This window comes from Paraburkholderia sp. BGA-UO-ETr-F12, assembly GCF_059567945.1.
The window spans coordinates 114,086-171,756 of record NZ_JCAQOZ010000067.1; the positions used below are offsets into that span (position 1 = coordinate 114,086).

Here is a 57,671-nt window from a genome sequence, read left to right on the forward strand (position 1 = left end):
GCGGTCTGGGGGACAAGGCAGGCGTGATCGCGCGTCGCATTGCGCGCCAGCATATGGTGGTCTGTGCCGCACCCGCGTATCTGGCGGCGCACGGGCATCCTCGGCGGATAGAAGAACTCAGCACGCATCAGGCGATTATTTACAGGCGCTCGGGGCGTATTCGCCCGTGGCTGTTTCCGTGCGCCGGGAACTCGCCGGTCGAGGTCACTCCGTCAAACAGGTTGCGGTTCGACGATCTCGATGCAATCGCCGACGCGGCGGTGCTCGGGATGGGGCTTGCGTGGCTGCCATACTGGCTCGTTCGCGAGCGCATTCAGACCGGCAGTCTCGTGCATTTGCTGCCGGATCAGCCGGAATATCTCTACGATGTCTACGCGCTCTGGTTGCAAACTCCGCACTTGCCGCTGAAGGTGCGTCTGGCTGTCGATGCGTTGGCGGAGGCGTTGCCGGGGCTCATGCAGTACAACGCGTAGCCCGGCGTATCGCGCCTCGTGTCGCGCCTATGGCTGACTATCCGGGTCGTTGGTGGCGAGAATGAAGTCGACGAATGCCCGCAGCGGCGCCGGCATATGTGCCCGGCTCGGGTAGTACAGAAACGGTCCGCTGAAGGACTGACACCACTCGTCTAGTATCGGCACGAGCGTGCCTTGTTCGATTGCCGGCCGCAGAAACTCGTCGAACGAATAGACGATTCCTAATCCGTCGACGGCCGCGCCTCTTTGCAATTCGATCACGGAGGCGATCATCGGCCCGTTTGGCTCGATCCGCACAACCTCGTCGCCCCGTTTGAATTCCCAGGTCGCGAGTACGCCGCTGTCGAAGCGGTGGCCGATACATGCGTGGTTCAGCAGTTCGCCCGGATGCCGCGGTACGCCGCGGGCCGCGAGGTAGGCCGGCGAAGCCGCCGCGACGAAGTGCTGAACGCGCGGGCCGATCGGCACGGCGATCATGTCGCGCTCGAGGCGTTCGTCGTAGCGGATGCCGGCATCGAAACCCGCGGCGAGGATATCGATGAACGTGTCGTTGGTCCCGACATCGACCGTGATACCCGGATGAGCGGCAAGAAAGCGCGACAGGAGCGCGGGCAGAATTTCTCTTGCCGCGATCGACGGAACGTTTAACCGCAACGTTCCGGTAGGACTCTCGCGAAAGAGATTCACCGCATCCAGCGCGATGGCGATTTCCCCGAACGCCGGCGCGAGCCGTTCGAACAGACGCTGCCCGGCTTCCGTGGGCGTGACGCTGCGCGTCGTGCGGTTGAGCAGTCTGACACCCAGCTGCTGCTCGAGCCTTCGAACCGCTTCGCTAAGCGAGGAGGCCGATACGGCGCTGGTCAGCGCGGCATGGCGAAATCCGCGGGCCCGCGTGACGGCGACGAAAGCTTTCAAATCGGAAAGATCGGGTTCCTGCATTGTTCGCTATTCCGCACGGGTCATCCAGATTGAAGTGGATTATCGCACGCTGAAATTGGGCCGATACTTCGGGTCGAGCGCCTTTTCTTGCGGCGTCACTTCCAAAGAGGAACGTCATGAAACAACTTCAACTGGGTAAGACGGGGCCGCTAAGCTCGGCGATCGGTCTTGGCTGCATGGGCATGTCAGGCATGTACGGTCCGTCGGACCGCGCCGAAAGCATTGCGACGATCCACGCCGCGCTCGAAGCCGGCATTACGCTGCTCGATACGGGCGATTTCTACGGCTCCGGCCACAACGAAATACTGATCGGCGAGGCGCTGAAAAGCGCACCGCAGTCGCGTCGCGACGCGGCGATCGTCAGCGTGAAATTCGGGGCGATGCGCGACCCCGCCGGCGGCTGGTCGCTTTACGACGCGCGTCCCGCCGCGGTCAAAAACTTTCTCGCCTATTCGCTGCAGCGGCTGGGCGTGGATCATATCGACATCTACCGTTCCGCGCGGCTTGATCCCAACGTGCCTGTCGAAGACACGGTGGGCGCGATCGCCGACATGATCAAAGCCGGCTATGTACGGCACGTCGGTTTGTCCGAGGTGGGCGCGACGACCATCCGCCGTGCGGCAGCGGTGCATCCGGTGAGCGACTTGCAGATCGAGTACTCGCTGATTTCACGCGGCATTGAAGACGAGATCCTGCCGGTGTGCCGCGAACTCGGGATTGGCGTGACGGCGTATGGCGTGCTGTCCCGCGGTTTGATCAGCGGCCACTGGAGCAAGGAGTCCGCGGGGAAAGGCGATTTTCGCGCGATGAGCCCGCGCTTTCAGGGCGACAACGTCGATCACAATCTTGCATTAGTGGATGCGCTGCGCAAGGTGGCCGATGCCAAAGGCGTTTCGGTTGCGCAGATCGCGATTGCGTGGGTGGCGGCACAGGGCAGCGATATCGTGCCGCTGGTCGGCGCGCGCCGGCGCGATCGCCTTGCCGAAGCGCTGGGGGCGCTTGATGTGACGCTCACCACCGACGATCTGGCTGCGATCGCGCAGGCCGTACCTCTGGGCGCTGCCGCGGGCGAGCGTTACGCAGCGGCACAGATGGCGCATCTCGATAGCGAGCAGGGCAGCCACGGGCACGCGGGCTGAAGTGTTGCGCGGGGCTTAGCAATCGGATCAGCCACGCGCCGTTGAACGCACGGCGGCGTGGCGTGACCGCGTTGTTTTCACGGATTCGATCTGTCCCCCGAAGGAACGTACCCAGGTATCGGTTCGCTAGTTTTTATCGACGAGCGGGAACACGGCGTCCCGGCCCGGAAGTTCCGGCGAAGGCGCCGCCTGTTTGAGCCTCGCGACGAATGGCGCATCCGGTTTCATCAGGAACGTCATCAGCACGCCGCAGGCCATCACAGCGATGGACAGCAGGAAGGTCACGTTCCAGTTCCCCAGTCGGTCGATCAGATAGCCGGCCACAACCGGACTCACGATCGCCGCGGTGAAGCCGGTGCCGCTCATGATGCCGCTGGCTGTGCCCGAGCGGTCATAGGCGACATCCATCGGAATCGCCCACATGGGTCCAATATTCATTTCATTGAAGAACATCGCGGCGGCGAGAAAAATCAGCGAATACATCGGATCGTGTATCAGCACCACAGGGATCAGCGACAGTCCGGTCAGGGTCATGCAGAACGCGACCAGATAGCTGCGCGCGAGTTTCAGATTGCCAGTACGGCGAAGCAGTTTATCGCTGATCAGACCGCCCACCAGATCGCCGAATACACCCGCAACGAACACCCCTGACGTGAAGATAACCGCCTTCTTGATGTTCAGATGGAAGCTATGCATGAAGTAGAGCGGCATCCAGTCCAGCATCAACCAGAGAATCCAGTTGTAGCAGAAGTAGACGCCGGAGACCGGCAGCAGGCGGCGATATAGACGAGCCCATGTGCCCGGCATTTCTACCGGACGTACCGTCGGTGGCGGCAGGCTGTTGATTTCATCGGCGGTGATACGCGGATGATCTGCCGGTTTCTCGGTGTAAGTCACGTACCACAGCACGAGCCAGCCGAAACTCAGTGCGCCGAGCAGGTAGAACGAGAATCGCCAGTCGAACGCCGTCATGATCGCCAGAACCAGCATTGGCGCCACGGCGTTTCCAAGGCGTGCTGACGAATGCGTAATACCCTGAGCCATGCCGCGCTTGTCCTTTCTCACCCACGAGGCCATCGCGCTGGTGGAGGCGGGGAACGTGGCGCCTTCGCCCAGGCCCAGCAACAGTCGCGCCGCGACGAGCGTTGCGAAGCCGCCTGCGAAACCCGTCAACGTGGTCGCTACCGCCCAGATGAACGCGCAGGCAATCAACGTGCGCTTGGCCCCGAAGCGATCGCTGACCCAACCGCCAATGAACTGGAACAGTACATACGGATAGGCGAATGCCGAAAAGATGAAGCCGAGTTGCGTGTTGCTAAGTCCGAGTTCGGACTTGAATTGCCCGGCGGCCGTGCTGATGTTGACACGGTCGACGTAGGTGATGAAGTACATCAGGCACAACATCAGCAGGACCCATGTTGTTGCCTTAGGCTGTAATCGTTTCATGTCTCACTCCACTTTCTTGTGCTTATTTTTTTGACGCGCCTGAGGTGAAAGCCGCCACGGCGTCCCTGAAGTTGGTGCTGCCGTATACCGTTTCGATCAGATCCTCGTCATCGAGCCGCTGTTCAACGACGATGCGGCGCAGGCTTTCTTTAACGGCCTTCTGCGTGACCGGAGAAAGCGCCATGAGCCGCTGCGCGAGCGTATGAGCGGTTTCCTGTAGCGCGTCTTGCGAGCACACGTCGTAGACATAGCCGCACGCCAGCGCTTCCTCTGCCGTGACATAGTCGGCGAGCAGCAACATCTTCTTGACTCGCGGCACACCGAGTGCGGCTTGCAGACGCGCGATATTGCGCGACGACAGCGTGTTGGAGAGCGTCTTCGCGATCGGCGCGCCGAAACGCGAGCCGTCGCTGCAGACGCGGAAATCGCAAGCCGTCGCTAGCGCGAGACCGCCACCTACGGCCCATCCGTCGATCACGGCGACTGTCGGGACCGCAATGCGTTCGACCGCGTCGATCACGCGCTCGACGAATGCCTCGTAACTCACGCCATCGCGACCGTCGCGGAAGTCCTTGAAATAGGCGATGTCGGTGCCGGAAATGAAGGACTTGCCACCCGCGCCTCTAAACAGAATGCAGCGCACGCCGGGGTTCTGCTCACACTCGGCAACGAGCGCCAGTAGAGATTCGTACATGTCGAGCGTCATTGCGTTGTGACGCTCGGGGCGATCGATCACGATCTCCGCTGCACCGGACGGATAGATCGTGAGTTTGACGGGATCGCTCATGGCGCTGTCCCATTGATCTCGGCAAAGATCTCCTCGTTATGCTCGCCTAGCAGCGGCGGATGACGGCGCACCGTTTGCGGCGTACCGAGCATCTTCACAGGAAAGCCGATGTTCTTGACCTTGCCTTCGTTCGGGTGATCGATCTCCATGCACATCCGCCGGTGCGCGGCATGCTCGCTTTCGAACGCCTCGGGATAGGACAGGATCGGGCCGGCTGGAATGCCGGCGGCGAGCATCGCATCGACCCATGCGTGGCTGTCGCGCTTCGCGAATTCCTGTTCCAGGGTTTCGATCAACGCTTCGCGATTCTTCAGGCGCAGCGACACGCTTGCATAATCCGCGTGCGCGACGAGGTCGGGACGCGCCAGCAGTTCGCACAGTTTCGTCCATAGCTTCTGGTTCGTCGCGCCCATCACGAAGTAGCCGTCCCGCGCCTTCACGGCCTGGTAGGGCGCGCTCATCTTGTTGCTGGTGCCGAGCGGTGTCGGCGGCACACCGGTGCCCCAATACTCCGACATGTCCCAGATCGAGAAGGCCATGATCGAATCGAACAACGAGGCGTCGATATGCTGACCCTCGCCCGTTTTTTGCGCGCCGATGTAGGCCGACAGCAGTCCGTAAACGGCAAACAGCGCGCAGCCGATATCCGCTACCGGCACCCCGGCCTTGACGGGTTTGCCGCCCTTGTAGCCGGTCACGCTCATCACACCCGACATGGCCTGTGCCATGAGGTCGAAGCCAGGTCGCGACGCCCACGGACCGCTTTGTCCGAAGCCGGAAATACTGACGTAGACGATCTTTGGATTGATTGCCCGGATCGACTCGTAATCGATGGCGAGCCGTTGCACCACGCCCGGACGGTAGTTTTCGACGATCACGTCGGCCGTTTTTGCGAGCTCGTAGAAGAACTCACGGCCTGCGTCGCTCTTGAGATCCAGCGTTAGCGAACGCTTGTTGCGGTTCATGTTCAGGAAGCCCATGCTGTCGGGCCCCTTCATCTTGAAGCCCATCGCGCCGCGGGTCTGGTCGCCTTCGGGCGGCTCGACCTTGATCACGTCCGCGCCCATGTCGGCCAGCAGCATGCAGGCGAACGGGCCGGCCATAACCTGGCTCACGTCCAGCACGCGGATGCCTTGCAGCGGCAGATGCTTCGATTCCGTCATTTCCGGTTTCCTCTGTAGAAGGTGTGAGTCGAACCGCTCGGCCATCTCGTGCGTGGCCGGCAGGTTTTCTGTCATCACTGTCCGCTACAGACCAGGCTGCCGCAAGAATGCCTGGAGCATGTCTGGTTTCGCGCATTGCGAAACCGGGCCGTGCGTGCCGACCGGAAGCTAAGCCGGTGCGCCGAGAAGCTCGGCCACCACGTTTTGCAGGGTTTGCGCCTGTGCGTGCCCCTCGACGCAGGACAGAACGTAGCTGCGCTGGTGCCAGTCGCCCGTAAGTGCGGCTGACGCCAGCGTCGCTTCGGGATGAAAGCTGCGCAGAACCTCGGGTGGCATCAGGCCTACGCCGAGGCCATGGCGCACCATCGCCAGCATGGTGTCGAAACCGCTGACGGTGAAGTTATTGGCGAATTGCCGCCCGCGACTGCGGTACGCGCGCTGGACGGCGGACAACACCGCGGAACCTTTGCCGAGACTCACGATAGGCAGACCGAGAATGTCGTCGATCCCGATGGGGGCATCGGGGAACTGGAAATGCGGGCGGCTATACACCAGCACCAGTTCGTCCTCTCTATAGGGTGATTTGGCAAGATCGAGGAAGCCGCTTTTCTTTTCGTAAATGCCCACGTCGATCACTTTGTCGCGCAGCAGTTGCTGCACGATCTTGCTGTTCTCCTCCACGATCTTCAGCGAGATCCCCGGATACTTGCGTTGAATTTCTGCAATCTCGCGCGCGAGGAACTGGATCACGACGGCCTTTGGCGCGCCGATGATAATGCGGCCTTCGAGCCCCTGGTTGAGCGCTTGCGCGTCGCCTTCGAGGCGATCGATCAGATTGTCGATCTGCCGGACGTATTCCAGCAGCTTGGCACCCGATTCGGTGATCGCCACGCCGTGAGGCACGCGTTGGAACAGTTTGGCGCCGAGTTGCGCTTCGAGGTCCGATACACGCCGTGACGCCGCCGCGACTGCGAGACTGAGTTTGTCGGCAGCGCGGGAGATGCTGCCTTCTTCAGCGATGGCGAGGATCAGCCGGACAGTGGTCGTATCGAATTTCACGCGGGTCTCCAGTTTTTATTGATGTTGATTGGCGGCGCAAAAGTGCGTGGGGAGAAAGATGTCTTTCTTGGGCTGCCGCGATCTCACTCATCATAAAGGCTGAAATGTATATCGCGACACTCGAATTGCAATTTGAATTTCTCAGTCATTGCGACGAATTAATTGTCGATTTCGTCGAGTGCCCACGGAAGTGACGCCATGATGACACTTCTCAGGAAGCCGGAAGTGTCGCGCGAATCTCACCGCCACACGTTCTCACGTTCAGATGAGATTCGCATGCGCTCGCTCGAGCGCGTTGTTACCGAAGCGTAAGCGACCACGCGCGCTCAAACGGTGCATCGCCCGCCGACCTGATGCCACCTTCGAATGCATCGCGCAAAATGCGAAGCTTTTCTTGGGGTCGAAGTCGGAAAGATGATGACCATCCAATCCTATGATCATCATGAGAAAGCAGGGATCTTTGCGATGCGCCAAGCTAATAGAAATAATCTTACTATTTGTCCGAAAATTACTATTTTTTGTGGGACCGGACAATCATTCCGGGTACGATTTACCCCAGTCGCGACGAGTGAGTGGAAGAAATTGCGGGTAGCGGAAGAAAGGCTATTCGTCTGATCAAACGTTTGCGCGTTGTGTGGTGGCAGAGTTTTGAGTAGCAGCGAAGTAGCGTTGTCAGGTTGTCTCCCATCGGTTTCTAACGCAGTAGGACGCCGCGTATGCCGGATCGCCACCGCGATCGGTGACGCTCGTCCGCTGGATAGCCGCATCTAATCGAGTCTTGCCTCGGACCGTTTAATCAGGCTTTGAACTGCGCCCGGAATACGCAAGAAGATCTTTTTTAATAATTAGGATCGCGAAGTAAAATGCGTTATCTATAAGCATTCTCTGATTCGAAAACTCTAAAAATCACTATTTATATTTTTATCGACAGTGGAAAATATTCGGCCATGGTAAAACGACGTCAATTTATGAGCGGGCTAGCGGCCCTGGGTGGAAGTTATCTTTTGAGCGCCTGCGGCGGCGGTTCGGAAGACGGTAGCAACGGCACGGCCGTATCCGCTGCCAGCAAGGCAACGGCACACGCAAGTGCTGCATCCGCGAGCGGTACGACAATCCCGCCGGCAGCTTCGATCACCGACAGCAGCGGCGCGGTATGGACACTGTCGGGCGGCGTGCTATATCAGAACGGCGCGGTAGCAGGGGTTAACTACAACGTTGTGCTCGCGCTGTGGATCAACGGCAGCATCTACCACGAAAACGCGAGCGGCCAGTTCTATCAATGGAACGGCTCGGCGTGGGGAAGTTGCATCGATCCGCGTCTGGGCACCGTCTCAGCCGACGGTACCACGCTGCCCTCCGCGCCATACATCCTCGATAAGTCGGGTGCGAAATGGACCCTGGTGAACGGCGTCGTCTATAAAAATGGCACGGTGGTAGGCGTCAACTACAACGTGTCGCTCGTACTCTGGTACGGCGGCAAGATCTATCATTGCAACACGAGTGGGCACTTTTACGCGAACGCGGAGGTTTCCTCTCAATGGCTGGCCTGTACCGATCCTCGTATCGCCGTCGCGCCGGCTGCGGGTAGCTTCTTTGGTATCAACGGGCACTACGACTACACCTACACGCCGGCGCAACTGGTCACGACGCTCAAGGCAATGGGTTGCACCAGCTATCGTGTTGGCTGCACGTCCGACCCAACCCAGATCAACGCAGTGGCCAAACTGGCACAAGCTTTCCAGTCGGCGGGGATCAAGCTGCTGGTGTTGATTAACCAGGGGCTTTACGACAGTACCGGCAAGCTCTTCAGCGGCGAATCGACCGCTTACAGCGCAGGCTACTCAGCGGGCTCGGCGGTTGCCCGTGCGCTGATGGGGTACGGCGTGACCATGTACGAGTGCGGTAACGAACTGACGCGCGATGGCGCAATCATTCTGGACTCCACCAACGCAGGAACGAAGGCGGTCGACTTCAATAATGCGAACTGGCCGGTCTTGCGCGGCGTGATGCGCGGCATGATCGACGGGGTGAAGTCGGTTCAGTCTTCCGCGAAGTGCGGCATCAACTTCTGTGTGAACGACGTTGGCGCGTCCGACGCATTGTGGGAGGGTACTCAACCGGACGGAAGCAGCGGTTATCCGGCGGTGCGCTGGGATATCACGACGTGGCACAACTACGAAGTCTACGGCAATATCTTCAACATCGGCACAGACGGCGCAGGTCCTGGCTTCGATCTGCCGACGTATTGCAAAGCCCGCTACGGCGTGCCTTTCATCATCTCCGAGTGGAATACGGGCCCGGAGCAAACGGAGGCTTATCGGGCAAACTACATCACCACGCAACTGGGCCAGTTCTATCCGGCGAGAAAGACTCACAACATCCAGTCTGTGATGTACTACGTGCTTGATAGCGGCAACGAGACGTTCGGCATTATGATGAACGGCTCGCCAATCAACCCGTCGTACAGTGCATTTACGAGCTTCACCTCGGCCAACGCCGACAACTAGGCCGCAAGCGTCGGGTTGCGCAGTGAATCCGGTCTCCTCCGGAATGAGTCGGGGAGACCGGGTATCTTTGGTTTTCCCGTTACTCCAGCTGGTGCGCGGTAGAGATCACAAAAGCCGATCGATATCAGTCTCATTGAATTGAGCGATGATCGCTTCCGAATCATTGACACCAAGCCCGACCGCTACGGTTCCATTGTGAACCGCCAGCCCGCAGCAGAATTCCACGCCGTATTGTTTCCAGTAGAACGGCTCGGAAAGCACGGCATTCCAGTTCCGGTCAAAATAAACAAACCGGTGCTTGTAGAGATGCTTTTTCCCTCGACTGCGCTCGTGTACGACGCACAGCCAACCTTCCTTCCATTCGACTAGCTGGGATGATCCCAGCAGGCCCTTCGGCACCTTCAATGGTTTCGTGAGCGATACGGTTGCGCCATATTCGCTGATCTCGACAATGGTCAACGGGTTCATCGTATGTACCGCGTAGAGCTTGCCTTCGGACACGAAAGGCATCCAGTTCTTCTCGCGACTGAAGCCAAACGGCGACTCGATCAGGTAGCTCTCCACAACACGCTCTCCAGAGATTTTCTGAAGCGCCATCGTGTTAGTGTCGCCCGCGTTGCTGCGCGCGCTACCCAGACACCACAAGGATTCCTTCCAGAAGAAGGTTCGCAGATCTTCGAAGCCGTCGCGAGATTTACCCGGTACATTCCTGAACGCCGTGTCTTCCAGAGCATTCATGCGTACAACATTCAGATCGGCGGATAGCTCGCCGATGTAGTTGACGGTGTCGTAGTCTTGACCATGTAACTTCACGCCGCCGCTTTCCATCAGTTCGTAGTTAACCGAACGAACAACGACGGTGTAGCCGTTTCCGTTAAAGCACAGTGTCGGATTGCACGGGCGGTATTCGCCCGGAATCCTTACTGAAACGAACGTCGGGCGCAGAGCATGGAATAGTCGTTCTTCCCGAGGGCGCTCGGTGACATATCGATACAGAATAGTCCTGAGCCGTCCCGGAACCAGTTGTGAAGTGAGCATTCAGGTTGTTCTCCCGCGCATGGCTTTTAGCTGAGTCTGAAATAGAACGCTTCGACGCTGCCTCGACATCGGATTCGTTGAGCGACGTGCCGCTTAACTTCCTTCGCTAGACAACTGGCTTTTCAACCGCATTGCGGTGGCCTTCAACGGCCTCAAAGAACTGCTCGTAGCGCCGGCGACAAGCGTTCCAGCCGAATTCGTCGATCGCCAGATTGCCCGTGTTGCGAGCAATCGCCGGCCACGATGCGTTAAGCGATTGAACAATGGCAGGGAGTTCGGAGATGTCATTGAACAGAATGACATTGTCGAACTTCCTGGCAGCCCACACCATGAACGGTGTTGCGCGCGAGATCAGCAACGGCACGCGTCCAATGGCTTCGAAGAACGCGCCACTCACCAGCATCGAGTCGGCCGCGTGCGGCAGGATCAGCACATCGCTATCGGCAATGCTCTGCGCAAACTCCGCGTCGGTCAGGAATCTCGCGTCGAGCTGCACGACGTTCCGCAGCGATCGTCTATCGATGATTGCATTCAGTGTCGCGAGGTAGGCCTCGGTGCCGTGGCCGGCAATACGCAGCTTGCACTCGTCGGGCCAGACGTCGAGTAACGCGTCAATCTGCTTGTATGGCCGGATCACGCCGAGCAACGAATACTGTGGCGTCGCGCCGTACTTCCTCGGTGTGGTGGGTGCCTGTCCAGGGGCGTCCCAATAGAGTGGATGCGGCAGGTACTGCGCGTTGTACTGCGCCTGGAAGTCTGGCGCGTGGACCACGCGGAAATCCGCCAGGCGGCGCACGAGCGCGATGATTCGCATCGACAAACGCCTGTTGAAGCCAATCGTATCGTGGACCGCGTGATCGTGGATGAAGTAAACCGCCTTTGCCCGCCCGATCAGCATGAGCGAACAGTAGAACGCGAACAGCAGGGAGCCCGTCAGACTCAACCGGGCGGTGCCTTTGTCACGCTTGAATGGCCGGTACTCGAGCCAATGGAAAGCGAGAATGTTCCCGGGTTTGAAGAGCTGGAAGAAGCCGCCGTTGAGTAGGCCTTTGATGGAAAGCGGCACGACGTCATAACCGATCGAGCGGTAGAGGTCTTTCTGAATCTGTATATAGCGATTCGTGGGATTGGTGAAGGGGCACATCATCACCGTGGGCCGTGGTTTGTCCTCCGTCCTGGTGTCGGCCGTGCGGGGCACTTCCTCGCTAGCTTGTGTCATCGGTACTGCTCCGGTCGGGGTGAGGGGGCAGAGACATCGGGTGAAGCAGGTATGCAGGTTGGAAAATACCTGCTCAACCCAGCAATTTCCCCCACTCGTAGTCGATGCTGTCGGGCGTGAAGGGCAGCACGCCCGCGCCCGGTGTGAAGGTCAGCTCGCCGAAGAAGACCTGATTGTCCGGCGCATATAAGTCAACACGGACATAGTCGAAGTCTTCACACAGCGTGGCCGCGATGTCCAGCACGGATGCCAGATTCTTTGGGCGCGGAGCAGGCTTGGCGCTCCGTTTGTAGTAGCCAATGGCTACATCGAGATGATTCCAGTCGACGTCGTACACGTCGCCGTGCGTCGCCTTTCCGAACCTGTCGGATATCACCAGAATGTAGATGATGGGGCGCCCCGGCTGGCCGCCAAAACAATGCAACTTGTAATCGGCGGGTATCTGTCCCGCCTGGTCAAGAAGGAGCTGTTCAAAGAAGATCCGCGGCTTGATCGTGCGGTAATGCCTCTCGCGCGCGACGTAGTAGAACTCGGTGGAGAGCCACTGCCGGGCGAGAAGTTGCAGTTTCTCGAACGAAGTCTCGGACTTGTCTCTGACGATCTCGACGAAGGTGCTGCCGTGGTTCGCCTTCATGACGAAAGAACCGGGCAGCGCGTCGAAGACCTCGCGCGTGAACACCTCCGGCGCCGAAATCAACGGTATGAGGTGCTTCTCTCCTATCTTGGCCGCTATGTACTCCCGCACCAACAGTTTGTCGGTCAGGCTAATGTAGCGAGGATCCGGTCTGAGGTTTCGTTGCAGGATCTTTTCGTTGAAGGTAGCCGGACGCAGAAGATTCGGATAACGGCCAATGCGCTTGTGATGCAGCATACTCAGGAATAGGGAATCAGGGAGCATGCACTTTGCCGCCTCCTTGAGTCGTCTGACTGTGGAAACGGACTGTGGTGTTGGCCGATACGGATCGTCCTGTACGAGGTTCGCGTGTTTGGCCAAGATGGTTTCAGAAGGCGGCGCTTCCTTGTGCGATGGCGTGGACGGGGCGGCTTTCTGGTCGAACTGTGCGGACTTGGTGGTCGTCATGTTTCGATTTATGGCTGATGGCGTCGCAAGGCTGCAGTCCGAAAATCGACGCGCTTATCGCGCGATCTCAGTCGCGGTATTCCAGGCTTCCTCTGGCGTCAGCCATGGTTCCTCGGCGTCGATGTGCTGTTGCGCACGGAATTGCGTGGGCGACACGCCGTAGCGTTCCTTGAATAGCCGCCCGAGTCGATTGCCGTCGCCCATGCCGCATCGTCGCGCGATTTTGTCGACGGGCAGATCGGTATTTCGCAACATTGCGCGTACCACGTCAAAGCGCGTGCGCAACAGATATTCGAGAGGGGTCATGCCGAACTCGCATTTGAAGCGGCGCTGGAAATTGCGCTTGCTCATTGCAGCGAACTCGGCTGCTTTGGCTACAGAGATGGCCTTGCTGTAGTTTTCCTTGATCCAGCGGGCCGATTCGCGAATCTTCTCGGTTGTGGTGACGATGCTTGCGTCGTCGAGTTCAGGCGTGTTTCGTTCAATGTAATTCGGTTGTAGCGCACGAGCGATCTTGCGCGCGGTCTCCGGATCCAGGTCGCGCTCGATCTGCGCGAGTGCCAGGTCGGCGGGCGCGACGCCGCCGCTGCCGCCACCGCCGCCATCGTCAAAGAAAAAGACGGGCACGGTTGACTGCAGTGGATTTCTGCATACCACGGCGAGACTCGCGCCTTGCTGAACGCCGCGGGATGCGATCGATCCGTGGCGCGAGATCCATGAGAGAAAGCGACCGTTGGACTCCGCAGTTCCGGTGGTGTCGCGGCAGGCGACAAAGAAGGCATGGAAATCGGCCAGGCTGTATCGTTCGAGGCTTTGCGTCCAGATCAGAATGCTCGACGAGCTTGTCACGAGGCCGCCCTCGTCAGACAGCACGGAGAGCCGATACGGAGGCTCGTCGCCGCTTGCTTTCTCGAACTCGTTGGCAAGCCGGAAAGCGTCGCCGACCGCGCCGGTGGTCGACATGGAGCAGTCCTGGAAAATCAGGAGGCCAATGTGTTTCACCGCTTTCATTCCATTCTGACACTCATTGATGCACGACGTAAGAAAACTCCTGGAAGTCATCACGCTAATTTCTCCGAACACGCAATCACGATACGTAAAGAGATTAGCGCATCGAATTTTTCAGAACGAACTTGGCCGATGTTCCAGGTGTTTTGGCGTAATTGTCATGATCGGGGAAATTATTACCTTGAAATTTTCGCAAAAGGCGCTTTAATAGTATTCCCGGTCAGAAACTTTTTCCGTGCGTGGCGACGAGGTTTGCATCATGGCTGTCGTCGGTTGAAGGCCGCGCTGGCATACGTGGGAAGGGAATCAGCCCGCCCCGCCATTTCAAACGTGCGTTTTTCACCTGTGAACTGTCACTACACTTTAGTTACAGGGTCGCCCTCGAATTGTGCATTCTGTTACAGCAGTTACAGATAGCAACAACGCTTTCTGAATTCGTCGCGTCCGTAATGCATTCAACTTAATCGGCCATTAACACCCGAATTTATGCCTTTGGCGATACGGTCCATTCATTCCGGGCTATGCTTCACCGCAACATGAATAGAAAAATTCGCATGAAGTTTGTGCAGAATTTTTAATCTGTTCGTTGAGTAATTTGCTTGAAGACGCCGTCCAGCCGCTGTGACAAGGGCAGACATATCAATTACCGCTTTACCGGGACCGCCGAAGGCCTTGTATGGTCAGCATGTGCGAAGTGACGAAGCAGGTGTGCGATCGCGCGAAGCTGTACGCATAAGGTTCCAGCGGCATCGCGCTCGTGGTCTCGCGCTCGGCGTCCGCGTCAGCGGGTGCCTGGGACGCCACGCGCACATACAAAAGATTGACCTTGCAAGTCGGGACGGGCAGCAGGCGGGCCCGTCCGTTGCGAGGCTTTCTCACGAGATGTCCGTGCTGCCGGATGCCGGCGTCGTCGATATCAGTGACTCAATATGGTCGTGTCCGCCTGTTGTGAAGACGGGCGCGGCCGATTGTTTTCACTTGTTCATGCCTGTTCGCAATATGCAGTAAAAGCGGCTCGTGAATGGTTTAACAATACGTGTAGTAGTACGAATACATGAGGGCTTCGGCTCTTCCACCCAACCTGACCCAGCACGTAACTTCGAGGTGTTGCCGACCGTGTCTCATTCGCGTTCGGCGGCGGTTCCAGATCACGAACTGGTGGTGCAGCAGAGCGGTATCGGATCATTACTCTGCCCATCGAACATGGAAGGATCAAACCGGTGGATTACTACCCTGCAAATTCGTTCTCTCCCGCTCCCAGCACGGAGCGTGGTCAGCTCAGCGCAGGCGCGATGCTCACGTTGATGCGCGATCACATCTGGGAGATCGTGGGCACGGCTGTCGTCGTGCTGGGTCTGGCCGTGGCTTATCTGCTCATCGCAACGCCGATTTACTCAGCGGATGTTCTGTTGCGTGTCGATCCGCCGGAACCTAATGCGCTCGGGCTCGCCTTGCAGAACCAGGAGAGTCTTCCGCCGCCCGCGCCCGCGCCGGTGACCGAAATGGCCGTGATACGCAGCCGCGCCGTGCTCGACCCCGTCATTCAGAAATTCCGCTTCGACGTATCGGTGACACCGCACAAGATTCCTTTGCTGGGGGATATCGCCGAAAAATTCGCCACGCCGGGAGAACCGGCGGCGCCCTGGTTCGGCTTGAAGTCGTTCGCGTGGGGCGGCGAGCGCGTCGAGATCGGCGCGCTGGACGTACCGCAGGATCTCGAAGAAGAGAAACTCACGCTGGTTGCTCTCGGAAACGGTGCGTACGAGTTGCGCGGCCCGTCGGACCAGCCTCTTCTGAAAGGGTTAGTGGGCGTGCCGGTGAAGAGTAACGGGGTGTCCATGCTCGTGAAGCAACTGGATGCGCGGCCAGGCACGAAGTTTGAAGTTATTCGCTGGAACGAGATCGACGCAATCAAACGGTTTGGAACTCTGGTAAAGGTCGGCGACAAGGTGAAGGACTCCGGCCTCATTCAGATCGAGTACACGGACAAGAGCCGGGATAAGGCCACTGAAGTCGCTAATGCATTGGCAGACCAGTACCTCGCTTATGCGATCGCCGCCCGGCAAGCCAACGACACGAGCACGCTGAAGTTCATTAATGGGGAGTTGCCCAGATTGCTGGCGGACCTCAGAAAGGCCGAAGACGCGCTGAAGCATTTCCGCGGGGCGTCGCAGTCCATGCAGCCGACGAGCGAAGCGCAAGCGTATCTCCAGGGCGGCCTCGACATCGACAAGCAGATTGCCAGCCTGCAAATACAGCGTACGCAACTCCTGGATCGCTACACCCCGGATAGCCGCTGGGTGCAGACGGCCGACCGACAGATTGCGCAGTTGCAGGATGCGAAGGCGCAATTCGACAGTCATTTCAATGGCATGCCGTCGTCCGAGCGTCAGAGTGTCGATCTGATTCGCGCGCAGAAGGTGGCGGAAACAATCTACCTCGGGATGGTGCAGAAAGCCGAGCAATTGCAGGTTCGGCGCGCGAGCACGACAGGTGGCGCGCATATTGTCGACCCCGCAATCAGACCTCACCGTCCGGTCAAGCCGCAGCCGGAAATCGTGCTGGCAGGCGGCGTGATACTCGGACTCCTGTCCGGCGTCGTGCTGGTCTTCATGCGCCGTCACGTGATGACCGGCGTAACCGATCCGAGGTACGTTGAAAGCCGCATGAGTGTGCCTGTCTTCGGCGAGATTCTGTTCAGTCAGCAGCAACTGCTGCTCGACCGTCGCGGGATGGACCGCAAGGCACTGCCTGCTGCGAGCGGAAGATCCAGTCAGCCGCTTGCGCGAAGTGCCGCGGACATGCAGTTTGTTGGCGGCGCAGCCGGCATGGGGGGTGCCGCATCCCGGAGCGATGACAACGCCAGAGTGCTTGCCGCACGGTTTCCGAACGACATGTCGGTCGAAGCGCTTCGCGCTGTGCGTACGTCGGTGGCGCGCGACCTTGCGCACGCGCGCAACAACCTTCTGATGGTTATCGGGCCGACGCCTTCCGCGGGAAAGAGCTTCGTTGCGGCGAACCTGGCAATCCTGCACGCTGAGGTAGGCTCGCGCGTTCTCCTGATAGACGCCGATATGCGCCGAGGTCATCTCGCCTCGTTGTTCGACGGAACCAACCGTGGCGGTCTTTCAGAAGTGCTTTCGGGGCAGCTCGGTTTGCGTAACGCGCTGCGCACAACCGGTATCGACGGTTTGACGTTTCTGTCCTGCGGCGCGCGGCCGGAGAACCCCGCCGCGTTGCTGATGAAACCCCAGTTCAAGGAGCTGCTGTCGCGACTCGCCAGTCAGTACGACATGGTGATTATCGACACGCCACCGTTTCTTGCCGTCACCGATGCTTCCATCATCGCGAGTGAAGCAGGCTCGGCGCTGCTGGTATTGCGCTCGGGAATGCAAAGCGAGCAGGAAATTGCGGACACGGTCAAGAAGATGGCGCGCGCCGAAGGGCGTATCGCCGGTGCCGTTTTCAATGGCATTCCGCTTCTGCGAAGCACACGGAATTACGACTACGTGACGAACTATGGCAGCGATTTCGGCGATCTCGAAGCAACGCATTGATGAGGTACCGGCCGCGGGAAGCCTGCGGTCAGATGGTTTGTGGCACCGTCAAACGGAGAAGCCGATGGCCTTTGCAATTAACGGAAAGTTCACTTCGCAGGCAGTCACCGGTGTTCAGCGTGTGGCGTACGAACTCACGCGGGCCATGCAGATGAGCGCAACGCCTGGAAACGAACTGGAAGTTTTTGTGCCTCGGAACGCTGTCGAGCCGGGCACGCAGCTCAAGCGGAAACGCTGCTTTCCATGGCTGCGCGGCACGCTTTGGGAGCAGATCACGCTGCCTGTCGCGGCGCGGGGCAGGACGCTTCTCAATCTGTGCAATACCAATCCGCTTCTCAAGCGCGGGCAAATCGTCATGGTTCACGACATGGCGATCTACGACGTGCCACAAGGCTTTTCCCGTAAGTTCCGGCTCTGGTATCGCGTTTGTTTCGGCATGCTGCGGCACATGGGGCCCGTGCTTCTGACGGTCTCTGCCTATTCGAAGATGCGGATCTGCCATCACCTGAAGGTCGATGAATCGCGTGTCACGGTTATCACGCCTGGCGCGGATCATCTGGATCGGATCGTATCGGATCCTGCGGTCATGGCGCGTCTGGAACTTGCGAAAGACGCGTACTGCGTGATCGTGGGCAGCCTCGATCCACGAAAGAATCTGCAACGTGTTCTGGAAGCGATCGATAAGCTCGGGCATCTGAATGACGTGAAGTTCGTCATTGTTGGCGGCCGCAACAGACGTATCTTCAGTAGCGAGGAAAGGGCGCTGCGGACCGATTCCAGCCAGATTGTGTGGGCGGGCTTCGTGTCGGATGGCGAGTTGAAGTCGTTGTATGAGAATGCCGCCTGCCTCGTTTTTCCCTCCCTATATGAAGGATTCGGACTGCCGCCGCTCGAAGCGATGTACTGCGGCTGCCCGGTGATTGCTTCTTCGCGGACCTCGATTCCGGAAGCATGCGGCGATGCCGCCATGTACTGCGATGCGACATCGGCGGACGATATCGCGGCGAAGATATCCCAGATGATGGACGATGCGGATTTGCGGCAGCACTACCGGAACAGAGGCATGGCTCATGCACGCGAGTTCCGCTGGGAACACTCGGCGCGACAGGTGCTGCAGATTCTCTACGGTCACGCCGGCGCACCGTTGCCGGAACTGGCGCCCAGCGCATCGGCGAGCTAGCCCATGGTTGTAGCCAGACGAATCACCCGGGTCACCAGCATCGCCGGCAGACGACGGGCGTTGCGCATACTCGCCGCGCTCGCCGCAACGGGAACGCCGCTCGCGCGTGGCAAGACCGCGCCGCCGTTCTCGCCCGGGTCGCGATCGCAAGGTCTGCGTGGCCGGAGAATGTCGGAGTTGATCGGTTCCAATGGCTGGGCAGGTGCGCCCAGCGACGTGCAGATGTGGCGCGCAATGGGCATCAGTTGGGGGCGAGGCTCGGTAGGTCCGGGGCAGGCGGATGGGCCGGAAGACGTCATGCGCATCGACAAGACCAGTTCGGCGTTCGACGCCGAACTCCCGCCGGCGTTGATCGCCAACGACCGCAACGGGATCGGCTCGCTCCTGCTGCTCGGCTATACGCCGGGATGGAACGCGACCGTGCCGGGCGACGGCAACTCGGCGCCGGTGGATGTGGACGTGTGGGAACGGTATGTCGAAGCCGTAGTTCGCACTTATTCCGCGCCACCTTATAACCTGCGCTATTTTCAGGTCTGGAATGAGGCCGCGGGCAGATTGTCGGGCGGACTGGCCCAGGCGACTTTCTGGCATGGCCCGGATGCCGACGGCAACGTAAAGAGTTCGAAGCCTTACGCGCGGGCCATGCAGGACTACGTCGAGCGCATCCATATCCCGGCGGCCCGCATCATCCGCAAGTATCACGCGTACGTGGTTTACGGCGGCTGGCCGGATCAGGGCGGTCTCGACAACTTCAGAACATGGCTCGAGTACAGGAGCCCGGTGTTGAAGGAGCGGATGCTGGATTGGGTCGATTACATCGATACGCATTATCTCCCTGTTGCCGATCTGGATTCCCTGTATCAGCAATACGTCAGGAACGGTCCCGCGCGCGGCATCTGGCAAACGGAGATCGGTGACGAGTACATGAAGGACCCGCACTATTTACCGCGCTATTTCTTCGACTTCGCCGTTTGGGCACTCGATAGAAACTGGGACGACCCGAACAAGTATCTGTCGATGATTTACCACTGGGATGGTTACGAGCCGTTCCGTCTGACGCATCGCGGACCGCCTAGACGGACGTACAACGTATCCGGGCGAAGCCTCGTAGTCCTGAATCAGACAGCGAACGGATCGCTGGCAAGCTTTACCAGGCCGTTGCAATTCGATCCGGGGGCCTCTGGAAGTGCATTGCTCTCCGGCCATGATGTCGTGATGCAGGTCAGTGCGGCACCGGGCTGGCAAAGCGTCGCGGTGGCAGGACTCAAACCGCTTGCCTCAGGCAATGCACGGGTGGAGTTCATCGACGCGCTGAGCGGCACGTCGAGTGCTCAGGACAATGTTGCGCTGGCGTGGGACGAGCAGGCCCTGAAAATCCGCTTCAAGGTGCCCGATCGAGTCAACGGGGCTGACAACAAACCGCCCAGGCATCTTGCCTATGTCGTTGTTCGTGGGGTCGCTTAACTGAACCGGATCAATACAGGCGATGTTCAACTCGTGCGAATCCGAATACTTGCAGCATGCATCGATCGTTTCACGGTCGTCGAATTTCGGCTGATCGAACCTTTGGGTAGCGTCGACACATCATGAACCATGTCACTGTCGTGATCTGCAACTACAACTACCAGAACTATCTCGCCACGGCGATCGAGTCGGCTCTCGGGCAGGACTATCCGGCGACGCGCGTGCTGGTGATCGACGATGGTTCGACCGACGGGTCGCGCGCGATCATCGAGACGTTCGGGACGCGGATCTCTTCGATACTTAAGGAAAACGGCGGCCAGGTGTCCGCTTACAACCATGCGATTCAGGTGCTCGAAACGGACTATGTGATTTTCCTCGACTCCGACGACGTGCTGTATCCGGGCGCGGTTTCTGAAGTGATGCGGATCTTTGCGACCGGCGATTGGGTCAAGGTGCAGTTTCGTCTGGACGTCATGGACGGCACGGGCGCCTCGACAGGCGCCTATGTGCCGCACGTCGATCCGCCCGCCGATTGCGGGAAGTTGCTGCTGGGCGGCTGGCTATATCCGTCGCCGCCCGCATCCGGCAATGCATACAGCGTGAACGCGCTCAGACGCATTTTTCCGGTTCCGGAGGCGGGCATCAATCGCTACGGTGCGGACTTCTACGCGATTTACGGTGTGGCGCTGGTGGGTCGTGTCGCCGCGGTGCGAAAGTCTTTGGGGGGATATCGCGTGCACAACGCGGGCGGCGAGACGGTGTCGTTCGCCAACTCGGAGCAGCTCAACAAAGCGCCGGAAGCCGTCAACCTGAGATGGGCAATATTGCGTGATGTCGCAAGGGTTCGACTCCAGGTGGAGCTTGCACCGACATTTTACGACTTCGCACTCGAAAAGACCCGGTTCTGCTCAAGCGTTTACCGGGCGACGCTGCCAACGCGGTGGCGTTGGATGTTGCGCGATTCGGGGCACTATTTGCACACCATCGTCGCGAATCCCTTCTGGAGTCTCAAGAAGAAACTCGGCACGCTTGTTCTGTCAAGCCTGTGTCTGGTCCCTTACTCGCCGCTTTCTGACTTCGTGGTGCGGTATATCGCCAACCCGCTTGCCCGCCGTCGCGCGGTGGGGCGTTGAAGTCCGCAAACGCCAGCACGGAGAACGGCATGGATAAACGAAAGAGCGTTCGGATTATCGGGTTTGTCTACGGCGGTTATCTGATGAGGTATGTGTACCTCATTATCGTGGTGCCGTTCTACGGAAGGATGCTCGGCGTAGCCGGCTACGGCCGGGTACTGGCGTCGATGTCGTTGATGAACGTGATATGGATGCTCGTCAATTACGGTTTTAGCCCGGTCGGCATGCGTGACGTGTCGAAAGCGCAATCGAATGAAGAATGCAACGACATCTTCTCGCTGCATGTGAGCGCGCGCATTGTGCATGGTGTGGTGGGAGGGACCATCGGCCTGATTGCGACGATGTGTTCACCGATCCTGTCCGAGCGTCCTCTGATCGGCGTATTGGCTACGCTGCTCGGAATCGTGTCGGGGATGAATCTCGGTTGGCTGTTTCAGGGGCGTCATCAGTTTCGAACGCCGATCATTATCGAAGTGCTCGGCTTTCTCCTGAGCCTTGTACTGGTCTTGAGCCTCGTAAGAGGACCCGATGATGCGGTATGGGTGCTGGCAAGCCTTCTGATTGCCGGTGTGGTGTCCACGATCGTCTCCTATGGTTTGACGATCTACCAGCTGGGTTGGCCGCGTATCAGGCTGGCAGGCATCGTTCCCCTCGTGCGCAACTCGACGATGCTGTTTCTTTACTCGTCCGGGTCGGTCGTATTCACGGCGTCGTCCACTTACCTGTTGACGCTGTTGTCCACGCCCGACCAGGTCGGCTATTTCGGCGCGGCTGAACGCTTCGCGACGATCGCTCTCGCGCTGATGGGGCCGGCCGCGCAGGTGTTCATTCCCACCATCACACGGCAGCTCGCACAGGGCGACATGCAAGGCGCGCACGAAACGACCCGGCGCGGCGCGACCTTGCTGATGGGATACGGACTGCTGATCTTCTGCGGCGCGCTAGCTTTGTCGCCCTTTGTGCTGCCTTTGATTCTTGGCGCCTCCTTTGAACCCAGCGCACACGTTCTGCAGATCTTTGCGTGGATGTTCCCATTCGCTGCCTTTAACGAGTTCGTGGCGGGCTATGTGTTCGTGCCGCGCAGGAAGGATCGTCTGCTTGCAGGCGTTGGCATTGCGTCGGGTTTGATCAATCTGGCTGCGGCGCTCATTCTTGCGCCCCGATACGGTGCCACGGGTATCGCGCTTGCCCGCGTGATCGGCGAGGCGATGCTATCGGTCATGTTGATGGTAGTGGTGATTCGCCTCGAGCTGGTTGGGCTCGTACCGGGAGGCGAGCGGGCGTTGGGCATGGTTCGGGTTGCATGCGGTTTTCGACCGCAGACGCGTGCAGCGAAGGACGAGTAAAGCCGGTGGTGGAAAAAGCACAGAGGTCAGTCGCATTCTCACGGGAGGTTGAAGTGAAAGTCGCTATTGTTCACGATTGGTTGGTGGTTTCGGGCGGCGCGGAAAAGGTGCTGAAGAACATCATCGAATGCTTCCCGAAAGCGGATATCTTTTCGGTTGTCGATTTTCTGGAGGACCGCGACTGCGTGAAGGGGAAATCCGTCACAACCTCCTTTATCCAGAGGATGCCTTTGGCGCGCAAACGCTACCGTGCATACCTGCCGTTGATGCCGATCGCGATCGAACAGATCGACCTGTCTGGCTACGATCTCGTCATTTCCAGCTCGCACGCGGTGGCGAAAGGGGTGCTGACCGGACCGAACCAGGTCCACGTCAGTTACGTACATTCGCCGATTCGTTACGCGTGGGATCTGCAACACCAGTACCTCAACGAGTCTCATCTGAACACCGGCATCAAATCCATCATGGCGCGCGTGCTGCTTCACTACATCCGTGGATGGGATTCGCGCTCGGCCAATGGCGTGGATCATCTGTTGGCGAATTCGCATTTCATCGCCCGGCGGATCAAGAAAACTTACCAGCGTGAAGCCACCGTCATTTACCCGCCGGTCGATCTGGCGAACATGACGATATGCACGCAGAAGGACGATTTCTACGTGACGGCCTCGCGCATGGTGCCGTATAAGCGCATCGATCTGATCGTGCGGGCCTTTTCACAGACACCTGAGCGCCGTCTTGTCGTCATTGGCGACGGCCCCGAGATGAAGAAGATCAGGGCGGCGGCCGGCGAGAACGTCACGATCCTGGGTCATCAACCGTTCGATACGCTGGTCGATCATTTAAGGCGCGCGCGTGCGTTCGTGTTTGCTGCAGAAGAAGACTTCGGTATTTCGGTTGTGGAGGCGCAGGCATGCGGAACGCCGGTGATCGCATTCGGCAGAGGCGGTGCGCTCGAATCCGTTATCGGCCTGCCACTTGAGCGGCCCACGGGCGTGTTCTTCGGGGAACAGACGCCAGAGTCATTGCTGGCCGCGGTAGGCCGGTTTGAGCGCAACGCCGGCCTGTTCGATCCGCGGGCGTGCCGTAGAAACGCAGAGCGCTTTTCGTCGGAGAACTTCAAGACGGCGCTAACCAGCTTTATCGACTCACGACTCCCATACGGAGGACTCGAACACTTCCTGCCGTATCCGGTGGCGAGCCAGCAACTGCCTGTCAATCAGCGCCAGCATGCTGATGTGGTGTCGTGAGTACGAATGTGTGCGCCGGCGAATCTGATCTAGGACGGAGTTCGCCGACGCCCGCCAGCAATCAGAGCAGCGCGTGCTCTTTTGACTTCTGCTGAAGATGATCGATCGCGGCATTGTTGACTGATCGCGCGGCCAGCAACAGGGAAATGACTAGCGCAAGGATCAGCACATTCGATGGCGAGACCAGACGATGTTCGGTCGCTGCCATGACAAGTAGGCAAACGGATGAAATTTCAACGAACCTGAAGGCGGCGAAGTTCTGTCCGCCACCAAATAGTGCAGCGGCGGCCGCGCCGTGTTTGCACCACTCAATCAGTCTCCAGTAGAAGCCCAGCATCAGGGCAAGTCCCACTACGCCGAGCTCCGCAAGAATGTTCAGGTAGGAGTTGTGAGCGTGCGAGTCGCTATGCTCGATGATCTTGTCTGACGCGATACCCACCAGGTGAAAATAATTCGTCACGTTGCCGATATGGTCGTCGAACGAGCCAAAACCCAACCCTACGAGCGGACTCTGCTCGAAGTACGTCAGCGCCCGCGGCCATAGCCATTCATAGCGGATATCCAGATTGGCGACCTTGGCATCCTGATTCTCGATTGTGAAGGTGTACCCCATATAGTCGACCCGCGGGTCCGTATGGTAGATCGCCATCCCAATGGAGCCCGCGATAAGGCCGGCGATCAGCGTTGCCAGCATCCAGCGCTTGCGGCCGAAATAGAGGTAGGGAAGAACGACAAGAACACCCAGCAACGAACCTCGGCTATAGGTGGAGAACAGCATCAGTGCATTGGCGGCTAGCAGGGCCAGCAGCAGCTTGCTGCGCCTGTGCAGATAGCATGCGATGCCGAGGCACAACAGCATGGCGAAGAAGCCTCCTGCCGCATTTCGCGCAATGAAGTAGCTGCCAAAGCTGTTGTCGGGATTTGCAAGGATGCTGAGTAAGCCGTTGTGAACGATGTAGTAAGCGTAGGGCGGCAGATTGATCACCACGGCGAACACGAAGAATGTGCGAAGAACTTTATTCAGATCCCAGCGGTGCGTGTACAGGCAACCGGCAAAAATGGGTGCATACGAAATGAAGAAATTACCGTCGCGCCGATAGAAATCAAATTCCAGAAATGAACGCGGATCGTAGAGCAGTGTAGAGACGATGACCAGAAGCGTGAAAGCGGTAAGCGGCGTCATGAACGCGGGGTAGCTGCGTCCAAAAAAACGCCATGGACAAAAAGCGAGCGGCACCAACCCGACCGCACTCACGGGGACCAGATTGGTGACTGTCAGGAATAGTGCGAGTAACGATATGTAAGCCATTGCGGCTCCAGATAAATGGATGGCGTATAGCGGATGGCGTACCAGAACATCAACTCGTTCGCGTCAAAGGTATCACGGCGATAAGTTGATTTCCAACCTGCTTGTCTCATCAGACACGCAAATCAGCTACTCGTTAGCGTGCTGGCAAAAACAGGTCCAACGACCTGGGCCAAAACCTCAACGGTTCGCGCCAGAAATGCTGTGGTGCAGCGTAGTCTGACTATGATGAAGCTCATCAAGTACTGCTCTGTGGCGCTAGCTTGCCGGTAGGAGTCGGGGCGTGTCGTGATGCTTGAAACGACATGCAGTTGCGATCGAACCGCAAGTCTATCCACGCTTTCCGGTCGGGCCAGATTGACGTTCAGCGCGGCATCTTTACCGCCGCTAACTGAACCATTGGTTTTGTCCGTCTGACACAGTCGTCCTGTCATTGATCACACAAGAAACCAACGGCGCGATTGACGGTGCAACGCGTTGTGCGCGGACGTGAGGATTTCGTCCGCCGGCTGGTTTCAATGTAAAGGAGCTTTAAATGAGCAAGGTTACGGTAGTTGCCGGCGAGTTGGACAGCGAAGCGATCGATCAGGTTGTGGTGGACTATCCACCGCTCGTGCAAGTGATTCTCGCGGGTGGATCGGGTACTCGTCTGTGGCCGGTGTCGCGCGAGCAGTTTCCGAAGCAGTTGATCGACGTGATCGGTAACCAGACTTTGCTACAGGCCACGATGGGGCGAATGGCGGGTTTCAGTACGAGCTGGGAGATCGCTGCGGATCCGCTCGTCGTGTGCGGGGCGGAGCACTACTTCGCGACTTACGAACAGGCCCGGGAAATTGGCGTGAACGCGCGCATTATCGTCGAGCCGGCTCGCCGGGATACGGCGCCGGCCCTTACGCTTGCCGCACTGGCGGCGTGTGCCGATGGGCAGGATGCCATCCTGGTCGCCATGCCCGCGGACCATGCCATTGCCAATCTGGATGCGCTCCATCAGTCGATCGACATCGCAGCACGTCATGCGCTGAAGGGCGAGATCGCTACACTGGGCATCCCGCCTGATCGGGCCGATACGGGATTCGGTTATATCCGCCTTGGCGAGGTATTGCCGGATGGCGCGCATCGCATCGAACGTTTTGTTGAGAAGCCGGCCGCGGAACTTGCCGCGCAGTACATTGAATCTGGCAATTACTGGTGGAATAGCGGCATGTTCGTGGTTCGTTCGTCTGTCTGGCTGGCTGTCATCGAGCGGTTCCAGCCGGAGATCCACGCGGCGTGTGTCGAAGCGTACCAGGGCGCCAAGAAAACGGACGAATGCATCATTCCCGATGCTACCGGGTTCCTGCGTTCGCCATCCGATTCGATCGATTACGCGGTGATGGAGCACGTCGCCAAACCCGATTCGCCCTTCAGCGCGATCGTGGTGCCGCTCGACGCGGGCTGGTCGGATCTCGGCTCGTGGGATGCGGTCTGGCAGGCGATGGAAAAGGACGAGTGCGGCAACGCGTCCAACGGGCGCGTGCTGTTCGAAGGCGCAACCGCTACTTATGCGCGTTCGCAGGGAGGGCGACTCGTTGCGTGTGTCGGCACGAACAACATGATCGTGGTCGATACCGACGATGCGGTGCTGGTCGCGGACCGGTCGCATGTGCAGGACATCAAGGGGCTGGTGTCGCGCATCAAGCGCGAGAAGTCTCCGGAAGCCGACGCGCACAGAAAGGTGCGCCGGCCGTGGGGTTTCTACGATTCGATCGATCATGGCGACCGTTTCCAGGTGAAGCGCATTGTCGTCATGCCCGGTGCGCGCCTGTCGTTGCAGATGCATCACCACCGCGCGGAGCACTGGGTGGTCGTGAGCGGCACCGCGCTTGTCACGCGCGGCGAGGAGCAGTTCCTTCTCGGCGAAAACGAGTCGACCTACATTCCACTCGGCATACGCCATCGTCTGGAAAATCCCGGCTGCGTTCCGCTTCAGATCATCGAGGTTCAGTCTGGAACATATCTCGGCGAAGACGATATCGTCAGATTCGACGACAAGTACGGGCGGTGCGGTTGAATCAGCTCTGGTAACGGGGTACGTGTACTAAGGGGCTGTGATGCGATTGATTACCGGTTTACTGGCAAGACTATTCGACGTGGCGATGATTCTGACCGGCGCACTGGTTGCCTCCAGGATCCGCTTCGACGATGCGTCTCAACGAGGTTTCTATTTTGCGTTCGTGGCTTTTGCCGCCGCTTTTTCACTGGCTGTGTTTCCGGCGCTCGGTGTGTATGAATCGTGGCGGGGACGCTCCAAAAGAGCGCTGGTGGGGCAAGTCGCGCTTGGCTGGCTGGTCGTGCAGGCCTGCGCAATGGCACTGATGTTCTCGTTGCATCGAATCGACTTTGTCTCGCGTCTCTGGTTTGCCTACTGGACCGGCATATCCGGCGGCCTGATGATTGCCGGCCGCATGATGACGCACATGCTGCTTGGCCGGGCGCGCAATGCGGGTCTGAACTTGCAGCAGGTGGCCGTGGCGGCGTGCGGCGATCATTGCGACGAGATCATCCGCAAGATGGAGATGAATCCGGCTGCGGGGTTTCGGCCTAACGCGCTGTACAACGTGCGCGCTGACACCACCGCGGCGGCCACGACGGCGGTGCGGGTCTTTAAAGAGCATGCAAGCTTTGCCCGATACGTTCGGGAACGGCAGATCGGCGAAGTCTGGCTGGCGTTGCCATTGACCGAGGAACGCACGATCCTCAAGCTGGTCAATGAGTTTCGCAACGATCTGATCAATATACGGTTCATGCCCGACGTGCGCACGTTGGCGTTGTTTGAAGGCAGTGTCACGGACCTGCTGGGCGTGCCGACCATCAATCTCGCCGCGTCGCCGTTGCCGCCCAATGCATTGGTGCAGAAGGAGTTGTTCGACCGTCTCTTCGCGCTGGGCGCGTTGATCGCGGTATCGCCTATTCTGCTTGCCTGTGCGATTGCGGTTAAGTTGAGTTCGCCCGGACCGGTATTTTTCAAGCAATGTCGTAAAGGGGCTGATGGCCGCGTCTTCACCATCTTCAAGTTTCGCACCATGCGTCTGCATGAACAGAAGCGTGGTGTGCTCGAACAGGCGACTCGTGGCGACCCACGCATTACCAAAGTGGGTGGATTCCTTAGGCGTACGAGCCTCGATGAATTGCCGCAGTTCTTCAATGTGCTGCGCGGCGATATGTCGGTGGTGGGGCCTCGTCCTCACGCGCTCGAGCACGACGACCTCTACCAGAACATTGTGTCCGGCTACATTCATCGTTACCGCATCAAACCGGGCATTACCGGATGGGCGCAGATTAACGGCTTTCGCGGCGAAACCGATCGCATCGAAAAAATGGAGGGCCGTGTCGCGCACGATTTGTATTACCTCAGGAACTGGTCATTCAGACTTGATGTAAAGATCATTTTCGCGACTGTATTCAAGGGGCTTCATCATCCTAACGCTTACTGAGCTTAGATCGAGGTCCCAGTAATACGGTACAGGGAGTAGGGATGGTCTCATTCGACGTGGAACGCGTGGTCAGGCGATCGTTAAAGAGGGCGGGGCAATTCAGATTCCACCGGAATCATGGCGCCCAGGCAGGGCGCGTGCTGGAGTTTCTGGAGAGGACGTACGGAAAGGCCGATCCGGCGCATCTGAAGCTCGCCGACACCTACGCGCGCGATGTATTTGGGAGTGGCGTCTACGCACCGTGGCTGCGCGTCTACACGGCGTTCAACGGAACGTTCAAGGAAGGGTGGATTCCGGATAACTATTACGGCAGCGTGGTCGTGCCCAGCATGAAAGGCTCGTACGGCAAGCTGTCCGCGTTGAAGCCGTTATCGCGGTTGATCTTCGACAGCTACGCGTTTCCGGATATCGCTTACTTCGCTAATGGCCTGTTCTTCACGGACAGAAGTGTTGTGATTCCGGAGCATGCTCTCGAGAGCATGGTATTCGAGCAGTGCGACAGGATCGTATTCAAGCTGGACGGGTCCGGCCAGGGTAAGGGCGTGTACCTCTTCGACAGAAAGAACTTCAACCGCGAAGTGATCAAATCGCTTGGCAATGGTGTGATTCAGAAGTTCATCACTCAGCATCGCGTGTTCAATGCTTTTGCGTCAAAGCCGGTTGCCACGCTGCGCTTCACGACAGTTGTAGACGATGCCGGAGGCATCTCTATTCGAGCCTGCTTTTTCCGGCTCGGAAGAGCGGACGACACACACGTTCAGGGCGATCACGATATCTGCGTGCCGGTCGATCTGGTTAGTGGTGAGCTGGGTCGCGTGGGTTACATGAACGATTGGGGTGCGATTGCAGAACATCCCGATTCCGGCGTTCGTTTCTCCGGTGTGACGATCCCGGCATTTGCGCATTGCGTGGCGATGGTCCTCGATCTGCATCGGAAAATTCCCTTTGCTCGATGCATAGGGTGGGATGTGACCGTCGATGCGGACGAGAACGTTCAGGTGATGGAATGGAACGGTGAACACAACGATGTGAAGTTCAGTGAAGCTACCCAAGGCCCGTGCTTTGCAGATTTGAAGTGGGAGCGGCTAGGAGCGGTGGCTTGAATACGGAGACAGGAAGTGAGCGAACGGTTGTGGTGCGTTCATATCGAAGGACTTAACGACTTCATTGTCGCCGACTCCCAGCGAACGGCCGAGCAGGAGGCGTTGGCGATTAATGCGTACATAGACAGCGCCGAAACGGGTCCGCGCGCGGCGGTGTTGAGAGCGGTGGTGGTCGAATGGCCATTCGACGCCGCCGATCACGCGCGCGCGTTGCAGGAGGACTGGGAAGATCTCCAGCGCATGCCGCACAGACGGGCGTCTGCGAGCAAATCCGACAGCCTGTTCGTGAGTATGGCGCGACGTGTAAAAAAGCTGGTCTCGGTGGCGCGTGGGAAATAGAACCGACACTGCGTCGCGCGCAATCTGGCAAGGGCACGGAAATGCGCGTACCTGTCCTCACCGATGCGTTCGCCGATCACAGCAATGAACACCATCCGGAAGATACCCTGCGTATTGCCGCCGGCGAGCGGTCCGCAAACGAGAACTGCTGGAAGAAGAACAGAAATCGCGCTTACAGCTATCGAGACTCACGTTGACTCATGAATCGATACGGGGGACGCTAAATGCGCCTTCGAGCGACTTGAGTTCGGCGCGGTGCATCGCGGCAAGACGGGCAAGCACAAGTTCGCCTGCTTTCAACAAATGAACCTCGACCTGGCGCCGATCCGTCTCACTGATTTTTCTGCGGACCAGATCGAGCCCCTCACAGCGGGACACAAGTGCGACCACGCCGTGGTGCTGTGCCTGGAGTCGTTCCGCAAGCTCGCCGATGGTCGCCCAGTCGCGTTCCGGATACCCCTTGATATGCAGGAGCAGCAGGTACTGCAACGGGGTGATGCCTTCGCCCTGAGCGGCCTGCTCGGAAAAACGCTCGAAGCGCCGCATCTGGTAGCGAAACTCCGACAGCTGCTCGAAGTCCGCCTTGGTCAAGTTGCGAGTGAGTGTTTTCATCGGCCTTTGCGAGGAAATGGGTAAAGCGCAGATTATGTCGTCACGTGACATTTATGCCGGCGTTTCGGCGCAGCTGTCCGTGTGTGATCGTGCTACGCCGCCGCGTGTCGTCGCTGGACGTAAGCCTGCCGGTACAAACCCGCAATAAGGTCGGCCTGCGTGATCATTCCGGCAAGCCGCCGATTCGCATCCAGAACCGGGATATGGTGGTGCCCGTAGTTCGCGAACACGGGCACGAGTTCGACGATCGGCGTCGTCGCGTCGACCGTATGAACGTCGACGTTCATCAGGGCGCCGACCAGCGGCGGCGGGGTGATGCTGCGCCGGAACCAGCGTTGCAGCGGAGACGACAGACCGGCCGCCTTGCTGAATGCGCGTTTGTCCACAAGGTCGGCGCGGGTCACGATGCCGATCACGTGCTGCTTCTCGTCGGTAACCGGGAGTGCCTTGATGTTGCGTTGTTTCAGCAGGCTCCATGCCGCCGACGCCCTCGTGTTTGCCGACACCGCGACCAGCGAACGCGACATGATGTCGGCGCAACTCAGCTCATTGAACGTGCGGGCATAGGCCTGCAACTGAACGTCGCGCAACAGGGTTTCCAGATCGTCGGTGCCGATGTCGAGCAGTTCTCCACGCTTGCTCAGCACGGACTCCAGGTCCGCACGTGTGAAACCTTCGCTCGCCGCTGCCGTCGAGGCCGCCGCGCCTTTGACCGAACGCTGGGCGACGTGCGGGTATCGATGCCCGGTGGCTGCGTGGTAGGCGATGGCCGCGCCCAGCAGGGCGACCGACTGGATTGCGATCGGCTCGAGCACGAAGCGATAGCCCAGAGCATGGACGACCGGGCCGCCCAGAACCGCGGTGAGGGCAACCGCGCCCGACGGCGGGTGCACGCAGCGCAACGCGAACATCGCGCAGATCGCCAGCGCGACGGCCAGCGCGCCGGCGCCCACTGGATCGGCGATCCAGCTTGCACAGGCGACCCCTACCGTCGCTGAAACGAGATTGCCGCCGATGATGGACCATGGTTGCGCCAGCGGACTGGCCGGCACTGCGAATAGCAGTACGGCCGACGCTCCCATGGGCGCTACCAGGAGCGGAATGTTGGCTGCCGACCCGAGAAGGACGTGCATGCTGCCGCCGGTGAACGCGATGCCAAGCAATGCGCCGAGACACGATCTGAAGCGCTCCGGCCACCGGACGGCAACAGGGTGAGGGGCAAAGCTGGAAAACCAGCGAACAAGAGCGTAACGGGACAAGGGGCGACGAGTAGGGACGTGGGTGGGTATCACGTAGGACGGCAGCACGCCTTAAAGCCAAATTCCTACGAGACGAACGAATAGGCCGACATAATTATATCTCATTATGATATAAAATCGCGTACCGGATCGGCAGCGTCCGACAGAATCGCACTGACAAGGGAGTTCAGACCGATCCAGCGTCTGACGCCGAAGTGGCCGGATGCCACGCGCCCGCTACGCCCGATGTCGTGCTGCTCAGACAGGCCGCGCAATATCTGCCGGGTCTGATGGGCAAGCCGTCGGGCCCGCGTGGGATTAACTGCCGTGATGAGCTGCCGCGATACGCGCTTACGCGCGCACGGACGTTTCCAGTTCCGCGAGACGCTTACGCAGGAGGCGGTCCTCCTGGAAGCGGCTGGTTTCGTCGCGGATCACCGCAACAATGCCGGTGAGTTCGTTTTGCGGCGAATGCAGCAATGCAACCGTAAAGGCAATCGAGAGCGACCGGCCGTCTTTATGGATGGCAGGCACGCGCAGCACGTCGTTGCCGTAACGGGTTTCGCCCGTTGCCATGGTCTTGTGATAACCGTCCCAATGGCGGCCGCGTAGACGTTCCGGAATGATCAGATCCAGCGAATGTCCGAGCGCCTCGCTTTGCGTAAAGCCGAACATGCGTTCTGCCGCGGGGTTCCAGAATGTGATGCTGCCGCCGGCATCTGAAATGATGACCGCGTCGCCGATCACTTTGACGAGTTGCTCGAAGTCGATGCCTGTTTGCATGATCCTCCCCCGAATGTAAAACGCAGATCGCTGGATGGGATACGGCGCCCGCGAAGGACGCCGTATCCGCACGCCCGAGCATACACACGGGCACGCGGGGTGGCACGCTCAAACCGCTTTGATTTCGCGCAGATTGAAAATATCCTGCTGGCTGTAGCCGAGACTTGCCAGCACCTCGTCCGTATGTTCACCGAGCAGCGGCGACGCGGTGACCTCCGGCTTCATGTCCGAGAACTTGATCGGACTGCCAACCGTCAGATAGGCGCCGCGTTTCTTGTGCGGCACTTCGACGATGGTACCGCTTGCGCGCAATGACGGATCGTTGGCCAGTTCCTTCATCGTCAGTACCGGTGCACACGGAATATCGAACTTGCGCAGGATGTCGACCGCTTCGAATTTGGTCTTGTCGGCGAGCCATGCCTCGATGGTGCCGAAGATCTCGAAGATATGCGGCTGACGTGCTTCAGCGGTCTTGTAGGCCGGGTCGTCGATCCACTCAGGTTTGCCGAGCGCCTTGCAGATCGGCTCCCACGCATGGCCCTGGATCGTGAAGTAGATGTACGCATTCGGATCCGTTTCCCAGCCCTTGCACTTGAGCACCCAGCCTGGCTGACCGCCGCCGCCCGCGTTGCCGCCGCGCGGCACCACGTCGCTGAATTCGCCGTGCGGATACTGCGGATACTCTTCGAGATAGCCCACGCGCTCCAGCCGCTGCTGGTCACGCAGTTTCACGCGGCACAGGTTCAACACGCTGTCCTGCATCGATACGGCGACCTTCTGGCCCTTGCCGGTTTTGTCGCGTCCAATCAGTGCAGTAAGAATGCCGATCGCCAGATGCATGCCGGTATTGCTGTCGCCGAGCGCCGCCGCGCTGATGGTCGGCGGACCGTCCCAGAAGCCGGTAGTGGACGCCGCGCCGCCTGCGCATTGCGCGACGTTTTCGTAGACCTTCAGGTCGTCATAGTGGTGGCCGTCGCTGAAACCCTTGACGGAAGCGACGATCATCTTCGGGTTGAGTTCGTTCAGGCGTTCCCATGAAAAACCCATCCGGTCCAACGCGCCAGGTCCGAAATTCTCGACCAGCACATCGGATTCGCGAACCAGCTTTTCGAGGATTTCCTTGCCTTCGGGCTTCTTCGTGTCCAACGTCAGCGACTTCTTGTTGCTGTTGAGCATGGTGAAGTAGAGCGCGTCGGCGTCGGGAATGTCGCGTAGCTGATTGCGCGTCACGTCGCCGGAACCCGGCCGTTCGACCTTGATCACGTCGGCGCCGAACCAGGCGAGCAACTGGGTGCACGCAGGACCGGCCTGAACGTGGGTGAAGTCGATGATCTTGATGCCTTCGAGAGGTTTGGTCACTTTGCTATCTCCGTGTTTATGCTGGATTACTTTTTCATCGCCGCGCTTTGCGGATTCAGATTGGTCAGGCGGCCACTTTCGGTGCCGGCCGCTTCGTCGATCACGGCGTTGATCAGGCTGGGTTTGCCGGACGCGATCGCTTCGAGCAATGCGTTGGTCAGTTCTTCCGGGGTGGTGGCGTGGTAGCCGATACCGCCGAATGCCTCGATCATCCTGTCGTAGCGCGCGCCCTTCACGAACACGGTCGGCGCGACGTCCTTGCCGCCGGTGGGGTTCACGTCGGTGCCGCGATACACGCCGTTGTTGTTGAACACGATGGTGCACACCGGCAAGTCGTAGCGGCAGATGGTTTCGAGTTCCATGCCGCTGAAACCGAAGGCACTGTCACCTTCGATCGCGACAACCGGTTTGCCGCTCGTCACCGCCGCGCCGATCGCGAAACCCATGCCGATGCCCATGATTCCCCACGTGCCGGAATCGAAGCGCTTGCGCGGCTCGTACATATCGATGATGCTGCGCGCGTAGTCGAGCGTGTTGGCGCCTTCGTTGACGACGTTGATGTCCGGGCGTGTCTTCAACACATCGCGGATCGCGCGCAACGCGCTGTGGAAGTTCATCGGCGACGGATTCTGGTCGAGCGTGGCCGCCATCTTCGCGAGATTCTTGCTCTTGCGCTCGGCGATCGCGCCGGTCCACTCCGCGCCCGGTTTCGCGAAGCTCGCATCGAGGCCGGCGCGCAGGGCCGCCACGCACGAACCGATATCGCCGATCACCGGCGCCGCAATCGCCACATTGCTGTCGATCTCGGTCGGCGAGATATCGACCTGAACGAATCGCTTCGGCGCCGCGCCCCAGGTTTTGCCCTTGCCGTGCGAGAGCAGCCAGTTCAGACGCGCGCCGATCAGCACGACGACGTCGGCTTCCTGCAGGACAAACGAGCGCGCCGCCGACGCCGACTGCTCGTGTGTATCGGGCAACAACCCCTTGGCCATCGACATCGGCAGATACGGAATGCCGCTTTGCTCGACGAACGCGCGGATCTCCGCGTCGGCCTGCGCGTAGGCGGCGCCCTTGCCGAGCAGGATCAGCGGACGCTTCGCGCTCTTCAGTACGTCGATCGCGCGCTTCACCGATTCCGGCGCCGGCAACTGACGCGGCGCGGCATCGACGACCTTGACGAGCGACTGCTGCGCCTTCACGGCGTCCATCGTTTGCGCGAGCAGCTTGGCCGGCAAGTCCAGATACACGCCGCCCGGTCGGCCCGACACCGCGGCACGGATCGCGCGCGCCACGCCGATGCCGATGTCCTCCGCATGCAGCACGCGATACGCGGCCTTCGCATACGGCCTGGCCGCATTTAGCTGATCCATTTCCTCGTAATCGCCCTGCTGCAAATCGACGATCTCGCGCTCGCTCGAGCCGCTGATCAGGATCATCGGGAAGCAGTTGGTGGTCGCGTTGGCGAGCGCGGTCAGGCCGTTGAGAAAACCCGGCGCCGACACGGTCAGGCAGATCCCTGGCTTCTGCGTCATGAACCCGCTGATGGCCGCTGCGTTGCCCGCGTGCTGTTCGTGACGAAAGCCGATGAAACGCATCCCTTCCGCTTGAGCCAGCCGCGCGAGATCGGTGATCGGAATACCGACAAGACCGAAGATGGTGTTGATCTCGTTCAGTTTCAGCGCGTCGATGACGAGATGGAATCCATCGGTCGTCTCGGCTGCCTGCTGATTCTGGGTCGCTTCTGTTGCGGGCCTATCGGCTTCTGCCATGATATGTCTCCTTGGTCACGGGGCTGTGTGGGATTCGTCGTGAGTGGCGCGCTCACGGGGTTGTTTATTCAGGCGAACCGCCAGGCGACGGCTGAAGCCGCGCTTCGGCGATGACCGCGCCGGCCGGCGTGCCCGAGTTCTCGATCCAGCGCTTTCTCATCGGCGCGAGGATGAACTTTGCGGACACGGCCGCAGCGATCGAGATCACCGCCGCGCAGATGAATACGGTGCTCCACCCGCCGTTCGCCGACAGCACCGAGGCGAGCGGCACCAGCATCGACGCGGTGCCCTTCGCGGTGTAGAGCGTTCCCGCGTTGGCGGCGGCGTACTTGCTGCCGAAGGTGTCCGCGCAGGTTGCCGGGAAGATCGAGAAAATTTCGCCCCAGCACAGGAATACGGCGGCGGCGAAGAACATGAATGCGTAGGGGTTATGGCCGAACTGCATGAGCCCGAGCAACGCGACGCCTTCGCCGAGAAAGATCATGAACATCGTGTTCTCACGGCCGATACGGTCCGACAGAAAACCGCACAACGGACGCGTGAAGCCGTTGCACAGATTGTCGATCGACAGCGTCATGGTGAGCAGCGGCAGCGTGACGCCAAGCAGACTCACCGGCAGCTTCGCAAAGCCGTATTCCTTCGCGATCGGCCCAAGCTGCGCGGTCGCAATGATGCCGCCGGCCGCGACGAACACGAACATCAGGTACAGCACCCAGAAGAGCGGCGAACGGATCATCTCGCCGGGCGTGTAGTCGACCTTGCTTGCCACCACGCGCTTCGCCGCGACAACGGTTGCCGGCGGTTTGGGGCGTATCAGCATGGTGGCGAGCAGAAAAATGCAGACGCCCTGGAAGATGCCGAAGAACATGAAGGTGTGCTGGTAGCCCGAGCGCTGGATCATGTTGGCGATTGGAATCACCGTCACGGCCGCGCCGGCGCCGAAACCTGCCGCGGTCAGACCGGCGGCGAGACCGCGTTTGTCCGGAAACCATTTGAGCGCCGTGCCCACACAGGTGCCGTACACGCAGCCCGCGCCGATACCGGCGATCACTGCTGCGACGTACAGCTCAACGAGACTGCTCGCGTGCGCGTCGATGATCCAGCCGAGCGCCGCGCATAGCGAGCCGCCTATCACAACCGGACGTGGTCCGAACTTGTCGACGAGCCAGCCTTCGACCGGCACGAGCCACGTTTCGGTGACGATGAAAACGGTGAAAGCTGTCTGGATGGCCGCCTGGCCCCAGTGGTGGGCGTTGTCCATCGGTACAACGAACAATGTCCACGCGTATTGCAGATTCGCGACCAGTCCCATGCACACGATGCCGATCGCCAGTTGCACCCAGCGGTGATGTCTGAACGCCGTACTGCCGCTCTGGGATACGTTGGAATGTCCCATGTCATTCGTCTCCTATAGCTCCGTCACGCTCGATTGGCGCGTTGGACTGACGTGATCGAATCGCTTCCGCGCCGATTTGTCTGCGGGCAAGAAAGCGCCAGTGGTCGGCCAGGGGAACTGCCCTAACGAAAAGCTTTAGCCGTCGATCGCACGACAACGGGGTAACAGCTGTTTGGCGTGGAGGGGCGTCTGAGGGGATGCTGCGCGAGAACAGCGATAAGTAAAAATTAAAACATTTTATGGTTTGCATTCGGCATAGCTAATAGATGGGCTCGCCACTGCCGCCCGAGCGGCGCCGGGCGCGCGATACGGCCATCCAGCATGCCGGGGTGGGATTCGCCGTCATAGGGAAATCCATGTATACATAAAGCACTATCGTTTTTCGAAAAAACTTTAACTATTGTTTATTGATTGATCATCCTATTGTTGGTCATGTCAATTTCCTGAGGGAGACGATCATGACCCCGACCCAGTTCGACATGTGCGAAAGCACGCAAGATGGGGAAGTCGAAGCGCAACTGTGTGCGTACAACAGCGCATTCGACGAACTCGGCCTGCGGTTCCGTTGGGATGCGAACATGCTCGCGTCGCTGGCGCTGATCGAAGGCGAGGAAGCGCGGATCGTTGCGTACATCGAAGCGCACCACCCGCATTTGCTGACGGCGTACAGCCCGGGGTTTTTAAGCCGGGTCATTCTCGAGAAGAAAAACGCCCGCTATCCCGTCAGCCTGCCAAAGCGTGCCGGAGGCGCGGTGGATCCAGTCCAGACGGTACGTCAGCGGCGTATTGACAGCCGGCACGAGCGCGCAACGTACGAGATCGATCTGCCCGCGTTGGCTGGTGTCTAGACGCGGCGCCCAGGGCCACGGTTGCAGCGACCAGCGCGGCGGCGGAGGTTTTGAGTCGGGGGCGCATGTCGACGTCGCTATCAGTGATGAGCATGGCTACGTCGGGACGCCGGTTCGTTTCCGGCTTGTGTCGCCGGGGCGGTTCGGCTGCAATGTTTTGTGTCACGGGAGCACCCAGATACATTGGGATACAAAAGCTCGCGCGGGCTGGGCTATAAAGCAGCCATACCCGCTACGGAGTGCTCCATGAACACTGAATTGCTGAAAGGGTCCTGTCATTGCGGGACCGTGAAATTTGAAGTGCGTACCGATGTGGTTCCGGCTGGGCGTTGCAATTGCAGCCTGTGCCGGCGCAGGGGCGCGCTGATGACACCACCGTTCGCCGCCGGCGAACTGAAGATCCTGCAGGGTGAGGAAGCGCTGACGCTCTATCAGTTCAATACGCGCACTGCCAGGCACTACTTCTGCAAACACTGCGGCATTTATCCGTTTCACCAGACACGTAGGGATCCGCAACTGTGGCGGGTCAACATCGGTTGCCTCGAGGGCATCGATCCGTATACGCTGGAGGCCAGCGTGGCCAATGGCGCCAGCCTGTCCGTCGTGGAGGACGCATGAGACGGCTGATGGCGATGCTTGCCTTCGTGGCGGGCGGATTGGCGGCGGAACTCGCACACCCCGTGGATTGTTCACTGATCGGCGTGAACCGGGTGCGCGTCAATCGTCGAAAGGATTGATCCATTGATGGAAAACATCGACCATGTCCTGATCGTCGACGACGATCGCGGCATCCGCGAATTACTTGCGACCTATCTGGAGAAAAACGGTATGCGCGTTTCGCTGGCCGCCAACGGCCGGCAGATGCGCGCGGTGCTCGAACAGGGGGCGCCGGATCTGATCGTGCTGGACCTGATGCTGCCGGGAGAAGACGGTCTCGTGTTGTGCCGGGAACTGCGCGCCGGCAAGTTTCGCACGGTGCCGGTACTGATGCTGACCGCCCGAAGCGAAGAAGCGGATCGTATTGTCGGACTGGAAATGGGCGCCGACGATTACCTGTCCAAGCCGTTTGCGGTGCGTGAACTGCTGGCACGCATCCGCTCCGTGCTGCGCCGCGCGCGGATGCTGCCGCCCGGCATGCAAGTGACGGAAACCGCGCCGATGATCGGCTTCGGCGACTGGCGGCTCGATACCACCGCGCGTCATCTGCTCGACGCCGAGGGCACGATGGTCGCCCTGAGCGGCGCGGAATATCGCCTGCTGCGGGTATTTCTCGATCATCCCCAGCGGGTGCTGACGCGCGATCAATTGCTCAATCTGACCCAGGGCCGCCAGGCCGATCCATTCGACCGTTCGATCGATCTGCTGGTCAGCCGTTTGCGGCAACGCCTGCAGGACACCGCGCGCGAACCCCGTTACATCAAGACGCTGCGCAGCGAGGGTTATGTCTTTTCAGCAGCCGTGACCATGAGTGAAGGCAGTCCATGAAGCCGAGCACCCTGCTGCATTGGCCGCGCACCTTGTTCATGCGGCTTGCGCTGATTCTGTTTGTCAGTCTTGCGCTGGTACAAACGCTTTCGGTCTGGCTCACGATGACGGAACGCGACCAGACCATGGCGAACGTGATGATTGGCTACATCGAGCGCGAGGTCACCAGTTCAGTCGCGCTGCTCGATCATCTGCCTGCTAACGAACGCGCCGAATGGCTGCCGAGGCTGGCGCGGCGCACCTATACCTTCAATCTCGGGCCGGGGGTTGCCGGCGCGCCTCCGGATGCAGCGCTTTCGGCGCGGGTCGCTCAATCTATTGCGGACGGTATCGGCAAGCGCTATCCGCTTACGGCCAATGCTGTCCCGGGCGACCCGGAGCGCCTGCAGGTTCATTTGCAGTTGAGCGACGGCACGCCGCTGACGATCGACTACCACCCGATGCCAGGCGCGCCGCTGTCGCCCTGGTTGTCGTGGGTGCTGGTGTTGCAACTGGTCGTGCTGGCCGTCTGTTGCTGGTTGGCGGTACGGCTGGCGACGCGTCCGTTGAGCCAGTTGGCGCGAGCAGCCGATACGCTAGGCCCCGACCTGAAAGCAGAACGCCTGCCCGAAGACGGGCCGGACGAAGTGGCGCGCGCCGCTCGGGCGTTTAACGCCATGCAGGACCGCATCAGGCTGTACATGACCGAGCGCCTGCAGATTCTTGCGGCGATTTCGCACGACCTGCAAACACCGATTACCCGCATGCGGCTGCGCGTCGACGTCATGGACGACAGCGCGCAAGGGGCCAGGCTGCAACAGGACCTGCAGGAAATGGAAACGATGGTCAAGGAAGGCGTCACCTACGCGCGCACCATGCATGGCGCCAGCGAGGCGCCGCTTCGTATCGATCCGGACGCGTTGTTCGACAGCCTCGTGTTCGATTATGTCGATGCCGGCAAGGACGTTTCGCTGCACGGGCGAATCGATACGCCATTGGTGACGCGTCCGCAGGCATTGCGCCGGATCGTGGGCAACCTCGTCGACAACGCGCTGAAGTTCGGCGGGTCAGCGGAGATCAGGGTCGCCGCTTCGCCGGAAGGGGAGGTGACGGTCTCGATACTCGATCGCGGGCCGGGTATTCCGGCTGAGTCGCTGGAAGCCGTGTTCGAGCCGTTCTATCGGCTCGAAGGGTCGCGCAATCGCGGCACCGGCGGCACCGGGCTGGGTCTCGCGATTGCGCGGCAGCTCGCGCTGGCGATGGACGCAGTTCTGTCGCTGCATAACCGGCCCGACGGTGGCCTGGAAGCCAGGCTTTTGCTGAAAAGTCTTAACTAGATTCCGGCGCCACCCAACTGTCCTTTGTATCTCAATGTATCAACCCCGCCGACAGATACATAGGATTGCGCTGCTGCTCCTTGCCGACACAAGCCAGATACGTTCGCGGGTTCTAATACTTCCTGGCTAATCTAAAAGGAGAATCAGCGATGCCGGATCAGATCAATACGCGACGTCGTCGTCTGCTGGGGACAACAGTTGCGGGTCTCAGCTTGATGGAGTTGGGTTTGAGCGGACTTGCCCAGGCGCAGTCGAACGGCACGTCACCCAATCCGAAAGCGGGACCCCGCGCTACTTCGTTCGACAACATTCGCCAGGTCAATGCTGGAACACTCAGTATGGGCTATGCGGAAGCCGGCCCACAGAACGGACCGGTGGTCATCCTGCTGCACGGCTGGCCCTACGATATCTACAGCTTCGCCGAGGTCACGCCAATGTTGGCGGCCGCGGGTTATCGGGTGATCGTGCCGTATTTGCGGGGTTACGGTTCAACGCGGTTCCTGTCCGCGGATACGCCTCGCAACGGTCAGCAGGCGGTGGTTGCCGTCGACATCATTGCATTGATGGACGCATTGAAGATCGACCAGGCGATCTTTGGCGGCTTCGATTGGGGTGCGCGCACGGTGAATATCATCGCCGCGCTGTGGCCGCAACGCTGCAAGGCAATGGTGTCGGTGAGCGGCTATCTGATCGGCAGCCAGGAAGCCAACAGGACGCCGCTGCCGCCGAAGGCTGAGCTGGCCTGGTGGTATCAGTTCTATTTCGCCACGGAACGCGGCTACGCGGGGTATGAAGCGAATCGCCACGACTTCAACAAGCTGATCTGGCGTCTCGCATCGCCGAAATGGAACTTCGACGACGCGACGTTCGAGCGTTCGGCTGAGTCGTTCAATAATCCGGACCACGTCGCGGTGGTGATCCACAATTACCGCTGGCGTCTCGGGCTGGTCAAGGGCGAACCGCAATACGACGGACTGGAAGCGATTCTGGCGAAGGCACCGGCCATCGCGGTTCCGACCATTACGATGGAAGGCGATGCTAATGGCGCGCCGCATCCCGATCCTGCTAGCTACGCGAAGAAGTTCACCGGCAGGTATCAGCACCGGAATATCGACGGTGGTATCGGACATAATCTGCCACAGGAAGCGCCGAAGGCATTTGCGGATGCCATTGTCGATGTCGCTCGCTTTTAAACGGACGACAGAACGCCGTCGAGTTGTTGAGCGTGGGTCAAGGTCGCGGTGGGCGCAAGCGTTCCTCCTGAAGCCGTTGTACACGCATGCGGCCCGGTGGTTCGAAGTACGTTCCGAACTGCACCAGTCCCGCTTGCTTCAGGTGACACGTCATTTCGTAACTCACCAGCACACCGGGATCGGGATTGTCGATGTACGCCACGTCGATTGAGCGGATACGCGGTTCGTACACCAGCAGAGTCGACTCCATCTGTTGCTTGAGCAGATGCGCGGAAGCGGGCAGCGCCTTGTAGATGTTCGTCAGGTCGGGTAGTCCGTAATCGGGCAGGTGTTTGAGTGCGCCTGCCCGTGCGTTGAGAATGCGGCGGACGTTCTGCTGGATGCTCAGGATCTCAAGGGTTCTGTCGTCGTACGCATCCAGCGGTTCGCCGCCGATCTGGCCAAGCAGTTTGTCGTAAAGGGAAGGGCCCACGGGTATGACGTACTCCTTCAGATGATTGGTGCCAGCCGCCCGGCGAACCTTATGAGCGTTCGTTCCAGCTATCGGCGTGAATGATGTTGCCGTCCTTGTACGACCACGTGATCTTCTCGTAGCGTAGTTCAACGTCTTCGAGATGGTTGTGTTTCTCGTAGGCCGGGTTCTTGATGTCGAGCATCTTGGGTTTGACCGCGACTACTTTCACGTTGTCGAGCCGGGTGTTGAAGTATTCCTTTTCTTTGCCCGCATCGTCGATCTTGTACCACTTGATTTCGATCGACTTCAGCGTCTGGCCGCTTGTCACTGCTTTGTACAAGTAAGGCGTCGCCGCGTCGGTTTCCTTCGTGAAGGTGATCGGAGCATGCACGCGCGTGCCGGTTAGCTTGCCGGTATTCGAATCTGTCGGGATATTGATGCTGTGATCGAGCGCGACCACCTCGACGCTGCCTTCGCGGCCCTGAACCGTGACGGAACCCTTGATGTCGGCGCCGCCATCGTCCTTGATCCACATGTATGCCGGAATTGCCACTTTTCACTCTCCTTGGTTTTGACTGCAACAAGCGTCCGGAGTCGATCCCGGACCGCGGATTTCCCGAAGCCATGCTCCGGGTTCGAACTGCGTCGAGCGTCGGCCGGTGTTCTGCCCTGGTGCGAGGCGGATCGGCCGCCACGAAGGCGTTTCCTTCGGTGCGACTCTCAAGGGGGGCTGCGGGGTGTCCGATACCAGGATGATCTCGACGCGCCGGTTCCGCGCACGTCCGGCATCGGTATCGTTGCCGGCAATCGGACGGGTGTCGCCATAACCCTGGATCGCGAAGCGCGTGACCGCAATGCCCGATGCGTCCACCAGCCAGTCGCGCACGGCCCCGGCGCGCGCGATCGACAGCTTCAGATTGCTGCCGGCGTCGCCGACGTTATCTGTGTATCCGGCGACCAGAATCCGCTTGTCCGGATGAGCCCCGATTAACTCGAGCGCGCGGACCAGTGCACGGGTAGATCCTGGTTTGAGCTGTGCCTTTCCACTGTCAAATAGCGACATGCTGTCTAGTGCGATCAACACTGGTGGCGAAGGTGGTGCTTTGTACGAAGCGATCGCGGTGTTGAGCAAGGGCACGAGCGCCGTTCCGCGATACATACCGAACGACAGGCGCAGCGGTACGCCGAGGCGTGCGTAACGGTCGAGCTGGTCGCGGTCCGCGACGAGTGCCTGCAACGCGTCGCGGCGTGCGGTATCGTGCCCGGGCGGAATCATCGAGAACCGGCCGAGATGGGCCCCGATGTGAGCAAGCAGTGCATGGTTGTTTTCTGCCGAGCCCCAGGTAGCCAGTGCGCCGGCGCAGGTGAGCAGCGCGATTGCATGAGCGAGCGCTGCGAGACGCGGCGACACCCAGCGCCGTCGCGGCGTGGCGTCGATCAGCGGCTGAGGCAGTGGCCACGGTGCGGGCGATGCGGCCATCGGCGGCGGCATGACGCGGGTTTGGGCAAGGACGTGCCGCGCCCACGGTGAGCCGGGCCCGCTCGCCGGGCCGCAATCGATCCACCCGATACCGACGAGCGCACACGGTACAGACGATTGCAGATGACCGGTCAGCGAGCCGATCACAACCTGTCGTGTCCAGCCTATGATCGATGCAAGAGCCGCCGCACGATGAGCCGGAGCAGGATCGTTTCCGGCCTGCGGCACTTGCGCTTCGGCAGCCCGCATCACTGAATCGAACCGTTGGATGTCTGTCTGCCTGTTTGCCACCGACACGCCATACCATTGAGGAGCCGTCGCGGGCAATGCGGTGAGCCGCTGGTAGATGGCGATGTTGACGGGTAACGCTGTGCCGAGCATGCGTGAGGCGTCGCTGATCGACTGGCGCGCGCTGCGTAATGCCTGCGTCAGCGCGTCTTCGCCAGCATGCAAGACGGGTGTGATCGACAGCACGATGCCATCGGGTGCGCGGCCGTCGCGCCACCGCTTCACGGCAACACCGATTAACGCCAGATCGCGTGGGTTGTCGACCCGCAACCAGATCGCCCCGTCGCTAACGTGTGCCAGTTGTTCCTCGTGCCCGCCACGATTGAACAGTTCGGGCAGCGAGTCTCCCATGACCAGCACCAGCGGCATGCGCGCGTGCAGGCCCAAGTGCAGATCGGGCGATGTGGCGGCCAGCGCGTGCAAGCTTTGCTCGCTAGCACGATTGAGGTGCAAGGTGCACACGACGACAGCAACCAGTGCCATCAGCATCACGCCCACGGCAGCGATCCAGGCTAGTCCACGGCTGACCGGCAAGATAATAAACAGCACAGCAAGCGATAACACGGTCGCAAGGACGACCATCGCGCGGAACGGATACCCCAGGCGTAGTTCGGACATCACGGTTTCATGGCGCGCGCAGACGCTACCAGACGGGCGAGTTGCGCATCGAGCGTCTGGTCCCAGGTCAGGTAGACGAAAACCGCCGCGAGGCCGCAGATTCCGGCAATTACCCATGGCGAGAGATGACAAAGCCAGTCCGACGCACGCCGTCCGGTGCGATCGGCGATGAAGGTCCGCTCGACGCGGGGCCGAAATTCTTCCAACCGGGCGTTGAGCGTGGCAATCAACGCCGCGCGCTTCGCTTCTTCCTCACGCGCGTAGCGGCCCTTGAATCCGAGACCAAGAACAGCGGCGTAGCATTCGAGCAGATCGACGTTGGGCGGTACTTCTCGCAAGCGTTCCGCGAGCCGGTCAAAGACGTGCTCGCCGGCGTCGAGCTTGCCGAATCGCTCGACCTGCAACGGGTGCGCTTCCCAACCGGCTCTATCTTCTATCGACGGGCAGCGCAATACCGCTTCGTCAAGCAGCCCGCACTGGGCATACTGCGCGTCCTCCCGAACGTCGGCGGGATAACCTCGCTGTTCAAGCGCGGAGGAAAAGGTAGCGATTAACTGCACGCAACGCTCGCGTAACTGATCCAGCGGGTCGGTCTCACCGCCTTGCGTCAGCATGCTGACGAGGAGTGCCGTGTCACGTAGCAGGTCGCGAATTCCCGCCCCGGTTGACCGGTCGCAAGACGGTTGTGCCGCCATCAAGGGGATTGTCTTGGGAGTATCGGCGATCGGTTTCATGAGCGGATCACCGCGTAAAGTTCAAGCGAAGGATCGGCCACCGTTGCCGGCAGATAAATCTGGCAGGCCCGTGCAGCCAGCATCCGGGCGTGCGCAGGAGCGCTAGGGTCGAGTGCGAAGTACAGGTTGTCCAGACGCATCGGAATGGCGGCCGGGACGCGCTGGACCGCCTTGAGCGGGATGCCCGCAAGCGCGGAATTGACGAGGTGCCCGAGGTCGTCCGGTGCACCGATCTTGCACACTTTCGGGAACAACTCGGCCAGTTCGAATGGCGCGAGCGCGGCGTTGACTGACAGGTAGTAATCCGCGCCGGCCACGAGCCGCTCGTCCTGAAACTGGCCCATCCACATAGTCGGACTCTTACGTGTCAGACCAATCGAAATCACACGCGACGGAATGATCGAGTCGAGCAGATCGCGGATCATGGTTTCGAGCTTCGCGAAAATCTCGTCGGCCCGTACATGGTCGTACGTCGGGATCTCGTTCAGTTGGGCGCTGGTCGAAAACGTCATCAGCACACTCGCCAATTGGGCCAGCATCGAATAGAGCCGTTCAGGCGGTTGGCTTGGGTGCGTGGCGATGAAGCGAAGTTGTGGCCAGTACGTGTGGATGCAGTGGAGCAGCCAGAACAGCGAGACATCGGCGACGCCGTATTCCACAACGGCCTCGATGCGCTCGCTCTTACGCGCGCCCAACGTCGCGCTTTTCGCCTGCAGAATGTCGGCAAGACGTTTCACCCGCTCGACATGCAAGGGGTGACCGGCCAGTGTCAGACACGGCGGCACGTAATAGCGATCCAACTGAAAGTGACCGCCTGTGCCGCGCGTGAGACGGGCGATTGCGCAGATTGTGTCATCAGCCTGCTGTTCGAAGTCGAACAGCAGGCGCACCGCGTGGCGTTCGGCCGCCATTTCGGCCTCACCCGTGCCGTTCAGATCGGTGACTTTCACAAACTCCCGATACGAGCGGCGCGGCCGCGCGAGTGTCGTCTCGTCGAAGCGGCAGTTGCTGCCCGTGGCATCGATCAGCGGCAGCGCCGCTAGAACCACGACGCTTTGCATCCCGGGCGGAAAGCCTCGCGTCAGATCGCGGGCGGACGGCAGTGCGTCGCTCACGGAGGTGTCGAATACCGTACCATCAGGAAAACGAAGTTTCAGACGCGTGAGTTTGAGGCGTCCATTTGGCAGTGCCTCCTCGTCGATCTCCACGCCAAGCGTGCCCCACGGTTCCACGATTGCGGCCGAGGCGAACTGCCGGTGCACGAAATCCGTCCACCGGTCCTGTTGCTGGAATTGCTGCTGGTTGAGGATCAGGCCTTCGTGCCAGAGCGGTTTGTCGATCCGCATGTGTGGTTTTCTCTCTGATTGTTTTCGGTCTGGATGGCGGATTCTATCCGCGGTAAATCACGTCGGTATATCCCATTGATAGTTGTTTTTATATTCGAAGCCGAAAACCTTTAATCGCTTGGTTTCTTGTTTTTAGTCAATAAATTGATGGGCGATGAATCGCGCTGAATATCTCATTATTATTTTGTTAGATTGAAGTCTTGCCATCTGCCGTGGGTCGTGAGTGGCTTGGCTGTGGCGGAATTGATTTGATGGGTTATTAGGGTTGTTTCTTGAGAAAATCATTGAGAGATTCTGATTTGTTCTTAATTTTGTGATTATTTTTATAGGGCGATTGAAATTAACGTATTTGCATTCAAGCGACAGGTCTTTGACTTGATTGTCGAGTTGCGTGTTTAATTCGGATCGAATTGAAAACAACCGCATAAGTAAGTACGGATCACGTTGCTGCGATACCACAGTGATCCTCCTTTTACAAAGGACTACACAGTGGACAGCTTCCAGCACGAGATTCCGAAGTCAAGAGTGTCGATCACATTGGACCTGCATACGGGCGGCGCCCGGAAGAAGGTCGAGTTGCCCCTCAAACTGCTCGTCGCCGGTGACTACGGCGCGGGCAAGGAGCAGGCACCGCTTGCGGAGCGCAAGAAGATCAATATCGACAAAAACAACTTCGACGCCGTTCTGTCCGATCTCGCACCAGAACTGAAGGTCAATGCCGGGAACACGCTCGCCGAAGACGGCTCCGAGCTGCCCGTAGCGCTCAGCTTCCGGTCGATGAAAGACTTTGAACCCGAGCAGGTGGCGGCGCAGATTCCCGAACTGCAGCCTCTGTTGGCGATGCGCAATCTGCTGCGGGACCTGAAGTCGAACCTGCTCGACAACGGCACATTCCGTCGCGAGTTCGAGAAGATTCTGAAGGACCACGCACTCTCGCGGCAACTGCGCGGCGAACTTGCACTGATCGCTACGTCGGCAGCGCAGCCAGAAGGTCACGCGTAGGTCGAGGACGGCTCTCACTGTATTCCGGACAACGAGCCACGCGCGTCCCGCTGGGACGGTAGAGATAGGATCCAACATGTCACGTAACGAATCCCCGCAACGCGGCGCGATTGAGACAGTCGTGCTCGACGCCCCTAACGAAATCCCCTTGGGCGATGGCAACAGCGTCTATGAATCCTTGTGCAACAAGATCAACCTGAAGCCGGTGAGCGCGGCTCGCCCGCTTGAGGCGTTCCGCGACAACGACCTGCTTTCCGAGTCGTCGGCCGACGAGCGGCTCGCGCGGGGCATGAGTGCCTTCCTGCAACTGGTGGGTGAAAGCAGCAAGCCGGTCGACCGGCTGGACAAATCGCTACTCGATTTCCACATCGGCCAGCTCGACCGAAGGATCGGCCGTCAACTCGATGCGGTGATGCATACGCCGGAATTCCAGGCACTGGAAGGACGCTGGCGCGGCCTCAAGATGCTCGTGAGCCGCACGGACTTCCGCAAGAATGTGCGCATTGAGGTGCTCGATGTTTCGAAGGATGCGTTGATCCGTGACTTCGAGGATACGCCCGAACTCATCCAGAGTGGCCTGTACCGACTCACGTACATCGAGGAATACGACACGCCTGGGGGGCAGCCGATCAGCGCACTGATTAGCGACTTTGAGTTCGCCAATTCACCGCAGGATATTGGTCTGCTGCGCAACATCTCGAAGGTGGCTGCCGCCGCGCACATGCCGTTCATCGGTTCGGTTGGGCCGGCGTTCTTCGGCAAGCAATCCATGGAGGAAGTGGCCGCGATTCAGGATATCGGCAACTATTTCGACCGCGCCGAGTACATCAAGTGGAAGAGCTTCCGCGACACGGACGACGCCCGTTATGTGGGGCTCACCATGCCTCGTGTGCTGGGTCGTTTGCCGTACGGCAGAGATACGGCACCGGTGCGGGCGTTCAACTACGAAGAGGCGGTGAAGGGTCCGGACCACGATCGCTATCTGTGGATTAGCGCGTCGTTTGCGTTCGCTGCGAATATGGTGCGCAGCTTCACCAGCAACGGCTGGTGCGTACAGATTCGCGGTCCGCAGGCCGGCGGCAAGGTCGAGGATCTGCCGGTTCACCTGTATGACCTGGGCACCGGTTATCAGCCCAAGATTCCGACCGAAGTGTTGATCCCGGAGACGCGGGAGTTCGAGTTCGCCAACCTCGGCTTCATGCCGCTGTCGTTTTACAAGAATCACGACTTTGCGTGCTTCTTCTCGGCCAGCTCGGCGCAGAAGCCTGCACTCTACGAGACTAAAGAAGCGACCGCGAACAGCCGCATCAATGCGCGTCTACCGTACATCTTTCTGCTGTCGCGTGTTGCGCATTACCTGAAGCTGATTCAGCGCGAAAACATTGGCACGACCAAAGACCGGCGTCTGCTCGAACTTGAGTTGAACGGCTGGATCAAGGGTCTCGTGACCGAGATGAAAGATCCGGGTGACGAGCTGCAGGCGTCGCATCCGTTGCGTGAGGCGAAGGTGACGGTCGAAGACATCGAGGACAGCCCTGGATTCTTTCGTATCAAGTTGTTCGTTATCCCGCACTTCCAGGTGGAGGGGATGGACATCGGTCTGTCGCTGGTGTCGCAGATGCCGAGGGCGAAAAGCTGATTCGCTGTAGTCAATGTAGGCAGCCGACGTATTTCGTCAGGATGCGAATGCCCGCGTCCCGACGTTGTCGTCCTTGAAGTCGTACGTGTTCGAGGGAGTGGTTGATGGGGTCCATGGTTCTGCCGTCGCAGGCTTACGAACTGAAACTCGCGCCGCATCCGGCGCCGTTCTCGGTGCTGAAGTTCGCAGGCGACGAAGGTGTCAGCCGTTTGTACCGCTACGACATCGAGTTCACGAGCCCTGTCGCCGATATCCCAATGGATCAGGTGCTGGGGCGGCCCGCGAAGTTCGTGATCGACCCTATCGATCCAAACGCGGGCTATCTGCGAAAGATGTTCGGCGAGAACGCGTCGAAGTTCAGCGAGATGCCTCCGGCGCGGACGATACACGGCATCGTGACGCAGTTCGATCAGCTCGATACATCTGCGGACGAGACGCGCTACAGACTGCTCGTCGAACCACGTGTTGCCGATCTGGCCCGCACGGTGACCAGCCGTCTGTTCCAGAAGCAGTCGGCGCAGGAAATCGTTACCGACACGTTGCGCCACTACGGATACCGCGAAGGCGTCGACTTCAGGTTCAATCTTCGCGCGCAATACAAGCGGCACGACTATGTCACCCAGTACCACGAGACTAGCCTCGCTTTCATCCAGCGCATCGCCGCGGATGCGGGTATCTGGTTTCGCTTCGAACAGGCGAAGGATCAGGAGGTCATTGTCTTTGGCGACGATCTCGATGCGTATGCTCGCAGCAAGCGCGTCGTACCGTTTCGGCGCCACTCAGGACTGGCCAATGCCGGAGCCGAGTCAGTCAGGTCGATCGAACGCCGCATGCGGCGCGTGCCCGAAGCGATCCAGCTGAACGACTACAACCACCGTCAAGCGGGTGTATCGCTGCTCGTCGAGTGGAACGCGGCGCGCGATGACAGGACCACGAACGCGGTTGACTACCGCTGGGGCGAGCATTACGAGACGCCGAAAGAGGGGCAGCGCGTTGCGCAACTGCGTCACGAAGCGCATCTGGCGCAGCAGATTACCTTCAAAGGCGAGGGCAATGCGTTCGCGCTCGAATCCGGTGAGGTGTTGAACCTCGACGAGCAACTCGCCGATGCACCGCACGGCTTGTTCATTGTCTCTGTCTCGTCCCATGGTGGGCGCAGGCAGGCGTACTCGAATACTTTTACCGCGATCCCGTCTGATCGTGTCTGGCGTACGCCGGTCGTTCCGGCCGCGCGACCGGTGATCAACGGCATCCTGCCTGCACGCATCACGTCGCCCGCGCACTACAAGCGAGCCTATCTGACGGAGGAAGGCTGGTATGTGGTCAAACTACCGTTCGACCTGGACACGTGGAGTCCGGGCGGAACCAGCCGCCCTGTGCGGTTTGCGAAGCCGTACAGCGGCGATAACTACGGTCATCACTTTCCTCTGATTGATGGCGCAGAGGTGGCGATCATTCATACGGACGGCGATCCGGATCGGCCCGTCATTATCGGGGCGATGCACGACAGCCTGCATCCAGACCTCGTCAACAACCTGAACCACACCCGCAACCTGATTCGCACCGCCGCGCAGAATGAAATGCGCATGGAGGACGAGGAAGGCAGGGAACACATCCGCCTGACCACGCCGTTTCGGGCCAGCGAACTCAATCTTGGGCACATGGTCGACGGCGAGAGCAAGGAGCGTGGGCAAGGCGCGGAACTGCGCACTGACGAACATGTCGCCGTGCGGGGCGGCAAGGGCGTGCTAATTACCGCCGAAGCTCAACCTGAAGCGACGGGGCCGCAACTCGACATGCAGGACGCCGACGCCACGCTTCGCCGGGCGGTGGACATGATGCGCTCGCTGAACGATTCGGCCAAGGCGGCAAAGGCCTGGCTTGCCGAGATCGATCAGCAGCGCGTGCTTATCGAACAGAAGCTCACGGGCCTTCAGAGGCCGGTGATTGTCGCCAGCGGGCCCGAAGGTGTCGGCATTGTCAGTGGACGTGAGTTGCAGGTCGCTGCGCGAAAGCAGATGTTCATCACGGCTGGAAACGGTCTGGATATCGGAGCGCTTAAGCGAATTACGGTCGCTGCGGGCGAAGCGGTTTCTCTTTTTGCCGCGAAGCTCGGCATCCGGATTTTCGCCGCGAAGGGCAAGGTCCAGATTCAGGCGCAGGGCGATGCGATGGAATTGATGGCGCTGAACAACGTCGCGCTCAGTTCATCGACCGGCGAAGTCATCATTACCGGTTCGAAGGGCATCACGCTGGGCGATGGTGCGGGTGCGTATCTGAAGATCGCGAACGGCAAGATTGAGATCGCGAGTCCGAACGAGGTGCAGGTGAGGGGCGGATTGAATGTCGAAGGACCGGCGAGTGGCAATTTCACGTTTCCCAATTGGTCTGATGTCCCGCTGAAGGATTTGAAGGGAAAGATGAACTTCGGGTTTTCTGAGTAGGCGCGGTCATGGCAAATACGACGCCGCCTCCGGTCAGTCCTCCATTGAAACAGTTGAGCTTCGCCTTTCCGTTCCGCAGGAAAGGGCAAGGCGCAACGGCTTCGTCCGCGGACTTTACCGACGAGCACGAGTTCTACAAGGTCCTCGAGGCCGAGCCTTCGGGTACTTATTCGGTCAGTGCGAAGGGCATGTGGCACGGTGGAGTTCACGTGACCGAAGCTGGGGCAGGCCGTTCACTCGATCTGAAATACGGGGTGCGCTGCCTTGCTGACGGCGAAGTGATTGCTTATCGCGTGGACCGCGCCTACCCGCTCAGCGAGCTTCCCGCACAGAGCGGCACAGGCGCGATTAGCGCACCGTACAGCACGGGATTCACACTGGTGCGTCATTCGATGGAATTCCCGCGCGGCACCACGCTCACGTTCTACAGCCTGTACATGCATCTTCAGGATCTGGCGGACTATGAGCGTGATACGGCGCTGAGCCGGCCGGCGTACTGGTCGAAAGAGTTCGAGGTCACGGCATTTGCGCAGGACCGGCCAGACGCCGGGGCAAACGGACAGACGGCGCCCTCTGCACAGATGGGGCTACGGATACGCGCAATCAGACGAACGGGCACGATCCTCGGCATTCTGCCGCAGGGCGCGCGGGTGGTCATTGGCGCGCGCACGGATGGCTGGGGGCAGATAGCCGACTCTCACGGAGCCGACCTGTATCCGAAGGTTGTGGGTGATTTTGTCTCTCCGGAGGTCGCGATCAATGGGTGGATTTTTCTCGGTAAGGAGCACGGTGGTCCCGTTGTGACGGAGGTCATGCCCGAGTCGTCACTGGACCGGGTGGTCGTGCTGACGGAACCGTTCAGGATCAAGGCAGGCGAACTGATTGGCCATCTCGGGCGATATGACTCATTGAGTCCGCAGACTTCGAGCCGCATGGTCCACATCGAGGTGTTCTGCGATGACACCGTCAAGACGTTCATCACCCAGGGGCAGGCGTGGATCGCAAGTAACGGGGCACACGAGCAGGCCTGGCAGCAGTTAGGGTTGCCCAAGGTCCCCACGATCCTGCGCGTTGACCGCAATACGACGCTGTACCACTTGCCAGGTCAGCAAGGGCAGCACGCGAAGCAGACAGGCGTGATCCAGGTGGCTTCGTTTGCCGGATTGGCCCGGCAGCCGAACAGCCCTTCCATGGAGGCAACGGCGGGAACCGATGGCCGGAAACTCAACTGGTGGCACGTGGACAGTGCGGACGCGCTGGGTCGCGACATCAGCGGATGGGTGCGCGAAGATAGTTTCGCGGGCGGCCGGGTGACGCGTGAATTTGCCCAGAAATGGGTGGATTTCAAAACCCTGGAGGATCCACACGACCCAACGCATACGATGTTTGCGACGACTCAGGCATACGTTGACTATTCGACCGGCGCAGACGTGCCGGATGCAGGCTCGCGGGACAATCTGAGTCAGTTGATGCAGAAGATTTACGACACGCTGCCGCTCACGGGAGACAGTAACCAGGCTGCGGACAGGCTCCACGATGCGGCGGAAAATCCGTGGGTCGCATTGCGTATGTCGAGACTGATCATCAAGCATGTGAGCGAATGGGCTAATCCGGACAAGTGGAAACGGCTCATTGCTGAAATCGAAAAGAAGACCGGGCCCCAGCCGCAGCACAAGGCGGAGCTGGACCGTATCGAGAAGCTTGTCTGGTGGGATGAAGTCAAGGCCTGCTTGGCGGATCTGCCCGCGCCGGACGTTTTTCATATCCATCCGATTGCGCTGGTGGGGAATTTTCTCGTTGGACAAACTCCTTGCGCATGCGGATGCTGTCTTCAGGACGTGTTTAAGGTTACCCGCTATGGACACGCTCCGAACACGCACTATGGCCCTGTGTTCTGGGGCGAAAGGGCACTCGACAAATCGAAAGTACTGACCGAAATGCGAGCTAGCGGCGTGATATCTGAAAGTGAGTATCGAATCATTGTGGCGATGTCGAAAAACGAGGGAATGCTTGACGCTGTTCAGTCTTACGATAGTGAGGCGGTGACAGCGGGGGCGATGCAAAAAACAATCAACTCTACGGGCAAGGGAGAATTTCCGACCCAGGTTGCGGAATTCAAGGCATCCAATGCTTCGGAATACAACGAATTGTTTGAAAAGTGTGGTTGGACAGTAGAAGGGATGGGACCCGGTGCCCAGATGTTTTACACGCATTCCGAATTGACGCAAGGTCAAAAAGTCACTGGCGCACCTCTAAAAGATTTGATGAGGCGAGGCTGTTCGGCCGCGAACTTCGGGCAGAAGGTGAAAAGCGTCCCACTCGCAGTTATCGCGCACGCAATCACTTCCAGGTCATACGAGACAAAGCAACTTATGGACTTCCTGTCTCGTCTGCGGGACAAGGTCCTTCCTGCGACGCCGCGTGGATACCACTACACGATAGCGCAGTACTTTCAGTCTGACCTGGGGCGAGCCGCAGCCCTGGACCAGAGTGTGAATCGACCCGGATATGTGACCCGGGACATCGGCAAGGCGCTGGATGCTCTGTTTGCGCACCATCCTGAGCTTTCGAGAAATCCAGATGAGTGGGGTTCGAACCGCGCTCAATACGAGCGTGAAGTTGTTGGCCACTATGGAAATAGTCGGGAAATGTCTCGTGACAGCAACGGATTGAATTCGGCGCCACGGCGATTTGGAAATTTAACTGGCAACTTGGGCTAATGAGAACTCGTATGTTGAAGTGCAGCTATAAGGGATGGGTTGTCGCGCTCGTGTTTTTATCAGGGTCTCCCGTGCAAGCAAGCGCGGATAAAAGTGCCGAGCGAGAAAAGATAGATTTTCGTGGAGGGTCGTCTTTGATTTTTTCTCTGCCACTAAAAGGCAGAGAGGCGAAGACGTTCGGACCCGGATGGAAGCGCGCGGTACTCGAAGAAGTGTCTGGACGCGAAACTCCCCTTTTCCCGATGGAAGCGTTCGCGTCGATGGGCGGTGTGATATTCGCCCGCGACTATTCCCCGCGAGTTTCTCCGTCGGGCAGGTATGCGGTTCTGGACGTTCTCCGAGCCGGGGTTGTCGACCCGGGCCCCTCGGGTACGGCGGAGGACTCTGGCAGGCAATATTGCCCGGTACTGGATACCGCGTCGGGATGCATAGTCAGTATGCAAACCGGTGAGCTTTGCGGCGGCAATTGGTCCGAGAAGGCCGACGAGTGGATCGTGACCGGATACGAATACGATGCCACCAAGGCAATGATCCAATATGAGTTTTCTGGGGCAAACGAGCTCTGGAATCAATTCCAGAAATCCGTCAAGTTGAATGGCTCAGCGTCGATCAGACAGCATCTCGTTGACAGCGCGGGTTTGGTAAACATTATGAAATGCGAGCCGCCGAACGCGAGCAACAGGGCTTCTTACTCTTCGATTGCGCGTCAGCTAGTCAGGGAAGGTGATCGGAACGATGCCGCATATATAGAAAAAGAACTGGGTTTCAAAAAATATGAACGATGAAGGAATCATCGAAACGAAAAAACTTGCATACGAAGGCGATAGCACAAGCCACGGTGGAAAAATTCTCACCGGTTCAGATCGTATCAAGGTCAAGGGGCGTCGCGCGGCACGGGTCGGCGACATGGTGTCCTGTCCGATCCACGGCAACAACGAAATAGCGGAAGGAGGCAGCAGCATGAAAGACGCCGGCATTCCACTCTCAAGGGCTGGCGATCATACCCAGTGCGGCAGCTTCCTTATTGCGACATCCGACGGCGCGACGGTTCGATAGATGCCGATTGATTTTGCGCGGGTACCTCCGCTGGTAGTGGTCCCGGAGCCGCCGCGGCCGTCCACGTTGCTCTGGGCAATGCTGCTCATCGTGGTTATGTGTCTGGGGAGCGCGCTTGCTATTTTCCTGTGGCCTGCGGGACGACTGACCGACACTGCATGGTTCTGGTTGTGCGTCCTCGGCTATCCGGCACTCGTATGGTTTTTTTTGCTGTGCTCCTATCTTGGTTACTCGTATGGCCGGCGCAGCAGTGCAGTTGCTCACAACGTGATGAGCGCATGCGAGGAAGAAAAATGTCACAGACTTGCCAGCAAACCTCTCGTTATTCTCGGTCATGGCTGGTGCTATTCAGCGTATGACAAGGAGAACAGCGTCGAGCACCTGGTCACGGGTGGCGTCAGGATGTTTCCGCGTCCGAGCAGGGCGGTGCCGGGTCTGGATGTCAACGCACGCTGGCTGGAAATTCCTGGCATGACGTTCCATGCGGGCAATGAACTGACCGAACACGCGCGTCATCTCGCTGTATGCGATTGGCTTGCGGAGCGACTGGTCGGTTGTGTGTCCGCCGGACTGGCAGCTCTGCCGGCGCGCACGGCTCTTCACGTGGACCTGACTCTGCAGTCAACGGTCGACCTGTCCCACGTTCATACCCGCTTGCAGGCGTTGCTTCGCGCCGAAGCACCGACGTTGCGCCTGACCGTCAACGCAGGCAACGACCCTCTGTCGCTGTTCGAGACAGACGCCTGGCACGACCGCCTCGACCCGCGCGACGCACAAATGCTGGTCGCGATCGGCTTGCGCAACGCGGTCAGCGAACGACTGCAGGACGGCGTGGCCGAGGCAGGCATAGCGCTACTGCTGGCACGCCCGGGCGTTGCCCGCAGCGCAGCGACAGACGTGCTGCACCTGCATCGCCCTGCTATCGGTCCGGCAGGCGACGTGGGCAAGACGCTCGGACTTGCTGCTCGTTGGGGGTGGGCAGAATCAAAGCGGTTGACGATGGTCTGGGCTAGCGGCCTTTCCGAAAAGCTGGCGCGAGCGGTCAGATCGTCAATCCCATCCGGTGGGCAAACGCAATGGGTCGATCTTGAAGCGACGGTAGGAAACTGTGCAGGCGCGGGGGGCTGGCTAGCCACCGCGCTCGCTGCGGAGCACGCGAGGCATACCGGCGAAGCGCAACTGGTCCTCACTCAGGAAGGTGACGACATGATCGCCCTCGTCTGTAGAACGCAAACATGAATGAATCCAAGCCACAACCGACAGCGATCTTCATAGGCATCGCGGTCGCCGTTGTCTTCATTGCGCTGGGCATTGCCGTGTGGTTTGAAGGGCCTCGATATGGCTGGTCCCGTAACACAGCAATCGTTATCGAGCTGAGCCTGCTGTCCGGGTTGCTTCTGTCACTGCTATTCATCAAATACTTCGAGGCAGTCGTACTCTGGATCGCTTCGATGCGAATTGCCAGGTGGCTTGCGAGCTACGATCGGAACCGGGACATCCATAGCGGAACGGGGCAAACCTCCACCGCCGCTGCACGAGGATCGGGGTCATTCGTTGGACTGTGCGACGCGCTTCGAGAACGTCATGGATGGCGCTGGCGGTATAGAGATCGATGGGTACTGGTTGCGGGGGACGAACCGATCGTCAGGCGCGTCGCCCCCGATCTCGTGCAGAACGGTTACAGGATCTCCGGCAACACTCTGCTGCTCTACGCAAGGCAGACTGGTGAGCAGATGGATGCCACGTGGCTGGATCAGATCCGGCGCTTGCGCCGGAGGCGACCGGTCGACGCCATTGTGGCGGTCTTTCGGGCGCATACCTCCGGCAGCCAGCCGTTCGATGCGGAGCGCACCGCCCAACGGCTCATCCGCCATGCGCGCGCGC

Annotated in this window: 48 protein-coding genes (2 of these 48 running past the window's edge); 27 read left to right on the plus strand and 21 right to left on the minus strand. The window is 59.5% G+C overall.

The window, feature by feature from the left end; all coding sequences use genetic code 11:
• Positions 1-473 carry the 3' portion of a LysR family transcriptional regulator gene (locus tag AC57B6_RS37065; protein ID WP_281663667.1) on the plus strand. It extends 436 nt beyond the left edge of the window, so only the last 473 of its 909 coding nucleotides appear in the window; its start codon lies off the left edge, out of view; the stop codon is at positions 471-473.
• A 27-nt stretch (positions 474-500) separates the two neighbouring features.
• Here the strand turns inward: AC57B6_RS37065 and AC57B6_RS37070 are convergent, their stop codons facing one another.
• Positions 501-1,412: a LysR family transcriptional regulator gene (locus AC57B6_RS37070; protein WP_496423195.1), complete on the minus strand. Its 912-nt coding sequence runs from the start codon at positions 1,410-1,412 to the stop codon at positions 501-503.
• 116 nt (positions 1,413-1,528) lie between these two features.
• On the opposite strand from AC57B6_RS37070, the gene AC57B6_RS37075 reads away from it, so the two are divergent.
• Positions 1,529-2,551, plus strand: a complete 1,023-nt coding sequence (locus AC57B6_RS37075) for an aldo/keto reductase (protein ID WP_496423196.1) — start codon at positions 1,529-1,531, stop codon at positions 2,549-2,551.
• 126 nt (positions 2,552-2,677) lie between these two features.
• Here AC57B6_RS37075 and AC57B6_RS37080 read toward each other — a convergent pair whose 3' ends face one another.
• From AC57B6_RS37080 to AC57B6_RS37095, 4 genes are all read right to left on the minus strand, one after another.
• Positions 2,678-3,997 (minus strand): MFS transporter, encoded by a 1,320-nt coding sequence (locus AC57B6_RS37080; RefSeq protein WP_030099595.1) that lies wholly within the window; start codon positions 3,995-3,997, stop codon positions 2,678-2,680.
• A 22-nt stretch (positions 3,998-4,019) separates the two neighbouring features.
• Positions 4,020-4,784 carry an enoyl-CoA hydratase gene (locus AC57B6_RS37085; RefSeq protein ID WP_030099596.1) on the minus strand — a complete coding sequence of 255 codons (765 nt, stop codon included), beginning with the start codon at positions 4,782-4,784 and terminating at the stop codon, positions 4,020-4,022.
• The gene (locus AC57B6_RS37090; RefSeq protein ID WP_030099597.1) at positions 4,781-5,947 is read right to left on the minus strand and encodes a CaiB/BaiF CoA transferase family protein; all 1,167 of its coding nucleotides are present in this window, start codon (positions 5,945-5,947) and stop codon (positions 4,781-4,783) included. Before AC57B6_RS37090 ends, AC57B6_RS37085 begins: the two co-directional genes overlap by 4 nt.
• Before the next feature lie 168 nt (positions 5,948-6,115).
• Entirely contained in the window at positions 6,116-7,006 is an 891-nt protein-coding gene (locus tag AC57B6_RS37095; protein WP_496423197.1) for a LysR family transcriptional regulator, read from the minus strand.
• Between the two features lie 947 nt (positions 7,007-7,953).
• On the opposite strand from AC57B6_RS37095, the gene AC57B6_RS37100 reads away from it, so the two are divergent.
• The gene (locus AC57B6_RS37100; protein ID WP_030099600.1) at positions 7,954-9,513 is read left to right on the plus strand and encodes a hypothetical protein; all 1,560 of its coding nucleotides are present in this window, start codon (positions 7,954-7,956) and stop codon (positions 9,511-9,513) included.
• Between the two features lie 105 nt (positions 9,514-9,618).
• On the opposite strand, the gene AC57B6_RS37105 is transcribed toward AC57B6_RS37100, so the two are convergent.
• The 4 genes from AC57B6_RS37105 to AC57B6_RS37120 form a co-directional block, all read right to left on the minus strand.
• On the minus strand, positions 9,619-10,551 hold the full coding sequence (locus AC57B6_RS37105) for a glycoside hydrolase family protein (protein ID WP_144192213.1): 933 nt from the start codon (positions 10,549-10,551) through the stop codon (positions 9,619-9,621).
• A gap of 106 nt (positions 10,552-10,657) precedes the next feature.
• Positions 10,658-11,770 carry a glycosyltransferase family protein gene (locus AC57B6_RS37110; RefSeq protein ID WP_496423198.1) on the minus strand — a complete coding sequence of 371 codons (1,113 nt, stop codon included), beginning with the start codon at positions 11,768-11,770 and terminating at the stop codon, positions 10,658-10,660.
• 73 nt (positions 11,771-11,843) lie between these two features.
• Positions 11,844-12,851 carry an ATP-grasp fold amidoligase family protein gene (locus AC57B6_RS37115; protein ID WP_496423199.1) on the minus strand — a complete coding sequence of 336 codons (1,008 nt, stop codon included), beginning with the start codon at positions 12,849-12,851 and terminating at the stop codon, positions 11,844-11,846.
• Positions 12,852-12,905: 54 nt separating this feature from the next.
• Positions 12,906-13,814: a GlxA family transcriptional regulator gene (locus tag AC57B6_RS37120; protein ID WP_496423200.1), complete on the minus strand. Its 909-nt coding sequence runs from the start codon at positions 13,812-13,814 to the stop codon at positions 12,906-12,908.
• 1,265 nt (positions 13,815-15,079) lie between these two features.
• Between AC57B6_RS37120 and AC57B6_RS37125 the strand changes: the two genes are divergently transcribed.
• From AC57B6_RS37125 to AC57B6_RS37150, 6 genes are all read left to right on the plus strand, one after another.
• Positions 15,080-17,416, plus strand: coding sequence for a polysaccharide biosynthesis tyrosine autokinase (locus AC57B6_RS37125; protein ID WP_496423201.1), 2,337 nt, complete (start codon positions 15,080-15,082; stop codon positions 17,414-17,416).
• Positions 17,417-17,480: 64 nt separating this feature from the next.
• Positions 17,481-18,596 (plus strand): glycosyltransferase family 4 protein, encoded by a 1,116-nt coding sequence (locus AC57B6_RS37130; RefSeq protein WP_028195280.1) that lies wholly within the window; start codon positions 17,481-17,483, stop codon positions 18,594-18,596.
• Positions 18,597-18,599: 3 nt separating this feature from the next.
• Positions 18,600-20,060: a hypothetical protein gene (locus AC57B6_RS37135; RefSeq protein WP_496423202.1), complete on the plus strand. Its 1,461-nt coding sequence runs from the start codon at positions 18,600-18,602 to the stop codon at positions 20,058-20,060.
• A 122-nt stretch (positions 20,061-20,182) separates the two neighbouring features.
• On the plus strand, positions 20,183-21,193 hold the full coding sequence (locus AC57B6_RS37140; RefSeq protein WP_496423203.1) for a glycosyltransferase family 2 protein: 1,011 nt from the start codon (positions 20,183-20,185) through the stop codon (positions 21,191-21,193).
• Between the two features lie 29 nt (positions 21,194-21,222).
• Entirely contained in the window at positions 21,223-22,539 is a 1,317-nt protein-coding gene (locus tag AC57B6_RS37145; protein ID WP_496423204.1) for a lipopolysaccharide biosynthesis protein, read from the plus strand.
• Between the two features lie 53 nt (positions 22,540-22,592).
• Positions 22,593-23,786, plus strand: a complete 1,194-nt coding sequence (locus AC57B6_RS37150; protein WP_496423205.1) for a glycosyltransferase family 4 protein — start codon at positions 22,593-22,595, stop codon at positions 23,784-23,786.
• A 61-nt stretch (positions 23,787-23,847) separates the two neighbouring features.
• On the opposite strand, the gene AC57B6_RS37155 is transcribed toward AC57B6_RS37150, so the two are convergent.
• A complete protein-coding gene (locus AC57B6_RS37155) occupies positions 23,848-25,095 on the minus strand; it encodes an O-antigen ligase family protein (protein WP_046572345.1) in 1,248 nt (415 codons plus the stop codon).
• A gap of 532 nt (positions 25,096-25,627) precedes the next feature.
• Between AC57B6_RS37155 and AC57B6_RS37160 the strand changes: the two genes are divergently transcribed.
• From AC57B6_RS37160 to AC57B6_RS37175, 4 genes are read left to right on the plus strand one after another with little or no spacing between them, the layout of a single operon-like run.
• Positions 25,628-27,142 (plus strand): mannose-1-phosphate guanylyltransferase/mannose-6-phosphate isomerase, encoded by a 1,515-nt coding sequence (locus tag AC57B6_RS37160; protein WP_216751416.1) that lies wholly within the window; start codon positions 25,628-25,630, stop codon positions 27,140-27,142.
• A gap of 40 nt (positions 27,143-27,182) precedes the next feature.
• The gene (locus AC57B6_RS37165; RefSeq protein ID WP_028195273.1) at positions 27,183-28,565 is read left to right on the plus strand and encodes an undecaprenyl-phosphate glucose phosphotransferase; all 1,383 of its coding nucleotides are present in this window, start codon (positions 27,183-27,185) and stop codon (positions 28,563-28,565) included.
• A 41-nt stretch (positions 28,566-28,606) separates the two neighbouring features.
• Complete coding sequence (locus AC57B6_RS37170) at positions 28,607-29,668, plus strand: sugar-transfer associated ATP-grasp domain-containing protein (protein WP_496423206.1); 1,062 nt, start codon at positions 28,607-28,609, stop codon at positions 29,666-29,668.
• Between the two features lie 15 nt (positions 29,669-29,683).
• Positions 29,684-30,007 (plus strand): hypothetical protein, encoded by a 324-nt coding sequence (locus AC57B6_RS37175; protein ID WP_028195271.1) that lies wholly within the window; start codon positions 29,684-29,686, stop codon positions 30,005-30,007.
• Positions 30,008-30,205: 198 nt separating this feature from the next.
• Here the strand turns inward: AC57B6_RS37175 and AC57B6_RS37180 are convergent, their stop codons facing one another.
• The 6 genes from AC57B6_RS37180 to oxlT form a co-directional block, all read right to left on the minus strand.
• Positions 30,206-30,619, minus strand: coding sequence for a MarR family winged helix-turn-helix transcriptional regulator (locus AC57B6_RS37180; RefSeq protein ID WP_496423312.1), 414 nt, complete (start codon positions 30,617-30,619; stop codon positions 30,206-30,208).
• 92 nt (positions 30,620-30,711) lie between these two features.
• The gene (locus AC57B6_RS37185; RefSeq protein ID WP_444513997.1) at positions 30,712-31,878 is read right to left on the minus strand and encodes an HPP family protein; all 1,167 of its coding nucleotides are present in this window, start codon (positions 31,876-31,878) and stop codon (positions 30,712-30,714) included.
• Between the two features lie 330 nt (positions 31,879-32,208).
• Positions 32,209-32,640: a PAS domain-containing protein gene (locus tag AC57B6_RS37190; RefSeq protein ID WP_144192220.1), complete on the minus strand. Its 432-nt coding sequence runs from the start codon at positions 32,638-32,640 to the stop codon at positions 32,209-32,211.
• 108 nt (positions 32,641-32,748) lie between these two features.
• A complete protein-coding gene (frc, locus tag AC57B6_RS37195) occupies positions 32,749-33,999 on the minus strand; it encodes a formyl-CoA transferase (protein WP_028195267.1) in 1,251 nt (416 codons plus the stop codon).
• 26 nt (positions 34,000-34,025) lie between these two features.
• On the minus strand, positions 34,026-35,768 hold the full coding sequence (oxc, locus tag AC57B6_RS37200; protein ID WP_178370767.1) for an oxalyl-CoA decarboxylase: 1,743 nt from the start codon (positions 35,766-35,768) through the stop codon (positions 34,026-34,028).
• Positions 35,769-35,832: 64 nt separating this feature from the next.
• The gene (gene oxlT / locus AC57B6_RS37205) at positions 35,833-37,164 is read right to left on the minus strand and encodes an oxalate/formate MFS antiporter (RefSeq protein ID WP_046572351.1); all 1,332 of its coding nucleotides are present in this window, start codon (positions 37,162-37,164) and stop codon (positions 35,833-35,835) included.
• A gap of 458 nt (positions 37,165-37,622) precedes the next feature.
• Here oxlT and AC57B6_RS37210 point away from each other — a divergent pair, with 458 nt between their 5' ends.
• The 6 genes from AC57B6_RS37210 (at position 37,623) to AC57B6_RS37235 (ending at position 42,006) form a co-directional block, all read left to right on the plus strand.
• Positions 37,623-38,012: a hypothetical protein gene (locus AC57B6_RS37210; RefSeq protein WP_144192222.1), complete on the plus strand. Its 390-nt coding sequence runs from the start codon at positions 37,623-37,625 to the stop codon at positions 38,010-38,012.
• A gap of 246 nt (positions 38,013-38,258) precedes the next feature.
• A complete protein-coding gene (locus AC57B6_RS37215) occupies positions 38,259-38,630 on the plus strand; it encodes a GFA family protein (RefSeq protein WP_028195263.1) in 372 nt (123 codons plus the stop codon).
• On the plus strand, positions 38,627-38,749 hold the full coding sequence (locus AC57B6_RS37220; protein ID WP_496423207.1) for a hypothetical protein: 123 nt from the start codon (positions 38,627-38,629) through the stop codon (positions 38,747-38,749). Before AC57B6_RS37215 ends, AC57B6_RS37220 begins: the two co-directional genes overlap by 4 nt.
• A gap of 7 nt (positions 38,750-38,756) precedes the next feature.
• On the plus strand, positions 38,757-39,497 hold the full coding sequence (locus AC57B6_RS37225; RefSeq protein ID WP_028195262.1) for a response regulator: 741 nt from the start codon (positions 38,757-38,759) through the stop codon (positions 39,495-39,497).
• On the plus strand, positions 39,494-40,813 hold the full coding sequence (locus tag AC57B6_RS37230) for a sensor histidine kinase (protein WP_496423208.1): 1,320 nt from the start codon (positions 39,494-39,496) through the stop codon (positions 40,811-40,813). Before AC57B6_RS37225 ends, AC57B6_RS37230 begins: the two co-directional genes overlap by 4 nt.
• A gap of 149 nt (positions 40,814-40,962) precedes the next feature.
• Positions 40,963-42,006 carry an alpha/beta fold hydrolase gene (locus AC57B6_RS37235; protein WP_046572354.1) on the plus strand — a complete coding sequence of 348 codons (1,044 nt, stop codon included), beginning with the start codon at positions 40,963-40,965 and terminating at the stop codon, positions 42,004-42,006.
• 37 nt (positions 42,007-42,043) lie between these two features.
• Here the strand turns inward: AC57B6_RS37235 and tssE are convergent, their stop codons facing one another.
• The 5 genes from tssE to tssK are packed head-to-tail and all read right to left on the minus strand — an operon-like array spanning position 42,044 to position 46,926.
• Positions 42,044-42,484, minus strand: coding sequence for a type VI secretion system baseplate subunit TssE (gene tssE / locus AC57B6_RS37240; protein WP_496423313.1), 441 nt, complete (start codon positions 42,482-42,484; stop codon positions 42,044-42,046).
• Between the two features lie 43 nt (positions 42,485-42,527).
• The gene (locus AC57B6_RS37245) at positions 42,528-43,013 is read right to left on the minus strand and encodes an Hcp family type VI secretion system effector (protein ID WP_496423209.1); all 486 of its coding nucleotides are present in this window, start codon (positions 43,011-43,013) and stop codon (positions 42,528-42,530) included.
• A 3-nt stretch (positions 43,014-43,016) separates the two neighbouring features.
• Positions 43,017-44,846: an OmpA family protein gene (locus tag AC57B6_RS37250; protein ID WP_496423210.1), complete on the minus strand. Its 1,830-nt coding sequence runs from the start codon at positions 44,844-44,846 to the stop codon at positions 43,017-43,019.
• Positions 44,846-45,580 (minus strand): DotU family type IV/VI secretion system protein, encoded by a 735-nt coding sequence (locus AC57B6_RS37255; protein WP_496423211.1) that lies wholly within the window; start codon positions 45,578-45,580, stop codon positions 44,846-44,848. Before AC57B6_RS37255 ends, AC57B6_RS37250 begins: the two co-directional genes overlap by 1 nt.
• Positions 45,577-46,926: a type VI secretion system baseplate subunit TssK gene (gene tssK, locus AC57B6_RS37260; RefSeq protein WP_496423212.1), complete on the minus strand. Its 1,350-nt coding sequence runs from the start codon at positions 46,924-46,926 to the stop codon at positions 45,577-45,579. Before tssK ends, AC57B6_RS37255 begins: the two co-directional genes overlap by 4 nt.
• A gap of 489 nt (positions 46,927-47,415) precedes the next feature.
• Between tssK and tssB the strand changes: the two genes are divergently transcribed.
• From tssB to AC57B6_RS37300, 8 genes are all read left to right on the plus strand, one after another.
• A complete protein-coding gene (tssB, locus tag AC57B6_RS37265; protein ID WP_444513989.1) occupies positions 47,416-47,928 on the plus strand; it encodes a type VI secretion system contractile sheath small subunit in 513 nt (170 codons plus the stop codon).
• Between the two features lie 76 nt (positions 47,929-48,004).
• The gene (gene tssC, locus AC57B6_RS37270; protein ID WP_496423213.1) at positions 48,005-49,567 is read left to right on the plus strand and encodes a type VI secretion system contractile sheath large subunit; all 1,563 of its coding nucleotides are present in this window, start codon (positions 48,005-48,007) and stop codon (positions 49,565-49,567) included.
• Positions 49,568-49,671: 104 nt separating this feature from the next.
• Positions 49,672-52,011 carry a type VI secretion system Vgr family protein gene (locus AC57B6_RS37275; RefSeq protein ID WP_496423214.1) on the plus strand — a complete coding sequence of 780 codons (2,340 nt, stop codon included), beginning with the start codon at positions 49,672-49,674 and terminating at the stop codon, positions 52,009-52,011.
• Positions 52,012-52,019: 8 nt separating this feature from the next.
• A complete protein-coding gene (locus tag AC57B6_RS37280) occupies positions 52,020-54,731 on the plus strand; it encodes a hypothetical protein (protein WP_496423215.1) in 2,712 nt (903 codons plus the stop codon).
• Positions 54,732-54,742: 11 nt separating this feature from the next.
• Positions 54,743-55,516, plus strand: a complete 774-nt coding sequence (locus AC57B6_RS37285) for a hypothetical protein (protein ID WP_144192228.1) — start codon at positions 54,743-54,745, stop codon at positions 55,514-55,516.
• Positions 55,506-55,787 carry a PAAR domain-containing protein gene (locus AC57B6_RS37290; protein WP_144192229.1) on the plus strand — a complete coding sequence of 94 codons (282 nt, stop codon included), beginning with the start codon at positions 55,506-55,508 and terminating at the stop codon, positions 55,785-55,787. Before AC57B6_RS37285 ends, AC57B6_RS37290 begins: the two co-directional genes overlap by 11 nt.
• A complete protein-coding gene (locus AC57B6_RS37295) occupies positions 55,788-57,026 on the plus strand; it encodes a KPHS_23130 family T6SS system protein (protein ID WP_496423216.1) in 1,239 nt (412 codons plus the stop codon).
• Positions 57,023-57,671: the 5' portion of an ImcF-related family protein gene (locus tag AC57B6_RS37300; protein WP_496423217.1), read on the plus strand. Its footprint extends 2,987 nt past the window's final position; 649 of the gene's 3,636 nt are visible here — the first part of the coding sequence; it begins with the start codon at positions 57,023-57,025; the stop codon falls past the right edge of the window. Before AC57B6_RS37295 ends, AC57B6_RS37300 begins: the two co-directional genes overlap by 4 nt.

What these genes read in the sequence shown, in the direction of transcription:
- AC57B6_RS37070 (WP_496423195.1), bottom strand. Translation starts at nt 1,412, where the DNA reads ATGCAGGAACCCGATCTTTCCGATTTGAAAGCTTTCGTCGCCGTCACG.
- AC57B6_RS37075 (WP_496423196.1), top strand. Translation starts at nt 1,529, where the DNA reads ATGAAACAACTTCAACTGGGTAAGACGGGGCCGCTAAGCTCGGCGATC.
- AC57B6_RS37080 (WP_030099595.1), bottom strand. Translation starts at nt 3,997, where the DNA reads ATGAAACGATTACAGCCTAAGGCAACAACATGGGTCCTGCTGATGTTG.
- AC57B6_RS37085 (WP_030099596.1), bottom strand. Translation starts at nt 4,784, where the DNA reads ATGAGCGATCCCGTCAAACTCACGATCTATCCGTCCGGTGCAGCGGAG.
- AC57B6_RS37090 (WP_030099597.1), bottom strand. Translation starts at nt 5,947, where the DNA reads ATGACGGAATCGAAGCATCTGCCGCTGCAAGGCATCCGCGTGCTGGAC.
- AC57B6_RS37100 (WP_030099600.1), top strand. Translation starts at nt 7,954, where the DNA reads ATGGTAAAACGACGTCAATTTATGAGCGGGCTAGCGGCCCTGGGTGGA.
- AC57B6_RS37105 (WP_144192213.1), bottom strand. Translation starts at nt 10,551, where the DNA reads ATGCTCACTTCACAACTGGTTCCGGGACGGCTCAGGACTATTCTGTAT.
- AC57B6_RS37110 (WP_496423198.1), bottom strand. Translation starts at nt 11,770, where the DNA reads ATGACACAAGCTAGCGAGGAAGTGCCCCGCACGGCCGACACCAGGACG.
- AC57B6_RS37115 (WP_496423199.1), bottom strand. Translation starts at nt 12,851, where the DNA reads ATGACGACCACCAAGTCCGCACAGTTCGACCAGAAAGCCGCCCCGTCC.
- AC57B6_RS37120 (WP_496423200.1), bottom strand. Translation starts at nt 13,814, where the DNA reads ATGTCGACCACCGGCGCGGTCGGCGACGCTTTCCGGCTTGCCAACGAG.
- AC57B6_RS37130 (WP_028195280.1), top strand. Translation starts at nt 17,481, where the DNA reads ATGGCCTTTGCAATTAACGGAAAGTTCACTTCGCAGGCAGTCACCGGT.
- AC57B6_RS37135 (WP_496423202.1), top strand. Translation starts at nt 18,600, where the DNA reads ATGGTTGTAGCCAGACGAATCACCCGGGTCACCAGCATCGCCGGCAGA.
- AC57B6_RS37140 (WP_496423203.1), top strand. Translation starts at nt 20,183, where the DNA reads ATGAACCATGTCACTGTCGTGATCTGCAACTACAACTACCAGAACTAT.
- AC57B6_RS37145 (WP_496423204.1), top strand. Translation starts at nt 21,223, where the DNA reads ATGGATAAACGAAAGAGCGTTCGGATTATCGGGTTTGTCTACGGCGGT.
- AC57B6_RS37155 (WP_046572345.1), bottom strand. Translation starts at nt 25,095, where the DNA reads ATGGCTTACATATCGTTACTCGCACTATTCCTGACAGTCACCAATCTG.
- AC57B6_RS37160 (WP_216751416.1), top strand. Translation starts at nt 25,628, where the DNA reads ATGAGCAAGGTTACGGTAGTTGCCGGCGAGTTGGACAGCGAAGCGATC.
- AC57B6_RS37165 (WP_028195273.1), top strand. Translation starts at nt 27,183, where the DNA reads ATGCGATTGATTACCGGTTTACTGGCAAGACTATTCGACGTGGCGATG.
- AC57B6_RS37170 (WP_496423206.1), top strand. Translation starts at nt 28,607, where the DNA reads ATGGTCTCATTCGACGTGGAACGCGTGGTCAGGCGATCGTTAAAGAGG.
- AC57B6_RS37180 (WP_496423312.1), bottom strand. Translation starts at nt 30,619, where the DNA reads ATGAAAACACTCACTCGCAACTTGACCAAGGCGGACTTCGAGCAGCTG.
- AC57B6_RS37190 (WP_144192220.1), bottom strand. Translation starts at nt 32,640, where the DNA reads ATGCAAACAGGCATCGACTTCGAGCAACTCGTCAAAGTGATCGGCGAC.
- oxc (WP_178370767.1), bottom strand. Translation starts at nt 35,768, where the DNA reads ATGGCAGAAGCCGATAGGCCCGCAACAGAAGCGACCCAGAATCAGCAG.
- oxlT (WP_046572351.1), bottom strand. Translation starts at nt 37,164, where the DNA reads ATGGGACATTCCAACGTATCCCAGAGCGGCAGTACGGCGTTCAGACAT.
- AC57B6_RS37210 (WP_144192222.1), top strand. Translation starts at nt 37,623, where the DNA reads ATGACCCCGACCCAGTTCGACATGTGCGAAAGCACGCAAGATGGGGAA.
- AC57B6_RS37215 (WP_028195263.1), top strand. Translation starts at nt 38,259, where the DNA reads ATGAACACTGAATTGCTGAAAGGGTCCTGTCATTGCGGGACCGTGAAA.
- AC57B6_RS37220 (WP_496423207.1), top strand. Translation starts at nt 38,627, where the DNA reads ATGAGACGGCTGATGGCGATGCTTGCCTTCGTGGCGGGCGGATTGGCG.
- AC57B6_RS37225 (WP_028195262.1), top strand. Translation starts at nt 38,757, where the DNA reads ATGGAAAACATCGACCATGTCCTGATCGTCGACGACGATCGCGGCATC.
- AC57B6_RS37230 (WP_496423208.1), top strand. Translation starts at nt 39,494, where the DNA reads ATGAAGCCGAGCACCCTGCTGCATTGGCCGCGCACCTTGTTCATGCGG.
- AC57B6_RS37235 (WP_046572354.1), top strand. Translation starts at nt 40,963, where the DNA reads ATGCCGGATCAGATCAATACGCGACGTCGTCGTCTGCTGGGGACAACA.
- AC57B6_RS37250 (WP_496423210.1), bottom strand. Translation starts at nt 44,846, where the DNA reads ATGTCCGAACTACGCCTGGGGTATCCGTTCCGCGCGATGGTCGTCCTT.
- AC57B6_RS37255 (WP_496423211.1), bottom strand. Translation starts at nt 45,580, where the DNA reads ATGAAACCGATCGCCGATACTCCCAAGACAATCCCCTTGATGGCGGCA.
- tssK (WP_496423212.1), bottom strand. Translation starts at nt 46,926, where the DNA reads ATGCGGATCGACAAACCGCTCTGGCACGAAGGCCTGATCCTCAACCAG.
- tssC (WP_496423213.1), top strand. Translation starts at nt 48,005, where the DNA reads ATGTCACGTAACGAATCCCCGCAACGCGGCGCGATTGAGACAGTCGTG.
- AC57B6_RS37275 (WP_496423214.1), top strand. Translation starts at nt 49,672, where the DNA reads ATGGGGTCCATGGTTCTGCCGTCGCAGGCTTACGAACTGAAACTCGCG.
- AC57B6_RS37280 (WP_496423215.1), top strand. Translation starts at nt 52,020, where the DNA reads ATGGCAAATACGACGCCGCCTCCGGTCAGTCCTCCATTGAAACAGTTG.
- AC57B6_RS37285 (WP_144192228.1), top strand. Translation starts at nt 54,743, where the DNA reads ATGTTGAAGTGCAGCTATAAGGGATGGGTTGTCGCGCTCGTGTTTTTA.
- AC57B6_RS37290 (WP_144192229.1), top strand. Translation starts at nt 55,506, where the DNA reads ATGAACGATGAAGGAATCATCGAAACGAAAAAACTTGCATACGAAGGC.
- AC57B6_RS37295 (WP_496423216.1), top strand. Translation starts at nt 55,788, where the DNA reads ATGCCGATTGATTTTGCGCGGGTACCTCCGCTGGTAGTGGTCCCGGAG.